At 60.4% G+C, this 56,980-nt stretch carries 56 protein-coding genes (2 of these 56 cut by a window edge); 38 read left to right on the forward strand and 18 right to left on the reverse strand.

The features are described 5' to 3' along the window. On the forward strand, positions 1-1,504 hold the 3' portion of the coding sequence (locus ACZ25R_RS02395) for a marine proteobacterial sortase target protein (protein ID WP_472460138.1). It extends 719 nt beyond the left edge of the window; only the last 1,504 of its 2,223 coding nucleotides appear in the window; the start codon falls outside the window, past its left edge; the stop codon is at positions 1,502-1,504. After that, on the forward strand, positions 1,504-2,124 hold the full coding sequence (locus tag ACZ25R_RS02400) for a class GN sortase (RefSeq protein WP_472459914.1): 621 nt from the start codon (positions 1,504-1,506) through the stop codon (positions 2,122-2,124). Before ACZ25R_RS02395 ends, ACZ25R_RS02400 begins: the two co-directional genes overlap by 1 nt. Positions 2,125-2,126: 2 nt before the next feature. Here the strand turns inward: ACZ25R_RS02400 and ACZ25R_RS02405 are convergent, their stop codons facing one another. Both ACZ25R_RS02405 and ACZ25R_RS02410 read right to left on the reverse strand, forming a co-directional pair. Continuing rightward, positions 2,127-3,734, reverse strand: coding sequence for an acyl-CoA synthetase (locus ACZ25R_RS02405; protein WP_472459915.1), 1,608 nt, complete (start codon positions 3,732-3,734; stop codon positions 2,127-2,129). After that, complete coding sequence (locus ACZ25R_RS02410) at positions 3,731-4,588, reverse strand: IclR family transcriptional regulator (RefSeq protein ID WP_472459916.1); 858 nt, start codon at positions 4,586-4,588, stop codon at positions 3,731-3,733. The genes ACZ25R_RS02405 and ACZ25R_RS02410 overlap by 4 nt, the downstream gene beginning before the upstream one ends. A gap of 236 nt (positions 4,589-4,824) precedes the next feature. Here ACZ25R_RS02410 and ACZ25R_RS02415 point away from each other — a divergent pair, with 236 nt between their 5' ends. Genes ACZ25R_RS02415 through ACZ25R_RS02435 form a run of 5 tightly spaced genes read left to right on the forward strand, consistent with a single transcriptional unit; the run spans position 4,825 to position 10,209 of the window. After that, the gene (locus tag ACZ25R_RS02415) at positions 4,825-5,841 is read left to right on the forward strand and encodes a TRAP transporter substrate-binding protein (RefSeq protein ID WP_472459917.1); all 1,017 of its coding nucleotides are present in this window, start codon (positions 4,825-4,827) and stop codon (positions 5,839-5,841) included. Positions 5,842-5,852: 11 nt separating this feature from the next. Continuing rightward, positions 5,853-7,754: a TRAP transporter large permease gene (locus tag ACZ25R_RS02420; protein ID WP_472459918.1), complete on the forward strand. Its 1,902-nt coding sequence runs from the start codon at positions 5,853-5,855 to the stop codon at positions 7,752-7,754. After that, entirely contained in the window at positions 7,754-8,557 is an 804-nt protein-coding gene (locus tag ACZ25R_RS02425; protein WP_472459919.1) for an SDR family NAD(P)-dependent oxidoreductase, read from the forward strand. The genes ACZ25R_RS02420 and ACZ25R_RS02425 overlap by 1 nt, the downstream gene beginning before the upstream one ends. Further along, positions 8,550-9,407: a PCC domain-containing protein gene (locus ACZ25R_RS02430; RefSeq protein WP_472459920.1), complete on the forward strand. Its 858-nt coding sequence runs from the start codon at positions 8,550-8,552 to the stop codon at positions 9,405-9,407. Before ACZ25R_RS02425 ends, ACZ25R_RS02430 begins: the two co-directional genes overlap by 8 nt. 34 nt (positions 9,408-9,441) lie before the next feature. Next, positions 9,442-10,209, forward strand: coding sequence for an SDR family NAD(P)-dependent oxidoreductase (locus tag ACZ25R_RS02435; protein ID WP_472459921.1), 768 nt, complete (start codon positions 9,442-9,444; stop codon positions 10,207-10,209). A 12-nt stretch (positions 10,210-10,221) separates the two neighbouring features. On the opposite strand, the gene ACZ25R_RS02440 is transcribed toward ACZ25R_RS02435, so the two are convergent. Further along, positions 10,222-11,268, reverse strand: a complete 1,047-nt coding sequence (locus tag ACZ25R_RS02440; RefSeq protein WP_223614869.1) for a LacI family transcriptional regulator — start codon at positions 11,266-11,268, stop codon at positions 10,222-10,224. Positions 11,269-11,618: 350 nt separating this feature from the next. Here ACZ25R_RS02440 and ACZ25R_RS02445 point away from each other — a divergent pair, with 350 nt between their 5' ends. The 6 genes from ACZ25R_RS02445 to ACZ25R_RS02470 all read left to right on the forward strand — a co-directional run bounded on the left by ACZ25R_RS02445 (position 11,619) and on the right by ACZ25R_RS02470 (position 17,805). Continuing rightward, complete coding sequence (locus ACZ25R_RS02445; RefSeq protein ID WP_472459922.1) at positions 11,619-12,863, forward strand: ABC transporter substrate-binding protein; 1,245 nt, start codon at positions 11,619-11,621, stop codon at positions 12,861-12,863. A gap of 75 nt (positions 12,864-12,938) precedes the next feature. Next, on the forward strand, positions 12,939-13,832 hold the full coding sequence (locus ACZ25R_RS02450; protein WP_463013175.1) for a carbohydrate ABC transporter permease: 894 nt from the start codon (positions 12,939-12,941) through the stop codon (positions 13,830-13,832). Between the two features lie 2 nt (positions 13,833-13,834). After that, entirely contained in the window at positions 13,835-14,731 is an 897-nt protein-coding gene (locus ACZ25R_RS02455; protein ID WP_403182564.1) for a carbohydrate ABC transporter permease, read from the forward strand. Positions 14,732-14,781: 50 nt separating this feature from the next. Continuing rightward, positions 14,782-15,882 (forward strand): ABC transporter ATP-binding protein, encoded by a 1,101-nt coding sequence (locus ACZ25R_RS02460; protein ID WP_472459923.1) that lies wholly within the window; start codon positions 14,782-14,784, stop codon positions 15,880-15,882. Positions 15,883-15,904: 22 nt separating this feature from the next. Continuing rightward, entirely contained in the window at positions 15,905-16,651 is a 747-nt protein-coding gene (locus tag ACZ25R_RS02465; RefSeq protein WP_472459924.1) for a sugar phosphate isomerase/epimerase family protein, read from the forward strand. A 14-nt stretch (positions 16,652-16,665) separates the two neighbouring features. Next, on the forward strand, positions 16,666-17,805 hold the full coding sequence (locus ACZ25R_RS02470; protein ID WP_472459925.1) for a Gfo/Idh/MocA family protein: 1,140 nt from the start codon (positions 16,666-16,668) through the stop codon (positions 17,803-17,805). 58 nt (positions 17,806-17,863) lie between these two features. Here ACZ25R_RS02470 and soxR read toward each other — a convergent pair whose 3' ends face one another. After that, the gene (gene soxR, locus ACZ25R_RS02475) at positions 17,864-18,334 is read right to left on the reverse strand and encodes a redox-sensitive transcriptional activator SoxR (RefSeq protein ID WP_464664546.1); all 471 of its coding nucleotides are present in this window, start codon (positions 18,332-18,334) and stop codon (positions 17,864-17,866) included. Positions 18,335-18,483: 149 nt separating this feature from the next. On the opposite strand from soxR, the gene ggt reads away from it, so the two are divergent. Continuing rightward, complete coding sequence (ggt, locus tag ACZ25R_RS02480) at positions 18,484-20,229, forward strand: gamma-glutamyltransferase (protein WP_472459926.1); 1,746 nt, start codon at positions 18,484-18,486, stop codon at positions 20,227-20,229. Positions 20,230-20,268: 39 nt separating this feature from the next. Here the strand turns inward: ggt and ACZ25R_RS02485 are convergent, their stop codons facing one another. Further along, positions 20,269-21,444: an aminotransferase gene (locus ACZ25R_RS02485; RefSeq protein WP_472459927.1), complete on the reverse strand. Its 1,176-nt coding sequence runs from the start codon at positions 21,442-21,444 to the stop codon at positions 20,269-20,271. A gap of 11 nt (positions 21,445-21,455) precedes the next feature. Then, positions 21,456-22,502, reverse strand: a complete 1,047-nt coding sequence (locus ACZ25R_RS02490; RefSeq protein ID WP_464664543.1) for a LysR substrate-binding domain-containing protein — start codon at positions 22,500-22,502, stop codon at positions 21,456-21,458. Between the two features lie 223 nt (positions 22,503-22,725). Between ACZ25R_RS02490 and speB the strand changes: the two genes are divergently transcribed. The 10 genes from speB (at position 22,726) to ACZ25R_RS02540 (ending at position 31,860) form a co-directional block, all read left to right on the forward strand. Next, on the forward strand, positions 22,726-23,790 hold the full coding sequence (gene speB, locus ACZ25R_RS02495; protein WP_403182336.1) for an agmatinase: 1,065 nt from the start codon (positions 22,726-22,728) through the stop codon (positions 23,788-23,790). 75 nt (positions 23,791-23,865) lie between these two features. Continuing rightward, positions 23,866-24,675, forward strand: a complete 810-nt coding sequence (locus tag ACZ25R_RS02500) for a transporter substrate-binding domain-containing protein (RefSeq protein ID WP_472459928.1) — start codon at positions 23,866-23,868, stop codon at positions 24,673-24,675. A gap of 3 nt (positions 24,676-24,678) precedes the next feature. Further along, entirely contained in the window at positions 24,679-25,347 is a 669-nt protein-coding gene (locus ACZ25R_RS02505) for an amino acid ABC transporter permease (protein ID WP_162800200.1), read from the forward strand. Then, positions 25,344-25,991 (forward strand): amino acid ABC transporter permease, encoded by a 648-nt coding sequence (locus ACZ25R_RS02510; protein WP_472459929.1) that lies wholly within the window; start codon positions 25,344-25,346, stop codon positions 25,989-25,991. The genes ACZ25R_RS02505 and ACZ25R_RS02510 overlap by 4 nt, the downstream gene beginning before the upstream one ends. 77 nt (positions 25,992-26,068) lie before the next feature. Further along, positions 26,069-27,148: an ABC transporter substrate-binding protein gene (locus tag ACZ25R_RS02515; RefSeq protein WP_464664856.1), complete on the forward strand. Its 1,080-nt coding sequence runs from the start codon at positions 26,069-26,071 to the stop codon at positions 27,146-27,148. 129 nt (positions 27,149-27,277) lie between these two features. Next, positions 27,278-28,315, forward strand: coding sequence for an ABC transporter ATP-binding protein (locus ACZ25R_RS02520; protein ID WP_223614854.1), 1,038 nt, complete (start codon positions 27,278-27,280; stop codon positions 28,313-28,315). Next, positions 28,312-29,166 (forward strand): ABC transporter permease, encoded by an 855-nt coding sequence (locus ACZ25R_RS02525; RefSeq protein WP_288192218.1) that lies wholly within the window; start codon positions 28,312-28,314, stop codon positions 29,164-29,166. The genes ACZ25R_RS02520 and ACZ25R_RS02525 overlap by 4 nt, the downstream gene beginning before the upstream one ends. Next, positions 29,163-29,963, forward strand: a complete 801-nt coding sequence (locus tag ACZ25R_RS02530; protein WP_472459930.1) for an ABC transporter permease — start codon at positions 29,163-29,165, stop codon at positions 29,961-29,963. The genes ACZ25R_RS02525 and ACZ25R_RS02530 overlap by 4 nt, the downstream gene beginning before the upstream one ends. Next, positions 29,960-30,739 carry a carbon-nitrogen hydrolase family protein gene (locus ACZ25R_RS02535; RefSeq protein WP_464664536.1) on the forward strand — a complete coding sequence of 260 codons (780 nt, stop codon included), beginning with the start codon at positions 29,960-29,962 and terminating at the stop codon, positions 30,737-30,739. Before ACZ25R_RS02530 ends, ACZ25R_RS02535 begins: the two co-directional genes overlap by 4 nt. Continuing rightward, the gene (locus ACZ25R_RS02540) at positions 30,736-31,860 is read left to right on the forward strand and encodes an NAD(P)/FAD-dependent oxidoreductase (RefSeq protein ID WP_472459931.1); all 1,125 of its coding nucleotides are present in this window, start codon (positions 30,736-30,738) and stop codon (positions 31,858-31,860) included. Before ACZ25R_RS02535 ends, ACZ25R_RS02540 begins: the two co-directional genes overlap by 4 nt. Here the strand turns inward: ACZ25R_RS02540 and ACZ25R_RS02545 are convergent. After that, positions 31,842-32,753 carry a LysR family transcriptional regulator gene (locus ACZ25R_RS02545; RefSeq protein ID WP_223614849.1) on the reverse strand — a complete coding sequence of 304 codons (912 nt, stop codon included), beginning with the start codon at positions 32,751-32,753 and terminating at the stop codon, positions 31,842-31,844. The two genes, ACZ25R_RS02540 and ACZ25R_RS02545, sit on opposite strands and share 19 nt — an antisense overlap. 303 nt (positions 32,754-33,056) lie before the next feature. On the opposite strand from ACZ25R_RS02545, the gene ACZ25R_RS02550 reads away from it, so the two are divergent. The 8 genes from ACZ25R_RS02550 (at position 33,057) to ACZ25R_RS02585 (ending at position 40,000) form a co-directional block, all read left to right on the forward strand. Further along, positions 33,057-34,262: an ABC transporter substrate-binding protein gene (locus ACZ25R_RS02550; protein WP_464664534.1), complete on the forward strand. Its 1,206-nt coding sequence runs from the start codon at positions 33,057-33,059 to the stop codon at positions 34,260-34,262. An 83-nt stretch (positions 34,263-34,345) separates the two neighbouring features. Continuing rightward, a complete protein-coding gene (locus ACZ25R_RS02555) occupies positions 34,346-35,089 on the forward strand; it encodes an ABC transporter ATP-binding protein (protein WP_223614942.1) in 744 nt (247 codons plus the stop codon). Next, the gene (locus ACZ25R_RS02560) at positions 35,082-35,792 is read left to right on the forward strand and encodes an ABC transporter ATP-binding protein (protein ID WP_472459932.1); all 711 of its coding nucleotides are present in this window, start codon (positions 35,082-35,084) and stop codon (positions 35,790-35,792) included. Before ACZ25R_RS02555 ends, ACZ25R_RS02560 begins: the two co-directional genes overlap by 8 nt. 3 nt (positions 35,793-35,795) lie before the next feature. After that, a complete protein-coding gene (locus ACZ25R_RS02565; protein ID WP_472459933.1) occupies positions 35,796-36,683 on the forward strand; it encodes a branched-chain amino acid ABC transporter permease in 888 nt (295 codons plus the stop codon). 1 nt (position 36,684) lies between these two features. Next, complete coding sequence (locus ACZ25R_RS02570) at positions 36,685-37,668, forward strand: branched-chain amino acid ABC transporter permease (RefSeq protein ID WP_346306040.1); 984 nt, start codon at positions 36,685-36,687, stop codon at positions 37,666-37,668. A 1-nt stretch (position 37,669) separates the two neighbouring features. Beyond that, the gene (locus ACZ25R_RS02575; protein ID WP_472459934.1) at positions 37,670-39,262 is read left to right on the forward strand and encodes a GMC family oxidoreductase; all 1,593 of its coding nucleotides are present in this window, start codon (positions 37,670-37,672) and stop codon (positions 39,260-39,262) included. 61 nt (positions 39,263-39,323) lie between these two features. Then, complete coding sequence (locus ACZ25R_RS02580) at positions 39,324-39,563, forward strand: FitA-like ribbon-helix-helix domain-containing protein (RefSeq protein WP_472459935.1); 240 nt, start codon at positions 39,324-39,326, stop codon at positions 39,561-39,563. Next, on the forward strand, positions 39,563-40,000 hold the full coding sequence (locus tag ACZ25R_RS02585) for a type II toxin-antitoxin system VapC family toxin (RefSeq protein ID WP_472459936.1): 438 nt from the start codon (positions 39,563-39,565) through the stop codon (positions 39,998-40,000). Before ACZ25R_RS02580 ends, ACZ25R_RS02585 begins: the two co-directional genes overlap by 1 nt. 20 nt (positions 40,001-40,020) lie before the next feature. Here ACZ25R_RS02585 and ACZ25R_RS02590 read toward each other — a convergent pair whose 3' ends face one another. The 6 genes from ACZ25R_RS02590 to ACZ25R_RS02615 all read right to left on the reverse strand — a co-directional run bounded on the left by ACZ25R_RS02590 (position 40,021) and on the right by ACZ25R_RS02615 (position 47,125). Beyond that, positions 40,021-40,884 carry an energy transducer TonB family protein gene (locus ACZ25R_RS02590; protein WP_472459937.1) on the reverse strand — a complete coding sequence of 288 codons (864 nt, stop codon included), beginning with the start codon at positions 40,882-40,884 and terminating at the stop codon, positions 40,021-40,023. Beyond that, a complete protein-coding gene (gene exbD, locus ACZ25R_RS02595) occupies positions 40,884-41,333 on the reverse strand; it encodes a TonB system transport protein ExbD (protein ID WP_472459938.1) in 450 nt (149 codons plus the stop codon). Before exbD ends, ACZ25R_RS02590 begins: the two co-directional genes overlap by 1 nt. Before the next feature lie 11 nt (positions 41,334-41,344). After that, a complete protein-coding gene (gene exbB, locus ACZ25R_RS02600; protein ID WP_472459939.1) occupies positions 41,345-42,325 on the reverse strand; it encodes a tonB-system energizer ExbB in 981 nt (326 codons plus the stop codon). Between the two features lie 190 nt (positions 42,326-42,515). Beyond that, positions 42,516-43,610, reverse strand: coding sequence for a DUF2218 domain-containing protein (locus tag ACZ25R_RS02605; protein WP_472459940.1), 1,095 nt, complete (start codon positions 43,608-43,610; stop codon positions 42,516-42,518). A 153-nt stretch (positions 43,611-43,763) separates the two neighbouring features. Then, positions 43,764-44,960 carry an RHE_PE00001 family protein gene (locus ACZ25R_RS02610; RefSeq protein WP_472459941.1) on the reverse strand — a complete coding sequence of 399 codons (1,197 nt, stop codon included), beginning with the start codon at positions 44,958-44,960 and terminating at the stop codon, positions 43,764-43,766. 74 nt (positions 44,961-45,034) lie between these two features. Continuing rightward, positions 45,035-47,125 carry an FUSC family protein gene (locus ACZ25R_RS02615; RefSeq protein WP_472459942.1) on the reverse strand — a complete coding sequence of 697 codons (2,091 nt, stop codon included), beginning with the start codon at positions 47,123-47,125 and terminating at the stop codon, positions 45,035-45,037. 214 nt (positions 47,126-47,339) lie between these two features. Here ACZ25R_RS02615 and ACZ25R_RS02620 point away from each other — a divergent pair, with 214 nt between their 5' ends. From ACZ25R_RS02620 to ACZ25R_RS02635, 4 genes are all read left to right on the forward strand, one after another. After that, positions 47,340-48,041 carry an acid phosphatase gene (locus ACZ25R_RS02620; RefSeq protein ID WP_105733456.1) on the forward strand — a complete coding sequence of 234 codons (702 nt, stop codon included), beginning with the start codon at positions 47,340-47,342 and terminating at the stop codon, positions 48,039-48,041. A 263-nt stretch (positions 48,042-48,304) separates the two neighbouring features. Then, positions 48,305-48,652 carry a hypothetical protein gene (locus ACZ25R_RS02625; protein WP_472459943.1) on the forward strand — a complete coding sequence of 116 codons (348 nt, stop codon included), beginning with the start codon at positions 48,305-48,307 and terminating at the stop codon, positions 48,650-48,652. A gap of 18 nt (positions 48,653-48,670) precedes the next feature. After that, positions 48,671-50,104, forward strand: a complete 1,434-nt coding sequence (locus ACZ25R_RS02630; RefSeq protein WP_472459944.1) for a sensor histidine kinase — start codon at positions 48,671-48,673, stop codon at positions 50,102-50,104. Beyond that, positions 50,101-50,742: a response regulator gene (locus tag ACZ25R_RS02635; protein WP_464664523.1), complete on the forward strand. Its 642-nt coding sequence runs from the start codon at positions 50,101-50,103 to the stop codon at positions 50,740-50,742. The genes ACZ25R_RS02630 and ACZ25R_RS02635 overlap by 4 nt, the downstream gene beginning before the upstream one ends. 18 nt (positions 50,743-50,760) lie before the next feature. Here ACZ25R_RS02635 and ACZ25R_RS02640 read toward each other — a convergent pair whose 3' ends face one another. From ACZ25R_RS02640 to ACZ25R_RS02650, 3 genes are all read right to left on the reverse strand, one after another. Then, positions 50,761-52,512: a cation:proton antiporter domain-containing protein gene (locus ACZ25R_RS02640; protein WP_472459945.1), complete on the reverse strand. Its 1,752-nt coding sequence runs from the start codon at positions 52,510-52,512 to the stop codon at positions 50,761-50,763. Positions 52,513-52,704: 192 nt separating this feature from the next. Further along, positions 52,705-53,631: an SDR family oxidoreductase gene (locus ACZ25R_RS02645; RefSeq protein ID WP_472459946.1), complete on the reverse strand. Its 927-nt coding sequence runs from the start codon at positions 53,629-53,631 to the stop codon at positions 52,705-52,707. A 48-nt stretch (positions 53,632-53,679) separates the two neighbouring features. After that, complete coding sequence (locus tag ACZ25R_RS02650) at positions 53,680-54,420, reverse strand: SDR family oxidoreductase (protein ID WP_472459947.1); 741 nt, start codon at positions 54,418-54,420, stop codon at positions 53,680-53,682. A 113-nt stretch (positions 54,421-54,533) separates the two neighbouring features. Between ACZ25R_RS02650 and ACZ25R_RS02655 the strand changes: the two genes are divergently transcribed. After that, a complete protein-coding gene (locus tag ACZ25R_RS02655; protein ID WP_472459948.1) occupies positions 54,534-55,424 on the forward strand; it encodes a LysR family transcriptional regulator in 891 nt (296 codons plus the stop codon). On the opposite strand, the gene gloA2 is transcribed toward ACZ25R_RS02655, so the two are convergent. Both gloA2 and ACZ25R_RS02665 read right to left on the reverse strand, forming a co-directional pair. Beyond that, on the reverse strand, positions 55,408-55,824 hold the full coding sequence (gene gloA2 / locus ACZ25R_RS02660; protein ID WP_472459949.1) for an SMU1112c/YaeR family gloxylase I-like metalloprotein: 417 nt from the start codon (positions 55,822-55,824) through the stop codon (positions 55,408-55,410). The two genes, ACZ25R_RS02655 and gloA2, sit on opposite strands and share 17 nt — an antisense overlap. A 55-nt stretch (positions 55,825-55,879) precedes the next feature. Continuing rightward, positions 55,880-56,560 (reverse strand): outer membrane protein, encoded by a 681-nt coding sequence (locus tag ACZ25R_RS02665; RefSeq protein WP_223614829.1) that lies wholly within the window; start codon positions 56,558-56,560, stop codon positions 55,880-55,882. Between the two features lie 221 nt (positions 56,561-56,781). Between ACZ25R_RS02665 and ACZ25R_RS02670 the strand changes: the two genes are divergently transcribed. Continuing rightward, positions 56,782-56,980: the 5' portion of a histone deacetylase family protein gene (locus tag ACZ25R_RS02670; protein WP_472459950.1), read on the forward strand. Its footprint extends 860 nt past the window's final position; the window shows 199 of its 1,059 coding nt (coding positions 1-199); it begins with the start codon at positions 56,782-56,784; the stop codon falls past the right edge of the window.

Raw genomic sequence — 56,980 nt, forward strand, 5'->3', positions numbered from 1 at the left:
TCCGCGCATCAATGCCCCGGTCAATCCGGTCAGCATCAAGGTCCGCCTGCAGGCTGGTTTTGCCCTGGGCGAGGTGAAGAGCCATCACCATGCCGTCAACACCGAAACCATCGACGCGCAGACGCAGGTCGTCTCGCTGGCGGGTGACAACCACGCCGACCGCGACTTTGAACTGACCTGGAAACCGCAGAATGCCAAGGCGCCCGCTGTCGGCCTGTTCCGCGAAACGGTCGGCAAGCATGACTATGCCCTCGCCTATGTCACGCCGCCGGTTGTCGAACAGAAGCAGGAGCAGCGCCCGCGCGAAATCGTCTTTGTCATCGACAATTCCGGTTCGATGGGCGGAACATCGATGAATCAGGCCAAGGCCAGCCTCGACTATGCGCTGAGCCGCCTCAAACCCGCAGACCGTTTCAACGTCATCCGCTTCGACGACACCATGACCTCGCTGTTCCAGGATACCGTTGCCGCCGACCGGGAAAACGTCACCACGGCCCGCGAATTTGTCGGCGCCCTCGAAGCATCCGGCGGTACGGAAATGCTTGCGCCGCTGGAAGCAGCCCTCAACGACCGGCGTCCCAACGATCAGTCCTTTGTCCGCCAGATCGTGTTTCTCACCGACGGCGCCATCGGCAACGAACAGCAACTGCTCGATACCATCGCCGCCAGGCTCGGCCGTTCGCGGGTCTTCATGGTCGGTATCGGCTCGGCTCCCAACAACTATCTGATGAACCGCGCCGCTGAACTTGGCCGCGGCACCTTCACCTCCATCGGCTCGACGGATCAGGTCGACGAGCGCATGCGCAGTCTCTTTGCCAAGCTGGAAAGTCCCATCATCACCAACCTCAGTGCCACGTTCTCGTCCGGCAATGCCGATGTGACACCGGCCATTCTGCCTGATCTCTATCGCGGCGAGCCGCTCGTCATTGCCGCCAAGCTCGGTTCGCTCTCCGGCACCCTGACAATCAAGGGCATGATCGGCACGCAGCCATGGGAAGTCACGCTGCCGGTTGCCAAGGCCGCGGAAGGTGAAGGCCTGTCAAAACTCTGGGCACGCCGCAAGATTTCCGATGCGGAGGTCGAAAGCACTCTTGGCAAGATCAGCCGTGACGAAGCCGACAGGCGCATCCTGAAACTGGCCCTTGAAAACAGCCTCGTGTCGCGCCTGACCAGTCTGGTTGCCGTCGACAAGACCCCGTCACGGGCGCAGGACAAGCCGCTGACCCGCGCCGACATCCCGCTCAATCTCCCGGCAGGTTGGGATTTCGACAAAGTGTTCGGTGAACAGGCAACACGCAAGGCCAGCCTCGACAATGGTCCGGACGTCCAGTTTGCCAAGCTGGCGGCTGGCAAGAAGCCGGTTGTCCAACAGGCTCCTGCCGATCAGCTTGCCCTGCCGCAGACGGCAACCGATGCGGAACTGCGCATGATCGCCGGGTTGATGCTGCTCTTCGCCAGCGCCGGGCTGTTCTTCTTCAGCCGCAAGACAATGGGGAAAGCATGATGAGCACGATCCGCACACGGCACGGCGTCTCCAAGCAGAAAGGCAGGGCGGTTCTCCGCCCTGCCCTGCGGGCCGGAATGATCGTGATGGCTCTGGTCGGACTGGTACTGCTCAGCCAGGGCCTGTGGATTCATGCGAAAGCCATGGTGGCGCAGGTGCTTCTCGACCGTGCCTTTACCCGGAGCGTCGCGACCGGTCAGCCGGTCAAACCCTGGTCATGGGCCGATACCTGGCCGGTTGCGCGGCTTGAATTTCCGCGTATTGGCGAAACCTCCATCGCCCTGCACGGGGCAAGCGGCCAGGCTCTGGCCTTCGGCCCCGGCCATGTGGACCGCAGCGCCGAAGCAGGCGACAGCGGCACGGCAGTCTATGCCGCACATCGCGATACGCATTTTGCCTTTCTGAAGGACGTGCAGATCGGCGATGCGGTCCGGATAACCCGGCGTGACGGCAAGGTTTTCACCTATCAGGTCACGGAAACATCGGTCGTCCGCTGGGATCAGTCCGGCATTGATACCAATGCCGCCGGCAAGAATCTGATTCTTGCCACCTGCTGGCCATTTGATGCCGCAACATCGGGACCGATGCGCTATCTGGTAAAGGCACGGATGCTGGAATGAGATCAGCTGTCCAGTTCACCCCGCCGGATCAGTTCTTCCCTGATGAGCTTCTTGGCGATCTTGCCATAGGCGGATTTGGGCATGTCCGGCCAGAAGACGAAACGCTTGGGCAGTTTGTAGCGCGCCATCTTGCCGTTCAGCCACGCCATGACGGCCTCGCCATCGGGGGCGCTGCCGGACCGCGCGACACAGACCGCCAGCCCGACCTCGCCCCACACCGGATCGGGAATGCCAAGCACCGCCACTTCGCTGATATCCGGATGGGTGAGTATCTTTTCCTCGATCTCGCGCGGATAGACGTTGGAACCGCCGGAGATATACATGTCGGACGCCCGGCCGGTGATGTAGACGAAACCCGCCTCGTCCATGTGGCCGAGATCGCCGGTCCGGAACCAGCCATCGCGAAAGGCTTTCGCATTGGCGTCGGGGTTGTCGTAATAACCCGCAAACACCGCCGGCCCGATGACACAGATCTCGCCGGTTTCGCCCGGTTTGACCTCTTGGCCGGTGTCGTCCTGAATGGCGATCTGCATGCCGGTCCGCGCAAAGCCGCAGGTGCCGATCCGCGCATCGGGACCATCCTGCGTCCTATGATAGCCAGGCGGCAGGACCGTAATGTTGCCTGTTACCTCGCCAAGGCCGAAATACTGCACGAGCACCGGCCCGAGCGTCTTCAACGCATGAATCTGGTCGGTCCGGTACATGGGCGCACCGGCATAGATCACGTAGCGCAGGGAGGAGTGATCACGCTCATGCACCGCTGGATGTTCCGTCAGCATTTTGAGGATCGTCGGCACCGTGAACATGTTGCTCACACGCCATTTCTCGACCAGCCTCCACGCTTCGGCAACGTCAAACTTCTCCGTCGGCAGCAGGATCGTCTTCGCACCGCGCGCCACCTGGGTCAGCTGGTGAATGCCCGCGCCATGCGACAGCGGCGCAACCACCAGCGAAGCATCTTTTTCCGTGGTGCCGGGCATGAGATCGCACAGGTGATTGGTGATGACGAAGGCCATCTGGCCATGGGTGAGGACGGCCGCCTTGGGCCGCCCCGTCGTGCCTGACGTGAAGAAGAACCAGCAGGGATCGTCGTGATCAACCGAGGCGGATGCAACGTTCCGGCCGTCAAAGCGGGCGACGATGTCATCGTAATCGTCACCGAAATCCGCCTTGCCGATGGCAATGACGAAAGCGAGATCGGGGTTCATGTCCCGGCTTGCCGCCACATGGTCGGGGAAGAGGTGACCGCAGATCATGCCCTTGGCTCCGCTCGCCTTGGCGAGATAGGCGACCTCATCCGGTGTCTGGCGGAAATTCGCCGGCACCCACACGGCGCCCAGCTGGAAACAGGCGAACATCGATTCGAACATCTGGTTGCAGTTCTGCGACTGGATCAGAATGCGGTCGCCCTTGACGACACCGAATTCGCTGTGCAGTGCCGCAGCCATCGCATCGACACGCCGCTGCAGCGCGCTCCAGCTCCAGCTTTTTTCACCCCAGACGAAACCTGTTTCCTCAGGCAGGCGGCGCGCGGTCTGCGCCAGGAAACCCGACAGGTTCATCACGCGTTTCGACATGGCCGTGATCAGGGCTGCGTCGGTGCTGCTCATGCTTTCATCCGTTCGGGTCTTGCTCTGGATTTCACACCGGCCGTCAAAGCCCGTTTCGGCCGGTCATTGAGCGGCTGGAGATGGGCCAGCCGCGCCTCGATCTTTTTCGCCTCGATGCGCATCAGCTCCGCCAGTTCCTGCTGGCGCGCCGGCTGCATGCGGCTGTCGATGGCCGCGATGCTCAGCGCACCGGCGGCCCGCCCATCCGGGAAATGAATCGCAAGGCCGATGCCCCAGGAATTGGCCAGGATACGCCCGGGGTTGAGGGCAAAACCCTGTTCCCGCGTTGCCGCGATATCCTCCCTGATCTGCCACGGCGGAAGATTGGGGTAATCGGCAAGCAGCACCGCCTCGTTGGCGGCCAGGATGATATCGATCTCGTCATCCGGCATCGTTGCAAGGATGGCCAGTGAACCGCCGCCGACGCCGAGAGGATGCCGGTACCCCGCCTGCAGCGCATGGGTGCGGATGGGATAGGTGCCTTCCTCCCGGTGCAGGCATACCGCATAGGTCTCGCGCTGGATGGAGAGAAAACTGGTATCCTGCGTTTTGGCGGAGAGAATGCTGAGGCTGTCGCGCGTGATCTGCAACAGGCCGTAACGGCGGGTGGCGAGCGTTCCCAGCACATAGGCTTCCTGTCCGAGATAGTAGCGCCGGGTCTGTGCATCCTGTTCGACCAGCCCCGAGCGGATGAGTGCAAGCAGCAGACGCCGCGTCGTCGGCTTGTTGAGGCCGCCCTGCTCGACAATCTCGCTCAGCGACCCGCCCTGATCGCCGAAATAGCTGACAAGACTGAGAAGGCCCAGTGCCCTGTCGACACTTTGCGACCCGTTGAGACTGGCTGGCGCCGTCATCTTTTCTTCCATGCTCTCCCACACGCATTTTGATCCATATTGTGGATCATTTTGTTGTTCTATTGAACTATGGCATAAAAAATATTGCAAGATGCCAGCATTTGTTTATGGTTTTATCCAATTCAAGGAGGAATTGCATTCTATAATATGGACCTATGATTTGAACCGATGCGATGGAGGTTGCTTCGTTCAATGAGTTCCAGGGGAATGCGCCATGCTGTTCGGGAGGAAATCACATGAACAATCTGTCACGCCGCCAGGTCCTGGCCGGCACCGCTGCAACGCTGGTTGCCAGCCCCTTCATCATGCGGCGTCCCGCCCATGCGGCCGAATTTTCCTATAAATACGCCAACAACCTGCCGGTGTCTCATCCGATGAACATCCGGGCGCAGGAAGCCGCCGACAAGATCAAGGCGGAAACCGGCGGCCGCTTCGAACTGTCGATCTTCCCGTCGAGCCAGCTTGGCTCCGATACGGATACGCTCAGCCAGCTGCGTTCCGGCGCGGTGGAATTCTTCACGCTGTCCGGTCTGATCCTCTCGACACTCGTTCCGGCCGCATCGATCAATGGCATCGGCTTTGCTTTCCCCGACAGCGCCACCGTCTGGAAGGCGATGGATGGCGATCTCGGCGCCCATGTGCGCAAGCAGATCGAGAAGTCCAATCTCGTCGCCATGGAAAAGATCTGGGACAACGGCTTCCGCCACATCACATCGAGCATCAAGCCGATCACCACACCGGATGATCTGAAGAACTTCAAGATTCGCGTTCCGGTCAGCCCGTTGTGGACATCCATGTTCACCGCTTTCCAGTCATCCCCCGCCAGCATCAACTTCAACGAGGTGTACTCCTCGCTGCAGACCAAAGTTGTCGAGGGGCAGGAAAACCCGCTCGCCATCATCTCGACGGCCAAGCTCTATGAAGTGCAGAAATACTGTTCCCTGACCAGCCACATGTGGGACGGATTCTGGTTCCTGTCGAACCGCCGTGCCTGGGAAGCCTTGCCCGATGATATCAGGACCGTCGTTGCCAAGCATATCAACGCCGCCGGCCTTGCCGAACGCGACGATGTGGCCAAGCTCACCGAAACCCTGCAGGCCGATCTGAAAACCAAGGGTCTTGAATTCAACACGCCGGACCCCGTGCCCTTCCGCGATGCCTTGCGCAAAGCAGGCTTCTATTCCGAATGGAAGGCCAAGTATGGCGAGGAGGCCTGGGGTCTTCTGGAAAAAGTCGTCGGCCAGTTGGCATAGGGGCGAACCCGATGGCAGGGCTCAGACTGACCGAAGGCGCCGTGGCGGCGGAGGGCGAAAGCATTCTTTCTCCCCCGCCCCGCAATGACCACTCCATCGCATCGAAACTCGACCGGCTGCTTGGCCATCTCGTCGAGTTTCCCGTGGCAATCCTCGTTGTTGCCGAGGTGGTCATCCTGTTTGCCGGCATCATCGCCCGCTATGTCGTACACCAACCGCTGATCTGGTCGGATGAACTGGCATCGATCCTGTTCCTGTGGCTTGCCATGCTGGGTGCCGTGGTAGCATTCCGGCGCGGCGAGCACATGCGCATGACGGCGCTGGTCGGCATGATGAACCCGCAGCGCCGGGCGTTTTTCGATGTCATCGCCATTGTTGGCGCAATGGCATTTCTCCTGTTCATCGTCTACCCCGCCTATGACTATGCCCACGAAGAAACCTACATCACCACGCCGGCCCTGGAGATAACCAATGCATGGCGCGCGGCGGCGTTGCCCGTCGGTGCCGGACTGATGATCGTCTCGGCGCTTATCAAACTCTTTCAGGTGTCGAACCTGCGGCATGTGGTGACGGCGATTGCCCTTATCGGCGTGCTGACGCTTGTCTTCTGGCTGCTTGGCCCTTCTTTGAAGCCGCTGGGCAACATCAATCTGCTGATCTTCTTCGTCGGTGTCGTCGCAGCCCTCGTTCTCAGCGGCGTTCCCATCGCCTTTTCCTTCGGTCTTGCCACCTTCGGCTATCTCGCCCTGACGACGAATGTGCCGATGATCGTGGTCATCGGACGCATGGATGAAGGCATGTCGCACCTCATTCTCCTCGCCGTGCCGCTCTTCGTGTTTCTCGGCGTGCTCATTGAAATGACCGGCATGGCGCGCGCCATGGTGCAGTTTCTGGCAAGCTTGCTGGGGCATGTGCGCGGCGGCCTGTCCTACGTGCTGATCGGCGCGATGTATCTGGTCTCCGGCATATCGGGCGCCAAGGCCGCCGACATGGCCGCCGTCGCGCCGGTGCTCTTCCCGGAAATGAAGGCCCGCGGTGCCAAGCCGGGCGATCTGGTTGCCCTGCTTTCGGCCACCGGCGCACAGACGGAGACCATTCCGCCCAGCCTCGTGCTCATCACCATCGGCTCGGTCACCGGCGTGTCCATCGCGGCGCTGTTCACCGGCGGCCTGCTCCCCGGCGTTGTCCTGGCTGTGATGCTGTGTTTCGTCGTCTGGCGGCGCTACCGCCATGAGGACCTGTCGCATGTCACGCGCGCCACCGGTAGGCAGATCGGTCGGGCTTTTGTCATCGCCCTGCCTGCCCTGGCGCTTCCCTTCATTATCCGTGCTTCCGTCGTCGAGGGTGTGGCGACGGCAACGGAAGTATCGACCATCGGCATTGTCTACTCCATCGTGGCGGGGCTTTTCATCTACAGGCAATTCGACTGGGCACGGCTGAAGCCGATGCTGGTGGATACTGCCTCGCTTTCCGGCGCCATCCTGCTGATCATCGGCGCGGCGACCGGCATGGCCTGGGCATTGACGCAGTCCGGCTTCTCGCGCGAACTTGCCGCAGCCATGACGGGCCTGCCCGGCGGCCCCATCACATTCCTTGCCGTTTCGATTGTCGCGTTCATCATTCTCGGCAGCGTTCTGGAAGGCATACCCGCCATCGTGCTCTTCGGCCCGCTGCTGTTTCCCATTGCCCGGCAGGTCGGCGTGCATGAGGTGCACTACGCCATGGTCGTGATCCTTTCGATGGGCATCGGCCTTTTCGCCCCACCCTTTGGCGTCGGCTATTATGCGGCCTGCGCCATTGGCAGGGTCAATCCCGACGAGGGCATGCGGCCCATCTGGGGCTATCTCGCCGCCCTTATTCTCGGCATCATTCTCGTGGCTGCCGTCCCGTGGATTTCGATTGGCTTCCTCTGATGACTGAACGACTGAAAGATAAAATCGCGATGGTTTTCGGGGCAGGCTCGTCCGGCCCCGGATGGAGCAACGGCAAGGCTGCCGCTGTCGCCTATGCGCGGGAAGGTGCAACCGTCGTTTGCATCGACCTGCAACAGGAAGCCGCCAAGGAAACGGCAGCAATCATTGCGGCGGAAGGCTTTTCCGCCATGGCTGTTACCTCGGATGTCACCAGCAGCGCTTCCGTCACAGAGGCCGTGGACACCACGATCGAGCGCTATGGCCGGATCGACATCCTGCACAACAATGTCGGCGTCGCCACAGCGGGCGGACCGGAAGACCTCGATGATGAAAAATTCCGGATGTCGCTCGATATCAATGTCGGCTCGGTGTTCCGCACCGCCAAGGCCGTCCTGCCGCATATGAGGGCGTGCAACTCCGGGGCGATCGTCAATATTTCCTCGCTGGCGGCCATCCGCTGGACCGGCTATCCCTATTTCGCCTATTACGCGGCCAAGGGCGCGGTCAACCAGGCGACCGTGGCGCTTGCCCTGCAATACGCACCGCACGGCATCCGCGCCAATTGCATCATGCCCGGCATGATCGATACACCGCTGATCTACAAGCAGATTTCCGGCAACTACACATCGAACGAAGAGATGGTTGCCGCGCGCAATCGCCTCGTTCCACTGGGGCAGATGGGCAGTGCGTTCGATGTCGCCAATGCCGCCGTCTTTCTTGCCTCAGACGAAGCAAAATTCATCACGGGTGTCTGCCTGCCCGTCGATGGCGGACAGAGCTGTTCGGCGGTGGTCGGTGCCTGAGCGCCGGTTGCAGCAACCCGGCCCGGCGGCCGCGGAACGGTTCGAGAGTTTCACCGGCACCGGGCGTACATTCAGCTTTGCGCTCCAGCCGGGTCTCAGCCTCAACGACGCCATTGCCATCCCGCTGGCCGCCGCCAATCTGCGCGCCGCATCGCTTGTCATCGAAGGCGGCGCTTTTGCTCCGTTCCACTATCTCATGCCGGCACTCTCGACCGATGGTCTTCATGCAGCATGGTACAGCGAACCCTTCGCACCGGCAGGCGAAACCGTGATGGAACGGGGCAATGTCACGTTCGGCGAGCGCGACGGCGCAGCCTTCATCCATTGCCACGCCACCTGGATCGAACCGGATGGCAGGCGTTGCGCCGGCCACATCCTGCCGCACGAGACAATCGTCAGCCGGCCGATCCGCGCCACGGTGTGGGGTGTCGAGACCATCCGCATGGTGTCGGAGCCGGATGCGGAAACGGCATTCACCATTTTCCATCCCGTGCCGGTCAGCGCACCTGCGGCCGACGACGCCGGTCCGCGGACAATCATCGCCCGTGTCCGCCCGAACGAAGACATCACCGGCGCGCTCGAAGCGATCTGCCGCAAGCATGGCTTTGCCGGGGCGCATCTGCGCGGCGGCGTCGGCAGCCTGATCGGCGCCCGATACGCGGATGGCGGCCGCGTCGAGGATATCGCGACGGAAGTGTTCATCACCGGAGGGTTTGTTTCGGCAGATACCAGCAGGACCCGCATAGAGATCACCATGGTCGATACCGGAGGCGGCATCACCCGCGGCGATCTTGTGCGCGGCGACAATCCCGTCTGCATCACCTTTGAACTGTGTCTGGAAGAGGCCTGACCACCTCTTCTTCCGCAACAGAGAGGACCACGTCATGACGACATTCGATAGCGGCGAGCGCACCGCCCTTGTCACCGGCGGCGCATCGGGGATAGGCCTTGCGACGGTCCATGCCCTGGCCAGCGACGGCTGGAAGATTGTCGTTGCTGATCGAGACGTGAAGGAAACGGTGAAGGGAGACCTCGGCAAGGCCCATCCCGGCCGCATCCGCTTTGCCCAGCTCGATGTCACCGACGAGCATGCGGTCGAGGCACTCATGGCGGAGACGGAAGCAGGGTTCGGTCCGCTCAGGGGGATTGTCTGTTCGGCGGGGATCGGCCGCGATACGCCGTTCTTCGATACCACGGCGGACATGTTCCGGCAGATCCATGAGATCAACGTCATCGGCACATTTCTGGTCACGCAGGCCGGTGCGCGCATCATGGCGGCAAGCGGCGGCGGCGCCATCGTCAATCTCGCCTCGATCTCCGGCATGCGCGGCAATATCGGGCGGGCGGCCTACGGCGCGTCAAAGGGGGCGATCATCAATCTGACCCAAGTGATGGCGGTCGAACTTGCGCCCTACAACATCCGCGTCAATGCCATTGCGCCCGGCCCGGTTGAAACACCCCTGGCCGCCGCCGTGCATACGCCTGAAATACGCGAGGGCTGGAGCAAAACAGTGCCGCAGCGGCGTTACGGCCAGCCGGAGGAAATCGCCAGCACGATCGCCTTTCTGCTCGACGAAAACCGTTCAAGCTATGTGACGGGCCAAACGCTTGCCGTCGACGGCGGCTTCACGGCCGGTGGCCTCATCGGCTAGCAAACCGCTGGCTTACTCGGCCTCCGGGTAGCTCAGGCTTTGCAACTGCGTCGGGTCCGCTCCTTCGATGCGCCGCAACACGGCCCGGGCAAGTTCGCGCCCGGCATGCCGCACATCTTCGTTGAACACAATGATTTCCGGGCGGAACCATTGCAGGAAATGCGTCGTCTGCTTCGACACCAGATCGATGTCCCGGCCAAGTTTCATGCCCGTTGCCTCGATGCCCGCGACAACAGCGACCGTCAGGCCGCCGGTGCAGCAGATGATGCCATCCGGCGGATTGGGCTGGCGCATGAACATTTCCGTCCGGTTGCGCACGTCGTCCAATGAAATGCTGCCATTCCAATGGTCGAGCATAACGGGCACTGCCCCGCTTTCCTGCAGGCCCCGCCTGAAACCATCGTCGAGATGCCAGTAATAGGTATGGGCCGGGCCCGGCCCGGCAACCATGGCGATCCGGCGGCGCCCGCGCTCAACCAGGCTTTTCACCGCCGCATAGGCATAGGCTTCGTTGTCGAAATCGTGGAACGGATGCTCGATACCCATTCGCGTCCGCCCGTGCGTGGCGAAGGGAAAGTGATGATCCGTCAGATAACGCACGCGCGGATCGGACGGCTGGGTCTGGGACATGATGATCCCGTCAGCCGATCCGGTTTCAATGATGTAGCGGATGGGCTGCATCGGATCGTTCTCGGGCGAGTACGGCGTCACGATGAGATGGTATGGCGTTTCAGCCAGGACTTCGGATATGCCGTAGACGAGATTGGAGGTCAGCCCCATGATCTCGCTCTGCGCATTGAGCACCAGACTGATCACATTCGTCTTGCCGGTCCGCAGACGCACACCCGCGCGATTGGGCCTGTAGCCGATCTGCTTGGCGATCAGCTGCACCCGGGTCTTGGTTGCCTGCCCGATTTCAGGCGCATCCTTGAGCGCGCGTGAAACGGTCGTCACCCCGAGCCCGGCCATGAACGCGATGGTTTTCAGCGTCGGCCTCTCGCCGTCCGCGAGCGCCGCCACTTTTTCCCCGTCGTCAGGGTGATGCTGCTTGTCGTTCATGTCAATTCAACCGGTTAACCGAAACCTGCCTCCTGTATGGACCCGCGAAGAGCGATCTTCAAGATACCTTCTGCAACTTTCTGTATCGTTTCAGATTCCATGCAAATTCAAGGAACGTCCATGCCTATTAGACCAAGTGATTAGATTGATATCTCCCATATTTCGAGAAAATTTCGAAAATCCAAAGGCTGCGTATGTGACAAAAATTAGCATAATGATTTGTTTTTATTGCATATATTTATCGGCCCTGTGGATTATGTCGATGATCGAAAAAAATCGGATGCGCCTGATTGCCTCATTCAAAGTTTTCAATTACCGTACCTGTAACGTTTCAGATTTGGGAGGATACGATGCGTTACCGGACATCTCTGGCCATTTTGGCTGCATCCACATTGTTATGGACAACCGGCATGGCCGGCGCCGTGGACCTTGAGGTCACCCATTGGTGGACTTCGGGCGGCGAAGCGGCTGCGGCCAGGGTGCTTGCCGAATCCTTTGACAAACAGGGCGGCGACAAATGGGTTGACGGCGCCATTGCCGGCAGCGGCTCGACAGCAACCCCGATCATCGTCAGCCGCATCCTGGGCGGCAACCCGATGGGCGCAACCCAGCTCAATACGGGCCGCGACGCGGAAGACCTGGTCAAGGCCGGAATGATGACCGACCTCTCGGAACTTGCGGCCAAGGAAGGCTGGGCTGATTTCATCCGCCCCGCAAAGCTGCTCGATGCCTGCAAACATGACGGCAAGATTTACTGCGTGCCGGTCAACATCCATTCATGGCAGTGGATGTGGATCAATCCCAATACCTTCAAGGATGCGGGTCTGCCTGTTCCGGCGAACTGGCAGGAATTTGTTGCGGCGGCGCCCAAGCTGAAAGAAAAGGGTATCATCCCGCTCGCCACCGGCGATGCTTGGCAGGTCACCGGCATTTTCAACGTCATGATCCCCTCGCTCGGCGGCAAGGACCTGTTCCTGAAGGTCTATCAGGACAAGAATGCCGAAGCCGCCGCCGGTCCGGAAATGAAGGCGGTGTGGGAAGCGTACGCACAGGCCCGCAGCCTGGTCGATCCCGGCTATGTCGGCCGCTCCTGGAACGAGGCAACCACGCTCGTCATGACCGGCAAGGCCGGGGCACAGGTGATGGGCGACTGGGCGCAGGGGGAATTTGGTGTAGCCAAGAAAGTTGCCGGAACCGATTATGACTGCCTGCCCGGGCTGGGCGGCAACGCCATTCTCGATACGGGCGGCGATGCCTTCTACTTCCCCAAGAACCAGAACCCCGAGGTGACCAAGGCGCAGCTGAAGCTGGCGAGCCTGCTTCTTTCCAGGGAAACGCAGGTTGCCTTCAATCTGGCCAAGGGCTCGCTGCCGGTGCGCGGCGATGTCGATCTGGAAGCCGCCAATGCCTGCATGAAAAAGGGCATCGAGATTCTGAAAAAGCCGGAAAACATCCTGCCGTCGCTGAACCAGAACCTGACCGCGGACACCAAGGGGCAGATCGAGGATCTGACCAAGGAGTTCTTCGCCGACGCCCACATGTCCGTCGATGATGCGCAGGCGCGCTTCGTCGCTATCATCAAGCAAGCCCAGTAGAACCGACCTTCCTCCAGGCACCCCGCCGGTCGCGCAAGCGATTGGCGGCCGTGCAGAGAGCTGACGGAGAACGCCATGAGTTCCACCGCGCGTCCCAACACATTGTTCAAGAACCTGAACGCCAAGGTTGCGGCTCTGCCGATGATCGCAACCGTTCTGGTGGTCTTCATCGGCTGCACGCTGTGGACTGTCGTTTATTCCTTCACCGCGTCGCGGGCGCTGCCGGAGCTGACATTCGTCGGGTTCGACCAGTATACCCGCCTCTTCAACACGCCGCGCTGGAATATCTCCGCTGTCAACCTTGCGATCTTCGGCGTCTTCCTGCTGTTCTTTTCATCGGTCATCGGCTTCATTCTCGCGGCGCTGATGGACCAGAAAATCCGCTTCGAGAACACGTTCCGCACCATCTTTCTCTATCCCTATGCCCTCTCCTTCATCGTCACGGGGCTGGTCTGGCAATGGATACTCACGCCGACCTACGGCATCCAGCGGGTAGTGCGGGATCTCGGCTTTGAAAACTTCACCTTCTCGATCCTGAACGACCAGCGCTACGCCATTTATGCCATCGTCATTGCCGGCCTCTGGCATGGTACCGGCCTTGTCATGGCGCTGATGCTGGCAGGCCTGCGCAACATCGACGAGGAAATCTGGAAGGCCGCGCGGGTCGACGGCATCCCGATCTGGAAAACCTATCTCTTCATCATCATTCCGATGATGCGCCCCGTCTTCATCACCACCATTGTCCTGATCGCCGCCGGTATTGTCCGCGTCTACGACCTCGTCGTCGCCCTGACCGATGGCGGCCCCGGCAATGCCAGCGAAGTACCGGCCAAATATGTCTACGAATTCATGTTCCGCCGCGCCAATCTCGGACAGGGCCTTGCCGCGTCCACCATCATGCTGACCACCGTTCTCATCGTCCTCATTCCCTGGGCTTTGATGGAATTCCGCGAGGGCAAACGCAAATGACCATGGCAAGCCAGACCGCCGCCGAACCGCGCGGCAAACGTCCCACGACGACCTTCGCGCCGTCGACAATCATGATCTATGGCGTCCTGCTGGTGGCCGCGATCTACTACCTGCTGCCGCTCTACGTGATGATCGTCACCTCGCTGAAGGGCATGCCGGAAATCCGTCTCGGCAATATCTTCTCGCCGCCGGTGGAAATCACCTTCCAGTCGTGGAGCACAGCCTGGGACAGCGCCTGTACCGGCCTCTACTGCGAGGGCCTGAAGGTCGGGTTCATGAACTCGGTGAAGATCACCATACCGAGCGTCATCGCTTCGATCCTCATAGCATCGGTCAATGGTTATGCCCTGGCCAACTGGCGCTTCAAAGGTTCGGAGGTGTTTTTCAGCATCCTCCTGTTCGGCGCCTTCATTCCCTATCAGGTGATGCTGTATCCGCTCGTGATCATCACCCGCAATCTCGGCATCTTCGGAACGCTGACCGGCGTCATCGTGATCCACACCATCTTCGGCATGCCGATCCTGACCCTGCTGTTCCGCAACTACTTCGCCTCGCTGCCGGCGGAACTCTTCAAGGCGGCCCGCGTCGACGGGGCAGGTTTCTGGCGCATCTTCTTCCAGATCATGGTGCCGATGTCCGCGCCTATCTTCGTCGTCGCGATCATCCTGCAGGTCACCGGCATCTGGAATGACTTCCTCTTCGGTGTCGTCTTTGCCGGCACGAAAAACGTGCCGATGACGGTGCAGCTCAACAACATCGTCAACTCGACGCAGGGCGTCAAGGAATACAACGTCAACATGGCAGCCACCATCCTCACCGGCCTGGTGCCGCTGCTCGTCTACTTCTTCTCAGGCAAATATTTCGTCAGGGGCATTGCCGCTGGCGCCGTCAAAGGATGATCGCGGATGCAGCCAATCTTTCTACAACAGTTTCACGGGAGCGGATCGGTATGACCCAGCAGAGCCCCAGCGTTTCGATCAAGGATCTTTCGCTCAACTACGGTTCGGTGAGCGTGCTCAAGGAGCTCAATATCGACGTGGCCGATGGCGAGTTTCTCGTGCTGCTCGGACCATCGGGCTGCGGAAAATCAACCTTGCTCAACTGCATCGCTGGATTGCTTGAGATCTCGGATGGGCAGATTTTCATCAAGGACAAGAACGTCACGTGGAAGGAGCCGAAAGATCGCGGCATCGGCATGGTGTTCCAGTCCTATGCGCTCTATCCGCAGATGACGGTCGAGAAAAACCTTTCCTTCGGCCTGCGGGTAGCGGGCCTGCCCAAGGCGGAGATCGACAAGCGGATCGCCAATGCGGCGGATATTCTGCAGATCGGGCCGCTCCTGCAACGCAAGCCCGGCGCGCTTTCCGGCGGCCAGCGCCAGCGCGTCGCCATCGGCCGTGCCCTGGTGCGCGACGTCGACGTATTCCTGTTCGACGAGCCCCTGTCCAATCTGGATGCCAAGCTGCGCTCGGAGCTGCGTGTCGAGATCAAGCGCCTGCACCAGAAGCTCGCCAATACCATGATTTACGTCACCCACGACCAGATCGAGGCCCTGACGCTGGCGGACCGCATCGCCGTGATGAAGGGCGGATTGATCCAGCAGCTGGACGAACCGCTCACCATCTACAACAAGCCGCGCAACCTGTTCGTCGCCAGTTTCATCGGCTCGCCGTCGATGAATTTCCTCAAGGGCGAGATTGCAGAGAAGGATGGCAAACCCGTCTTCCGTATCGCCGACCTTGATATCTCCCTGGAAAACTACGTGGCACAGGAATCCCTGCAGATCGGGCGGTCCGTCATTTTCGGCCTGCGTCCCGAGCACATTGCGCTCAGCGATCAGCCCGGCCCGGCAGGCCGCTCATGCCAGGCGATCGTCGATCTCGATGAGCCCATGGGCGCCGACAGCCTTGTCTGGCTGAAAGTCGCCGGCAAAGCCGTGTCGGTGCGCGTGGATTCCGGCCGCCGCTACCAGAACGGCGAAACCGTGCACCTCACCTTCGATCCAGCCCTCGCCTCGCTTTTTGACTCCCAGACTGAAGACCGCATCTGACAAACCTTATGGAGTACTGACCGTGACTGACTTTTCCTACCAGCTCTACAGTTCCCGCAACTTTCCCCCGCTCGATAGAATTCTTCCGATCCTGCAGAAGAATGGTTATGCGCAGGTGGAAGGTTATGGCGGGCTTTACGCGGATGCAGCGGCAACCCGGACCGCGCTCGATGCCCATGGCCTCACCATGGCATCCGGCCATTTCAGTATCGACCTCCTGGAAAACGAGCCGAACAAGGTGCTCGACATAGCCGGAACGCTGGGCATGAAAGCCATCTATTGCCCGCATCTGGCCGTCGAGCAACGCCCCTCGGACGCGACCGGCTGGTCGGATTTCGGCAGGCGGCTTGAGGCGGCTCATGCAACCTACCGCAAGGCAGGGTATCTCTTTGGCTGGCACAATCATGATTTCGAGTTCAAGGCACTGGCTGACGGCTCGATCCCGCAGAAGCTCATCCTCGATGCCGCGCCGAGCATTTCCTGGGAGGCGGACATCGCCTGGATCATCCGCGGCGGCGCGGACCCGTTCCGGTGGATCCGGGATTACGGCTCCCGCATCAGCGCCGTTCACGTCAAGGACATCGCACCGGCTGGCGAAAACACCAATGAAGACGGCTGGGCGGATGTCGGTTACGGCACGGTCGACTGGAAAGCACTCTTTACAGCGCTGAAGGGCACACCGGCCCGGTATTTCGTCATGGAACACGACAACCCGTCGGATGACGAACGGTTTGCCCGCCGTTCCATCGCCACGGTCAAAGCATTCTGAAGAAAGACAGCATCATGGCAAAAACACTTGGTATTGGCATCATCGGCGCCGGCAACATTTCCGCCACCTATCTGAGGCTCGGGCCCCTGTTCAAGGGCATCGAAATCCGTGCCGTCGCTGACCTGAACAAGAAGGCGGCGGAAGCGCGCGCCAAGGAGTTCGGCATCGAGGCACGCAGCATCGACAAGCTGCTTGCAAGCGATGACATCGACCTTATCGTCAACCTGACGGTGCCGGACGCGCACTTTGCCGTCTCGCACCAGATCCTGTCGGCCGGCAAGCATCTCTATTCGGAGAAGCCGCTGACCCTGTCGCTCAAGGATGGCCTTGAGTTGCAGAAACTCGCCAACAAGAAGGGGTTGAAGGCCGGCTGCGCGCCGGACACCTATCTGGGCGGTGCGCATCAGCTGGCGCGCAAAGCGGTGGATGACGGCCAGATCGGCACGATCACATCGGGAACCGCCCATGTCATGAGCCACGGCATGGAGCACTGGCATCCCAACCCGGACTTTTTCTTCCGTCCGGGCGGCGGCCCGATCCTTGACCTCGGCCCGTACTACATCGCCAATCTCATCAACCTGATCGGACCGGTGAAGCGGGTGGCCGCCCTGACATCGATGGCTACACCGACCCGCACCATCACCAGCGAACCGCGCCGGGGTGAAACCATCGCGGTGACGACACCGACCACCATTCAGGCCCTGCTTGAATTTGCCAGCGGCGCGTCCATCACCCTGTCGGCAAGCTGGGATGTCTGGGCGCATCATCATCCGAACATGGAGCTCTACGGCACCGATGGCTCGCTGTTCCTGCCTGATCCGAATTTCTTCGGCGGCGATGTCAAACTGGCCAAGCCGGGCAAAAAGGCGAAATCACTGAAAAGCTGGGCGCATCCTTTCGGTATTCCCAACCAGAAGCATTCCGTCGGCATGATGGCCAATTACCGCACGGCCGGGCTGGCGGACATGGCGGCAGCGATTCTCGAGGGCCGCGATATCCGCTGCTCCATCGACCGGGCGCTGCACGGTGTCGATGTCATGGTTTCGATCCTGCGCTCCGGCGAAGAAAACAAGTTCATCGACATCAAGACCAGCTGTACCCGCCCCGAAGCACTTGGGATCAAGGAAGCCAAATCCCTGCTGAGGAAGAAATAAGCCTCCCAAGGCTGTTCACCCCCTCTGCCCCGTGCGGCAGAGGGGCCCGCCCCGTGCTTTAATCGGCGCTTGGTGCTGGATCCAGCAATCGCGGCCCCGGTCCTTGCTCCGACAGCTCATCCCAGGGGTTGCGCAAGGGGCATTCCTGCATTGACAGGCAACCACACCCAATACAGCAGTTCAACTGATCGCGCAGGCCGATCAGTTTGTTGATCCGGTCATCCAGATCCGCCTTCCAGCCTGCCGAGAGCCGCCGCCAGTCCGCGGGCGTCGGAGCCCGTCCCTGCGGCAGGGTCGAGAGGGCTTCGGCAATCGATGCCAGCGGTATGCCCGTCCGTTGCGCCACCTTGATGATGGCAACACGCCGCAGAACTTCGCGCGAGTAGCGGCGCTGGTTGCCACGGTTGCGTTCGCTGTGAATAAGGCCCTTGCTCTCGTAGAAATGCAGCGTCGAAACCGCCACGCCGCTGCGTGCCGCCACTTCCCCCACCGTCAACTGCCTGTGCCGCTCACTTGGTTTGATTGTCATCCGCTCAATCCATACCTTAAGATTACTTCAGGTTTATAGCGGCCTCCGCAAACTTTGTAAAACTTGCGTACAAGTCGCTTTCATACTGGACATCACATGCGGGAGAGGTTCCTCTAGCCGTTCCCGAGATTGCCAGCAGGAGGAAGAGTATGCAGACCCGTTTCACAACGGTGGTTTCTTTCACCGTTTCCCTCGCCTTGAGCACAATCCCCATCACCACAGCCTTTGCAGCATCGCCGGAACCGGCAAAAGCCGAGCATGGCATGGTCGTATCAGCCCAGCATCTGGCAACGGAAGTCGGCGTTGACGTTTTGAAAAGTGGCGGCAATGCCGTGGACGCGGCGGTAGCGGTTGGTTATGCGCTCGCTGTGCTTTACCCTACGGCAGGCAATATTGGCGGTGGCGGATTCATGACGATTCGCCTCAAGGACGGTAAGACCACCTTTCTCGATTTTCGCGAGCGCGCTCCGCTGGCGTCCACCAAAACCATGTATCTCGATGACAAGAGCAATATCGTCAAAGGTCTAAGCCTCGACGGATATCTGGCGGTTGGCGTGCCGGGAACCGTTGCAGGATTCGAACTGGCGCGTGAGAAGTACGGCACCAAAAAACGCGAGGAATTGCTGGGACCGGCGATCCGGCTGGCGCGGGATGGTTTCGAGCTGGTTCAGGGCGATATCAATTCACTCAAAGCCGGCAACAAGAAGCTGGCCAAGGACCCTGCCGCAGCGGCGATCTTCCTGAAGCCCGACGGCAAGCCCTATGCGGTTGGCGAAACGCTCGTCCAGACCGATCTTGCCGCGACCCTGTCCGGCATCTCCGACAAGGGGCCTGATTCCTTCTACAAGGGCGCCACTGCCGATGCCATTGCAAAAGCCAGCCAGGACAAGGGCGGCATTCTGACCAAGCAGGATTTCGAGCAGTATTCGGTGCGCGAGCTGGAGCCGGTGAAGTGCAACTACCGCGGATATGACATCGTGTCGTCGCCGCCCCCAAGCTCGGGCGGCGTCATCATCTGCGAAATCCTCAACGTGCTCGAGGGCTATCCGCTGTCCTATCTCGGCTACGGCTCCGCCGAAACCGTGCATGCCATGGTCGAGGCCATGCGCTATGCCTATATCGACCGTAACGCGGCGCTGGGTGATCCGGCCTTCGTCAACAATCCGGTGTCGAAATTGCTCGACAAGGCCTATGCCAAGGAAATCCGCGAGAAGATCAGCCCGTTCAAGGCCGGCGTATCGCAGGAACTGATGCCGAAAGGTTTTGGCGAGAGCACGGAAACAACGCACTATTCGATCATCGACAATGACGGCAATGCGGTTGCCGTCACCTATACGTTGAACGGCTCCTTCGGCGCGGGCGTCGTTGCGCCTGGAACCGGCGTGCTTCTTAACAACGAGATGGACGATTTCACCTCCAAGCCCGGCGTTCCCAATCTGTATGGGCTGGTACAGGGCGAAGCCAACGCCATCGCGCCGAAGAAAACACCGCTCTCCTCGATGAGCCCGACGATCATTTCCAAGGACGGCAAGCCGTTCATGGTGATCGGCAGCCCCGGCGGTTCGCGCATCATCACCATCACGCTGGAAGCGATCCTCAACGTCATCGATCATGGCATGAACATCCAGGAAGCCATTGACGCGCCACGCGTCCATCATCAGTGGCTGCCCGACAAGGTCTTCATGGAGCCCTATGCCCTCTCGGCAGATACGCGCAAGGTATTGAGCGATATGGGCCACACTGTCCAGATCGACAAGGATTGGTCGATCTGGGGCCAGGCCGCAGGCATCCTCGTCGGCGGCGCGAGCCTTTCCGACATCGAAAAGGGTGACGGCGCGCGTTATAACGGCGCCATCGACAGCCGTGCCAGCTCAGGCGAAGCAAAGGGCTACTGAAACCCCAGGGGCTGGCAACGATCTTGCCAGCCCCTGTTGTCAGATGCTGAAATCGATCATGCGGCCACGCAGCTGCCGAATAGTTGCGGCATCTGCATTGGCAAAGGCAAAGCGCAGGAACTGCGTGTGTCCGGCGCCGAAATATTCACCGGGAATGGCCAGTATGCCCGCCTGTCTGGCCAATTGCTCGGCCACTTCGACAGAGGTCTTGCCCGGGAAGGGGTGGCGGACAAACGCGAAGTAGGCACCGACGGCTTCGAGCTTCCAGCCGCCAAGACCGGACATGGTCTCACGCAGGGCCTGGGCGCGGGTTTCAATTTCCAGCCGGTTGGCGGCGCGCCAGCCGCTCAATGCGGGAAGCGCATGCGCTACGGCAATCTGCGGTGCGCGCGGCGCGCAGATCTGCAGATTGTCCATGATCTTGGCAATTTCCGTAACAACGGTTTCACCCGCCGTTACCGCCCCCAGCCGGTGTCCGGGAATGCAGAAGGATTTGGAAAAGCTGTAGAGCTGGATGAGGTTGTCTTCCCAGCCGCTTTCATTGAAAAGACCATGCGGTGCGCCGGAGCCATCAGCCAGAAAGTCGCGATAGGTCTCATCCAGAATGAACCAGATGCCATGCTTCCTGCAAACCTCGAAAATTGCGCGGAGCCGGTCAGGTGAATAGACCGCGCCGGTCGGATTGTTCGGGGTGACCAGCGCCAGGGCACGCACGCCCGGCACCAGCGCTTTTTCAACCGCCTCCACTGTCGGCACGAAACCGTCTGCCGCATCGCAGGCGACAAACCCCGTCTTGATACCGAGCATCGACAGCGTGGTTTCATGGTTGAAATAAAAGGGATCGGTGACGAGAACCGTTTCGCCCGCGGCGGCCACGACCATGGCGGCGCAGATGAAGGCCTGGTTGCAGCCCGATGTGATGTGGATGTTCCGGCCGCTGATTCCAGCGCCATAAAGCGCCGACACATGCGCGGCATAGGCATCGCGCAGAACCGTTTCGCCTTCGATTGGCCCGTAATTAGCATAAGCAACCGAAGATGCCGCCTCACCTAGCCAGCGCAGCATGTCCGGATGCGGCGGATAGCCCGGAACCGCCTGCGACAGGTCGATCAAGGGGCCATGTCCGCCGGCATAGGCCCGGCCCCAGGCCTGCACGGCCGGAATAGGCGGGGGAGACAGGCGGGTGACGAGCGGGTTCAGCACAGCAGCAGTCATGGATGATCGTCCTATCGGGTATCGGCCTTGGCACGCCGCTTCTGCGTGCGGTCAGGCCTTTTGGCTCGTGTTGTGGGAATGGATGGCGGTGCCGCCGCGCGCTCGGGCGCACTGATCTTGCCATTGCGCCGCCGGATGATCCGGCGGGCCGAGGTCTGCGGTTCCGTGATGGTATCGGTTTCCAGCGATGCGAAGAACCAGTCGATGAAAACCTTGACGATGGGCGCATTGCGCACCTCGTTGCGGCAGGCGACATGGAATGCGTCATTGGCGGGCACGGTCAGGTCGAAGGGAACGATGAGTTCACCCTTGGCGATCAGGTTGCTCGCCGTGATCGTATCGCCAAGCGAAACGCCCTGCCCGTAAAGCGCAGCCTCCGTCGAGAGCCGCGCATCGCTCATGAAATGCTGGGCACCGCGCGCAAGATCCGTGGCATCGGCGGCTGCCAGCCAGGTGTTCCATTCGCGCCCGTCATCGCCATGCAGGAGCACGTGGTTGCGCAGGTCGCGCACCGAGCGCAGCGGGCGGCTGTTGAGCAGCGTCGGGCTGGCCACCGGAAAGAGCTTCAGCGTGCTCCACAAACGTGACCAGCAGTCCGACCATTTGCCATCGCCGTAGAGCACGCAGACATCCACATCCGGCGACTGGAGATAATGCGCCTCGTTGGTGGCAATCAGTGTCAGCCGGATATCGGGATATTGTTCGGTGAACTGGTTCATGCGCGGAATGAGCCAGAGCGACAGTAGTGCCGGCACGCAGGTCACCGTCAATTCGCCCTTGGTCGTGGGGCGCTTCATCAGGGCCGTTGCCGTCGCAATATCCTCGAATGCCTTGGAAATGGTCGGCAGCAGCAGCGCGCCCTGCGCCGTCAGTTTCAGCCGCTGCGCACCGCGCTCGAACAGTTGCACATCGAGCGTTGCTTCCAATGCCTTGATCTGGTGGCTGATGGCACCGTGGGTCACGTTGAGTTCGCGGGCAGCGGCAGTCACGGAACCGTGCCGCGCCGTCGCTTCGAAGGCGCGCAGGGGATTCAATGGAGGCAACCGGCCAAGCGTCATGGGAGACTCCAATAGACATCAAATTCGGGTTTGTCATGTGAGATTTTCTCACACTAATCCCTGCAACAATGTCAATTGCTTTTCCATCGCCTTTGCATCGATAATATGGCCAACGAAGGCGAAAAGCCCAGGGGAACTGACAGAAGCGGATCACATCGGACAACCCTTGCAAGGGCAATCCCTCCCGCGTTTCCCCCGAGCTTTCAGAGAACGGGATAGTGTCATGACATCATGGGATGAGAAGAAGCTGAGCGATCTGCGGGCCAAGTATGGCGAAAGCCATGGCGGCGAGCTGTTCGATCCAACCTTCCGCAAGGTTGCGGACAAGATTTTCTCCAAGAGCGGCACGCGGCTTGCACCCTATGCGGGCATTCCGACATTCCTGACCGCGCCCTATATGCCGGTCGATGCCGCGACACCGGATTTCGGCAATCTGCAGGTGGCCATTGTCGGCGTCCCGATGGACCTTGGCGTGACCAACCGTCCCGGCTCGCGCTTCGGTCCGCGCGCCGTGCGCACCATCGAACGCATCGGACCGTACAACCATGTGCTCGGCTGCGCGCCCGTTTTTGACCTGCGCGTTGCCGATATCGGCGACGTGCCCTTTGCCAGCCGCTACCGGCTGGAACAGAGCCATGACGATATCGAGCGCCGGTTCAACCAGATCGTCGACGCCGGCGTGGTGCCGCTTGCCGTCGGCGGCGACCATTCGATCACCCATCCTATTCTCAAGGCCGTCGGCAAGAAGCGTCCGGTTGGCATGATCCATATCGATGCCCATTGCGATACCGGCGGCGCCTTCGACCAGACGAAGTTCCATCATGGCGGGCCGTTCCGCAATGCGGTGCTCGACGGGGTCCTCGATCCGACCCGCACGGTCCAGATCGGCATTCGCGGCTCGGCGGAATATCTGTGGGAATTCTCGTACGAATCCGGCATGACCGTCATCCATGCGGAAGAGGTAACCGGCCTTGGCATGCCCGCCATCATCGAGAAGGCCCGCAAGATCGTCGGCGACGGTCCGACCTATCTGTCGTTCGACATCGACAGCGTCGATCCGAGCTTTGCGCCGGGCACCGGCACGCCCGAGGTGGGCGGCCTGACCACCCGCGAAGTGCTCGAACTGATCCGCGGCCTCAAGGGCATCAACCTGGTGGGCGGCGACGTGGTGGAAGTGGCACCGCAATATGATGCGACCACCAACACCGCCCATGCGGGCGCGCAGGTGCTGTTCGAAATCCTGAGCCTGATGGTGTTCAGCCCGTTCGTTGCAGGAAAACGCGACTGACACGTATCAACAGACCAACAAACGGTGCGGCGATACCATTCCGCACCGTCACATAATAACAAGAAGGGGACTGCCATGACATTCAAAACCACGCTCAAATCATCCTTTGCCGCGCTTCTGCTGCTGGGTGGCGCAACCATCGCCATGTCGGCAACGGCGGCGCGCGCCGACGCCATCGACGACATCACCAAAGCCGGCGTTATCAATGTCGGTGTCTTTGCCGACTTCCCGCCCTTCTCGTCGGCAAGCGCCGACATGACCCTGAAGGGTTATGATATCGACGTGGCCCAGGCTCTTGCCGACGCATTGAAGGTCAAGCTCAAGACTGTCAGCGTCACCGGCCAGAACCGCGTTCCCTACCTTACGGAACATCGCGTCGACCTGCTGATGAGCGTCGGCTACAGCAAGGAACGCGAACAGGTCCTCGATTTCGCTGCGCCTTATGCGCCGTACTACATCGCGGTGATCGGGCCGAAGGCGCTTGAGATCAAGAACAAGGACGATCTCGCCGGAAAGAGCATTGCCGTCAATCGCGGCACGCTGGAAGACACATCCCTGACGGCGGCGGCACCGGCTTCGGCAGATGTGAAGCGCTTCGACAATTACAACGCCGTCATCCAGGCCTTCATCTCCGGCCAGACGCAGCTCATGGTAGTGGGCAACGACGTGGGCGCACAGGTGCTCGCGCGGCAGGAAGCCCTTGCGCCGGAACAGAAATTCCAGCTTCTGACGTCTCCCTCGCATATCGCCCTGAACAAGAAAGAGGACCGTCTCAAGCAGGCTGTCAACGATGCCGTCGCGAAGATGCTGGCGGATGGCTCGCTCAACAAGAGTTCCGAGGCCTGGCTGAAGACACCGCTCAATCCTGCCAATCTCAAGGATTGACCTGTGGGCTATGCGCTCGATTTCGGCTGGTTGAACGATGCGCTCGGCATGATTGCCAGCGGTGCGGCCATGACGGTTTTTCTGATCGTCGTGACCTCAGTCGCTGGCACATTGCTCAGCATCTTCGGCGCCATCGGGCGCCGCAGCCGCCATGCGATCCTGCGCAAGCTGGTTGCCGGATACGTCGAACTCATCCGCAACACACCGTTTCTGGTGCAGCTGTTCTTCATCTTTTTCGGCCTGCCGCGCCTGGGCATCCGCCTTGACCCCGTGGCGGCAGCGATTCTTGCCATGACCCTGAACATGGCGGCCTACAGCACGGAGATCGTTGGCGCCGGGCTGGATGCCGTTCACAAGGGACAGACCGAAGCAGCGAAGGCGCTTGGCCTTCGCCCGAGGATCATCTTCATCAAGATCGTACTGCCTCAGGCGTTGAAGGTTATCTTCCCTGCCCTGACCAGCCAGATCGTTATCATGATGCTGGAATCCGCCGTGGTTTCGCAGATCGCCGTGCGGGAGCTGACCTACGAGGCCGACATGCTTCAGGCGCGCACCTTCCGCGCTTTCGAAACCTATTTCATCGTGACCCTGGTCTATCTCGGGCTCAGTATCGCCCTGCGCAGGCTGCTCTATGCGGCCGGACGCCGATCGATTGCCGGAGGCATGGCATGATCGAGTTCACCTTCTGGGACATAGCGCGCAATCTGCTGCTGGCGGCCCGCTGGACCGTATTGCTTTCCATCGTCGCTTTCACCGGTGGCGCCATCGTCGGCGTGGCTATCCTCCTGGCACGCATCTCGAAACGCAACTGGCTGCGCCGCGGCGCCCAATATTACATCGGCCTGTTTCAGGGAACGCCGCTGCTGATGCAGCTGTTTCTGCTGTTCTTCGGCCTGCCGCTGCTCGGCTTCCGCATCGAAGCCTGGACGGCCGCAGTGCTGGGTCTGACGCTTTGCGCCAGTGCATTCCTCGCCGAAATCTGGCGGGGCGGCGTGCAATCGCTGCCGAACGGACAATGGGACGCCGGCAGCAGTCTTGGCCTGCATTATTTCGCGCAGTTGCGGCTGGTCATCCTGCCGCAGGCCTTTGCCATAACACGCGCACCGACAGTCGGTTTTCTCGTGCAGTTGATCAAGAGCACGGCTTTGACGTCGATCATCGGATTTGAAGAACTGGTCAGGACGTCGAACGCCATCAACAATGCAACTTTCGAACCTTTCACCGTCTATGGGCTGGTGGCACTGATCTATTTTGTTCTGTGCTATCCGCTGACGCGCTACACTAAGAAACTGGAACTTCGTACCGCACAGCGCTAGAGCGCGCGCAGTGTTGGTAAAAGAGTGGGAATCAGCCAGAAACTGGCCAACAAGAAGGAGATCGGACTATGGATACAATGATCAAAACAGCCGTCAACCGGCGCACCGTGCTGGCTGCCGGGGCTTTGGGCACCGCAATGCTTGCCATGCCGTCCGTGCTGCGCGCACAGGACAAGTCCCTGAAAATCGGCGTCTATGGCGGCTACTTCAAGAATTCGTTCGACAAGAACATTTTCCCCGAATTCACCAAGGCAACCGGCATTGCCGTTGAATCCGTTGCAGAACCGACGGGCGAAGCCTGGCTGGTTCAGCTTGAACAGGCTGCCAAGGCCGGTGCTGCCCCCGCCGATATTTCGATGATGTCGCAGGTTGCCATGATCAAGGGCCAGTCGACCGAACTCTGGACGCCGCTTGACACGGCAAAACTGCCGAACGCGAAGAACCTGCTCGACCGTTTCATCAACAAATATCCCGACGGGCGCATCGCCGGTATCGGCGCGGTGGCATGGTATATCACGCTCGTGACCAACACCGATGTCTACAAGGAAGCGCCGACATCCTGGCAGGCCTTCTGGGATCCGGCAAACGCCGACAAACTCGGCCTGCTTGCCCTCGTTTCCAACTCGTTCCTTCTGGAAGTGACGGCAAAAACCTTCTTCGGCGGCACCAATGCCCTCGATACGGAGGAAGGCATCCTCAAGGTCTTCGACAAGCTGGCCGAAGTAAAGCCGAATGTCCGGCTGTGGTACCGCGACGAAGCGCAGTTCGAACAGGCGCTGAAATCAGGTGAAATCCCGATGGGCCAGTATTATCACGACGTTACAGGCCTGGCAGCGTCCGAGGGGCATCCTGTCCGCTCCACCTTCCCGAAGGAAGGCGGCATCCAGGATTCAGGCTGCTGGGCGGTGTCGCGCGCATCAAAGAAGATCGACGAAGCGCATATCTTCATCGATTACATGAGCCAGCCAGCCATTCAGGCGACCCTGTCCCGCAAGGTGGGGACGGCTCCGACGGTCAAGCGCGAACTGCTCGACCTGAATGAAAAGGAGTTCGCGGCTGTATCGTCGGATATCGAACCGATCCTGCCGCGCTACGACCTGCTGACGACCAAGGCCGACTTCCTCAACCAGAAATGGACCGAGCTGATCGTTGGCTGATCGCGTTTGCCGCCGGTTGCGGATACGCTTTCCGGAACCGGCGGCAGCCTGCCGGATTGTACAAAGGTGAAACCCGGCCTATTGCGAACCGGGTTTCTTTTTAACGACGACGAATGAAACGAGGGCTCGATGTCCGGACTGGTATTGAACGGTGTAACCAAGCAATTTGGTACATTTACCGCCGTGGAGAATGTGCAGCTTTCCGTGCCGCACGGCACGTTTGTATGCATGCTCGGGCCATCGGGCTGCGGCAAGACCACGCTCCTGCGGATGATTGCCGGGCTCGACGACCCGACCGGCGGTTCCATCCTGCTCGACGGCGAAGACATCACCAAGGTCCCGACCCACAAGCGCAATCTGGGCATGGTGTTCCAGTCGCTGGCCCTGTTCCCGCATTTGAGCGTGGGCGAAAATATCGCCTATCCCCTGCGCATTCGCGGCAAAGGCCGCGAAGACCAGAAAAAGCGCGTCGATGAACTGCTGGCCCTGATCCACCTGCCCGGCTACGGCGACCGGCCCGTTTCGAAACTGTCCGGCGGCCAGCGCCAGCGCGTGGCCATCGCCCGCGCTTTGGCGCTTTCGCCCAAACTGTTCCTGCTGGACGAGCCGCTCTCGGCGCTCGATGCAAAGCTGCGTGAAGCGATGCAGGTGGAACTGCGGCAGCTGCAGCAGAAGCTCGGCATCACCACCATCGTGGTGACCCACGACCAGCGCGAAGCCATGACCATGGCCGATACGGTGGTGGTCATGAATGGCGGACACATACGCCAGGCCGCCTCGCCGATCGAAATCTACCGCAAGCCCGCCGATACGTTTGTCGCCGACTTCATCGGCTCGACAAATCTCATCGAAACGACGGCCGACAGTTCGGGCGCCGCCACCATCTTCGGGCACAGCGTGCCCGGTCTTCTGCTGCCTGCAGGCCTGCAGAAAGCAACAATTTCCGTGCGGCCGGAAGATGTGCACCTGACGGCGCCGGGCAATGGCGCCATCAACGGCACCGTGACCTTCGTGCGCGATCTTGGCGGCACGATCGAAACCTTCGTGGAAGCGGGTGGCAAGCAGATCGTCGCCGTCTCGACGCCGCGTGCCCGGCCTGAGGTGACAGCGGGACAACAGGTCGGCATCGTGCTCGCCCCCGATGTCTGCGTGGTGCTGAAACAATGAAGCGCGAAGCCCCCCAATCCATAGCCGATTACGGGCCGCTGTTTTTCCCCGCGGGCATGCTGCTGGTGTTCTTTGTGGTGCCGTTCGGCACCATGATCGCTGTGAGCTTCTTCCAGCGCCAGCAGGGCGGCTTCTATACGCCTGCCTTCGTCTTCTCCAATTACGAGCGCTTTCTCAGCGTCTTCTTCGGCGGCGTCCTCGGCTTCTCGCTGATGCTGGCTGTCACCGTCGCCATCTGCTGCGTCGTCCTTGCCCTGCCCTTCACCTATCTCCTGTCCAAGCTGCCGCGCCGGTTGCAGGTGATCTGGCTCGTGGCGTTGCTCTCCGTACTGTCGCTGTCGGAAGTCATCATCGGCTTTGCCTGGTCCACCCTGTTTTCCCGCACGGCCGGGATCACCAACATTCTTGTCCAACTGGGGTTGATGAAACAGGCCGTCGCCCTGTCGCCGAGCTTTGGCGCTGTGCTGACGGGTATGGTCTATCAGGCGCTGCCCTATACGGTGCTTGTCCTTTACCCCGCCCTTGTCCGGCTCGATCCCACCCTGATGGAGGCGGCGCGGACATTGGGTTCGTCGCCGGTGCGCGCCTTCTTCAACGTGCTTGTGCCGGCGCTGCGCAACACGATCATGGCGACGCTGATCATGGTGTTCATCTTCGCGCTGGGTTCGTATCTGCTGCCGCAGATTCTTGGCAGGCCGCAGCACTGGACGCTCTCCGTCCTCATCACCGATCAGGCGATCTACCAGTCGAACATGCCGTTTGCGGCGGCCATGGCCGTGTTTCTGGTGCTTGTGACGCTTGGTCTGGTGGCCCTGACATTGCTGATCGGACGCAAGGGAGAAAAGGCATGATGACCGCACTCCGACGCCTTTATTTCTTCCTCGTCGGGCTGTTTCTCGCCCTTCCGCTGATCGTGGTTGCCGGCGTGTCGGTCAACGCGAAGCAGACGCTTGCCTTTCCGCCGCAGGGCTTTTCGCTGGCCTGGTACGGCGAAATCTTCCTCAATCCGGAATGGCGCAGTGCTCTCGTTGCCTCGGTCGTCCTCGCCACCACGTCGGCGGCTTTGGCCGTGCTGATTGCGCTGCCGCTTGCATGGTTCCTGTGGCGGCGCATTGCACCGTGGGCCAACATCTTTCAGGTCCTCGGCATTGCGCCGTTCACGCTGCCGCCGGTCATCACCGCGCTCGGCCTTCTGACATTCTGGGCCACCACCGGCTTCTATGGCCAGCCATGGACCGCCGTGATCGGCCACGCGATCTTCTTCGTCACCCTGCCGCTGGTGACGCTATCGCTCGGCTTTTCATCCATCGACCGCTCCTTCGTCGAGGCTGCGGCCACCATGGGCGCGAGCGATCGCACCATTTTCCGCACGGTCATCCTGCCGCTGATCCTGCCCTATCTGGTTTCCGGCTACGCCTTCGCTTTCGTCTTGTCGCTCAACGAGTATATCGTTGCCTACATGACCGTCGGCTTTACGCTGGAAACGCTCCCCATCAAGATTTTCAATGCACTGCGCTACGGCTATACGCCGACCATGGCCTCGGTGACCATTCTCTTCGTCGCCACCGCCGCCGTGATCTTCTCGCTGGTTGCAAAATTCGGCGACCTGCCCAAGCTGCTTGGTGCCATGGCCACGGACGACAAATGATGCGGATGGCAGCACTCCAGATGCAGGCGGTTTGCGGCGATGTCAGCGCCAATCTGGCACGCATCGGGCAAGCCGCGAAAGCTGCCGCCAAAGCCGGTGCCGACCTGCTTGTCGCCCCGGAACTCGCCCTGACCGGTTACGGTGCGGGAGAGACGATCACGGGATTGGCAGAGCCGGCCAATGGCGAACAGATCGATCGGCTGCAGGCCATATCCAAGGCCAACGCCATAGCCATCATCGCGGGCTTTGCCGAACGCGATGGCGATCACATTTACAATAGTGCGGCCTTTGTCTGCGGCGATACCCAGCCTGCCATCTACAGGAAATCGCATCTCTATGGCGATTATGAGCGGGCCCTGTTTACCCCGGCAAAACCGGCCAGCTGCATTGTCCCGCTTGCCGGGCTGAAGCTGGGCATGCTGATCTGCTACGATGTAGAATTTCCGGAGAATGTCCGCCGCCTGGCGCAGGCGGGCGCACAGATGATCCTCGTGCCGACGGCGCTTCCCGCGGGCCCATCCGGAGAATTCATCGCCGCGCACATGATTCAGGTACGCGCGTTCGAAAACCAGATATTTGTCGCCTATGTCAATCACGCCGGCAGCGACGAACGCTTCACTTTTGCCGGCCTCTCCCGTATAGCCGCGCCGGATGGCAGCCTCGTCGCTGCCTGCACGGATGCCAATGAACACCTGGTTTTTGCCGACATCGACCGGCACGCCTTTGCAGCATCGATTGACAGCAATCCCTATCTGAAAGACCTGACGCGGATATGACCGACATCATCGACACCGACATTCTTATCATCGGCGCCGGCATTGCCGGCGTTGGCGTAGCCGCCGAGCTTGCCCATACGCACAAGGTCATCATACTCGAACGGGAGAGCCAGCCGGCCTACCATTCGACGGGACGCTCAGTTGCCATATTCCTCCCCAATTACGGCAACGATGTCATTCGTGCGCTCAATCATTTCAGCGCGCCCATGTTCATGCAGCGTGACACGAACCTGTTTCCCGAACCGCTGCTGACACCCCGTGGTGCCCTCACCATCGCCGATGAAACCGGCATTGCAAGCTGCGAAGACATGATCAAAAACGGCGTCAATGTCGAGGAGATCAGCGTAGACCGGGCCGTGGAAATGGTGCCGATCCTCAACCGCGATCATATCAAGGCTGTCTGCTATCAGGCTGAAGCGCAGGACATCGACGTGAATGCCCTGCATCAGGGCTGGCTGCGCAAGGCGACGGGCCTCGGCGCCGAACTTCGCACGTCATGCGAAGTCATCCGCGCGAGCCGGGTGAACGGCTTTTGGCTGGTCGAGACGCCGGGTCAGACATTCCGCGCCCCTACGGTCATCAACGCTTCCGGCGCATGGGCCGACGTCATAGCAGGCATTTTCGGCGGCAAGCCGCTTGGGTTTACCCCCTTGCGCCGCTCGGTCGCCGTGCTGCCCGCGCCGGAGGGATACGACACCCGCAGCTGGCCGGTGGTCGACGATGCCAATGAGAGCTGGTACCTCAAGCCTGACGGCGGACGATTGTTCGTCTCGCCCGGTGATGAAACCCCGGTGGAACCGCATGACGCCTATGTGGACGACATGATCCTCGCCGAAGGCCTCTACCGCTATGAACAGGCGGTCACGATACCGGTCAACCGTGTCGAACGGAGTTGGGCCGGTCTGCGCACCTTCGCGCCGGACCGTACACCCGTTGCGGGATTCGACGCGGAACTCGACGGGTTCTTCTGGCTCGCCGGACAGGGCGGATATGGTATCCAGACTGCTCCGGCGCTATCGCAGCTTGCTGCCAAGCTCATCCGCCAGCAATCCTTGCCGGATGGTCTGGCAAACATCGCCCCGCGCCTGTCTGCTGCCCGCTTTCAATCAAGCAGGGGATAGCCGCCAAAAATCGCCGTCTGGCTGCCAACCTCCGAGCGGATGAAATCGCTGAGCACGCGGATGCGCGGCGTGTTGACGATATCCTCATGGCAGATCAGCCAGTAATCGCGATTGAGGTGCATTTCCTTTGGCAGCACCGGCACCAGTTCCGGATAATTGTAGGCAATGAAGTAGGGCAGGATGCAAAGGCCGAAACCCGAGCGGGCAGCGCTCAACTGGGCAAAAATGCTTGAGCTCTGGTAGGCCGGCCGCAGGCCGGGAAGAATCTCGCGCATATAGTCGAGCCCGGGCGTGAAAATCATATCCTCGATATAGCCGATGAAGCGGTGAGCGGAGAGATCGGCGCGTTGCCGGATCGCCGGATGCCGGGCGAGATAGTCTTTCGCCCCATAGATGAACAAGCGGTAGGGCATCAGTTTTTCCTGATGATAGGGGCCCGTGCGGGTCGGATTCAGCGTGATCGACAAATCCGCCTCGCGGCGCGACAGCGAGACAATCTGCTGGATCGTCACCATTTCCACGGAAAGACTGGGGTAGGACTGCGCCATGATGGGCAGGCGGTTCGCCAGAAAGAAATTGGCTATCCCCTCCAGAATGCTCAAGCGCACGACACCGCTGAGCGAGACCGTTCCGCCGGAGGCTTCATTCTGAAAGCGCTCGGCTTCGCGCTCCATGATTTCAGCCGATTCAATCAGCTTCTCACCGAGTGCCGTCAGAATGTATCCACGCGGATTCCGCTCGAAAAGACGCGCCGAAAGTGCCTCCTCCAGCCTGTCGATCCGCCGGGAGACAGTGACGTGATTGGTGCGCAGGCGACGCGCTGCCGTCGTGAGCTGACCGGTCCGCGCCACCGCCAGGAAATATTGCAGATCGTCCCATGTGTATTGCCGCAAGGCGCACCCATATGTACGTATTTGTACCTATTCTGTTCGAAAATAGGTGTTTGTGTACTTATTTGTCAATGCTACAGTTTTTTCAACGAATGGTTGCCTGCTACGAGAAACGGGACAATCATAGGGGCAAGAATTATCCGGCAGAGAGGAATGGCTGACCGGATTGAGGAGGAGAACCGAACCGATTGGGCGCAGACATCTCTGCGTCATGGCTTTGGGTCATTTTCAGCCGAGACGATCAAGTCCGCGACGGTCCATCATACGATGATTCTGTGAGCGGCGTTTCTTTGGGAGGAGAACAGAATGAAATTATTGGCAATTGCAACCGCTGCCCTGATGGCTGCAACCGTTATGCCCGCTGCGAGTGCAGGCATTTCGGACGGCAAAGTCAAGATCGGCATCCTGAACGATCAATCCGGTGTCTATGCGGATTTCGGCGGAAAGTGGTCGTTCGAAGCGGCGAAGATGGCTGCCGAAGACTTTGGCGGCAAGGTTCTCGACGCGCCGATCGAGGTCATCACCGCCGACCATCAGAACAAGCCGGACATTGCCTCCAATATCGCCCGCCAGTGGTATGACACGGAGCAGGTCGATGCGATCATGGAATTGACCACCTCGTCCGTCGCGCTCGCCGTGCAGGGCATCTCCAAGGAAAAGAAGAAGATCGATCTTGTGACCGGTGCGGCCACGGCCGAACTGACCGGCAAGCAGTGCTCGCCCTATGGTTTCCATTGGGCCTATGACACCCACGCTCTCGCTGTCGGCACCGGCGGTGCGCTCGTCAAACAGGGCGGCGATACCTGGTTCTTCCTCACCGCCGACTATGCCTTCGGCTATTCCCTGGAAGAACAGACGACCAAATATGTGACGTCGAAGGGCGGTAAAGTGGTCGGCTCCGTGCGTCATCCGCTGGCAACAGCCGACTATTCCTCGTTCCTGCTGCAGGCGCAGTCATCCGGTGCCAAGGTGATCGGTCTGGCCAATGCCGGTCTCGACACCGCCAATGCCATCAAGCAGGCTGCCGAATTTGGCATCGTATCGGGCGGCCAGCGTCTGGCAGCCCTGCTCTTCACCCTGGCGGAAGTGCACGGCCTCGGCCTTGAAGCAGCCCAGGGCCTGACCCTGACGGAAAGCTTCTACTGGGATCGCGACGACCAGTCCCGCGAGTTCGGGCGCAGGTTCTTCAAGCGCACCGGCCGCATGCCGAACATGATCCAGGCCGCGACCTATTCCGGGGTCACGCAGTATCTGAAAGCCATTCAGAAAGCCGGCACCGATGACACGGAAAAAGTTGCCGCTGCCATGCATGAAATGCCTGTCGATGACGTCTTCGGGCGCGGCGCCAAGGTCGGTGCCAATGGCCGCCTGATCAGCGATGTCTATCTGATGGAAGTCAAGAAGCCATCGGAAAGCAAGGAGCCATGGGACTATTACAAGGTTCTGGCCACGGTTCCGGGCGATGAGGCCTATATAAAGCCAGCCGAAAGCGGCTGCGATCTGGCCAAGTAGTCCGGATGACAGCTTCGTTGAGCAGTACGGCATTCGGGGGAGGACATACTTCCCCCGGCAGCGCCGGTAACGCCGGATCCCGGGTGGTTCTCTCCGCCCGCGGCCTGCGCCGGGATTTTGGCGGCTTCATCGCCGTCAATAATGTGGATCTGGATATCCATCATGCGAAGGTCCACGCACTGATTGGCCCCAACGGCGCGGGAAAGACCACGGTTTTCAATCTCCTGACCAAGTTTCTGCAGCCGTCAAGCGGCACGATCACCCTGCTCGATCAGGACATCACCAGAACCGACCCGGCGAAAGTCGCCCGTATGGGGCTGGTTCGCTCGTTCCAGATTTCTGCGGTTTTCCCGCATCTCACCGTTCTCGACAATGTGCGCGTGGCCCTGCAACGCCCGGCCGGCCTGTCGACGCAGTTCTGGCTGCCGACCAGCGCCCTCAACCGGCTGAACGACCGGGCCATGGAACTGATTACGGCCGTCGGATTGCACGACGCCCACAATAAACTGGCCGCTGACCTCTCCTATGGCCGCAAGCGCGTGCTGGAGATCGCCACAACGCTGGCGCTCGATCCCAAGGTCCTGCTTCTGGATGAACCCATGGCGGGTATGGGCCACGAGGACGTACATATCGTTGCCGAGATCATTCGCGAGGTGGCCCGCGACCGGGCAATCCTGATGGTCGAACACAACCTGAAGGTCGTTGCCGATCTTTGCGACCAGGTCACCGTCCTGCAGCGCGGCGAAATTCTCATCTCCGGCGACTACCAAACGGTCAGCCAGGATGAACGGGTGCGCGTTGCCTATATGGGGACCGAACATGAGTGATCCAAAACCCCTCCTCGCCGTGCGCGATCTCCATGCCTGGTATGGCGAAGGCCACGCGCTGCATGGCGTCCATCTCGATATTCATGAGGGCGAAACCGTCACCCTGCTTGGCCGCAACGGCGTCGGCAAGACCACGACCCTGCGCTCGATCATGGGCATTATCCGCAAGCGCACCGGCAGCATCGCCTTTGACGGCAGGGATATGATGCGCGTGCCCCTGCACCGCACGGCCCATGCCGGCATCGGTTTCGTGCCGGAAGAGCGCGGCATCTTCGCGACACTCTCCGTCGATGAGAATCTCAACCTGCCCCCCATCGTTGCCAAGGGCGGCATGTCGATAACGGAGATTTATGATCTTTTTCCCAATCTGAAAGAACGGCGCAACAGTCCCGGAACCAAACTTTCCGGCGGCGAGCAGCAGATGCTGGCCATTGCCCGCATCCTGCGCACCGGGGTCAAACTGCTGCTGCTTGACGAGCCGACCGAAGGCCTTGCCCCGGTCATCGTGCAGCGCATCGGCGAAGTGCTGGTGACGCTAAAGCAGCGCGGCATGACCATTCTGCTGGTCGAGCAGAATTTCCGTTTCGCCAGCAAGGTCGCGGATCGCTTCTACGTGGTGGATCACGGCAAGATCATCGACAATTTCCACGTCCGGGAACTGCCGGAACGCATGTCCATGCTCAACGAAGCGCTGGGAGTCTGACCCATGACCATGATCTTCGGCGTTCCCCTGCAGGCCTTCCTCGGACAATTGCTGATCGGCCTCATCAACGGTTCCTTCTACGCCATGCTCAGCCTTGGCCTCGCGATCATCTTCGGCCTCTTGCGCGTAATCAATTTCGCCCATGGCGCGCAGTACATGCTGGGTGCCTTTGTCGGGTATCTCCTGCTTGCCCAGCTCGGCATCGGCTACTGGCCCGCCTTGATCCTTGCGCCCCTCATCGTCGGCGTCGCCGGTGCGATCGTCGAACGCGTCGCACTCTCGCGTCTCTATAATCTCGATCATCTCTATGGCCTGCTCTTCACCTTCGGGCTTGCGCTGGTGATCGAAGGGACCTTCCGCTATTACTACGGTGCGGCGGGACAACCCTATGCGGTGCCCGCCGCTCTCACCGGCAGCTATAATCTCGGCTTCATGGTCCTGCCGAAATACCGTGCCTGGGTGGTGCTGGCATCCCTTGCCATCTGTCTTGCCACCTGGCTTCTGATCGAGAAAACCCGGTTGGGTTCCTATCTGCGCGCGGCCACGGAAAATCCGACGCTTGTTAGGGCCTTCGGCATCAACGTGCCGATATTGCTGACCTTTACCTATGGCCTCGGCGCGGCGCTTGCCGGGCTTGCGGGCATCATGGCGGCACCGATCTATCAGGTCAGCCCGCTCATGGGCACCAACCTGATCATTGTCGTGTTCGCGGTGGTGGTTGTCGGCGGCATGGGTTCCATTCTCGGCGCCATCGTCACCGGTTACATGCTCGGTATTTTCGAGGGCCTGACCAAGGTGTTCTACCCCGAGGCCTCCAATATCGTGATCTTCGTCATCATGGCGATCGTTCTGCTTGTCCGTCCGGCAGGCCTGTTCGGAAAGGAGGTCTGACATGACCGATACGACAGTTTCCCCAGGCCAAAAAAGCAGGTTTCTGAATCTTGAAATGCTGCTGATCCTCATCGGCGTCGCGGCGCTCATTCTCGCGCCCTTCCATTTCTACCCGGTCTTTCTGATGAAGGTGCTGTGTTTCGGACTGTTCGCCTGCGCCTTCAATCTGCTTCTCGGCTATACCGGCATACTCTCTTTCGGCCATGCGGCATTCTTTGGCGGAGCCGCCTATTTTACCGCCCATTCCGTCAAGGAATGGGGCTTTCCACCGGAGCTCGGCATCCTGCTTGGCGTCTTCGGCGCAACGATCCTCGGACTGATCATCGGTTTCTTTGCCATCCGGCGTCAGGGTATCTATTCGACCATGATCACCCTCGCCCTGTCGCAGATGTTCTTCTTTTTCTGCCTGCAGGCATCCTTCACCAAGGGCGAAGACGGCATTCAGGGCGTGCCGCGCGGCAAGCTCCTCGGCTTCATCGATCTGAACGATCCGCTCAACATGTATTTCTTCGTGCTGGCCGTGTTCCTCATCGGTGTCTTCATCATCTGGCGCATCATCAATTCGCCCTTCGGCATGATCCTCAAATCCGTCCGGGAAAACGAGAACCGCGCCATTTCGCTCGGTTATTCCGTTGCCCGCTACAAGCTTGCGGCCTTCGTCATGTCGGCAGCGCTCACCGGCCTTGCCGGCGGCTTGAAGGCGATTGTCTTTCAGTTTGCAACGCTGACAGATGTCAGCTGGCAGATGTCCGGCGAGGTCGTGCTCATGACCCTGCTTGGCGGTATCGGCACGCTGGTCGGCCCGATCGTCGGGGCCGGATTCATCACGGCGCTGGAAAACTATCTCGCCACGTCGGAATTTCCGGTCACGGTGATCACCGGCATCATTTTCATGGTCTGCGTCCTCGTCTTCCGCCGCGGCATTATCGGCGAGCTCTACGCCTCGCGGTTCGGCAAGAAACTCGAGAGCAGCTCCGGGCACTGACATGACAGCCAGCTATGACTACATCATCGTCGGGGCAGGCACGGCAGGCTGCACCTTGGCCAACAGGCTGTCGGAAGACCGGAACGTGTCCGTCCTCCTGCTTGAGGCCGGCGGCAAGGACAATTACCCCTGGATTCACATTCCGGTGGGGTATCTCTACTGCATCTCGAATCCGCGGACGGACTGGTGCTTTTCGACCGAGGCCGAACCTGGCCTCAACGGCCGCGTTCTCAACTATCCGCGCGGCAAGGTGCTTGGCGGCTGCTCGTCGATCAACGGCATGATCTATATGCGCGGGCAGGCGCGCGACTACGATCTGTGGCGGCAGGACGGTTGTGCCGGATGGGGCTGGGATGACGTCCTGCCCTATTTCCGCAAGTCGGAAGATTACTATCTCGGCAGCGATGAATTTCACGGATCGGGCGGCGAATGGCGCGTGGAGGAAGCGCGCCTGCACTGGGATATTCTCGATGCGTTCAGGGATGCTGCCGAAGCGGCGGGAATCCCGCGCACCGACGATTTCAATCGCGGCGACAATGAAGGCAGTTCCTATTTCAAGGTCAACCAGAAACGCGGCATCCGCTGGAACACGGCAAAGGCGTTTCTTCGCCCGGCAATGAAACGGGCGAACCTGACGGTCGAAACCGGAGCCCATGTCCGCAAGCTCGTTATCGACAATCTGACAGCCGGGGGCGTGGAGATCGAACAGGCGGGAACCATCCGCACGATCCACTGCCGCCGCGAGGTGATCCTGGCAGCAGGCGCCGTCGGCTCGCCGCAGATTCTTGAATTGTCCGGCATCGGCCGTCGCGACGTTCTGCAGAAGGCCGGAATTGCTCCGGTTCTTGAACGGCGCTCGGTCGGTGAAAACCTGCAGGATCACCTGCAACTGCGCTGCGCCTATAAGGTGACTGGCATTGCGACGCTCAACGAAAAGGCCAACCGCCTCTTGGGCAAGGCATCGATTGCCCTGGAATACCTCGTCAACCAGTCCGGCCCGATGTCGATGGCCCCAAGCCAGCTGGGGGTCTTCACCCGCTCCGACCCGTCTTTTGCGACGGCGAACCTGCAATATCACGTGCAGCCGCTGTCCCTGGAAAAGTTCGGCGAAAACGTCCACCCCTTCCCAGCCTTTACCGCCAGCGTCTGTAATCTGCGGCCGGAAAGCCGCGGTTCCGTTCACATCAAATCACCGGATTACCGGGCGCATCCAGCCATCCGGCCGAATTACCTAACAACGGACAGCGACCGCCGTGTCGCGGCGGATTCAATCCGCATCACCCGCAACATCGTGGCGCAAAAGCCGCTGCAGCGCTACCGGCCGGAAGAATTCAAGCCGGGACCGCACTATCAGAGCGAGGCGGAGCTGATCGAGGCGGCAGGCGCCATCGGCACGACGATCTTTCATCCCGTCGGCACCTGCCGCATGGGCGCCGATCAGGAGTCGGTGGTCGATCCGCAGTTGCGCGTGCGGGGCATAAAAGGATTGCGCATCGCCGACGCATCCATCATGCCGACCATCACATCGGGCAATACCAACGCGCCGACGATCATGATTGCGGAAAAGGCGGCGGAAATGATCGCCCGCACCTGAAGGTCGATCTGCTTGAACCGCTGTGATCTCTTTGCTATCATTGAGATCAATGGAGGCACGCATGGCCGGAAACCTGCACGTCAGAAATCTCGATGATGATCTCATTGTAAAACTCAAGTTGCGCGCAGCGCGCCACGGCCGCTCAACGGAAGCGGAACACCGCGAAATTCTGCGCCAGGCTTTGGCGACCGAGATCGAGCCTTCCTTTGATGATCTTGCCGCCCAGTTGCGCAAACTGACGATGAACCGGAAGCAAACGCCTTCGGAAGAACTGCTCCGCGAAGGACGCGACGAACGTTGATGGAAACCCTGATCATCGATGCCAGCATCGCCGTCAAATGGGTCATTGAAGAGGAAGGGACGGAGCAGGCGCTGAGACTGCGCGGCAGCTATCATTTCGCGGCGCCTGACCTTCTCGTCGCCGAGTGCGCCAACATTCTATGGAAGAAAGTGCAGCGAAACGAGCTGACGCTGGAAGAGGCTCAATTGGCCAGCCGGCTGCTGCAACAGGCAGACATTGAACTGATCGGCATGCGCGGGCTTCTGGAAGAGGCGACAAGGCTGGCAATTCTGCTTGGCCACCCTGCCTATGACTGCATTTATCTTGTGCTTGCGAAACAACGGCAATGCCTGTTTGTCACTGCAGATGAAAGACTGCTTCGCATCGTCCAGCAGAAAGCAGTGGGCACAACCTTCCCACGATGCATGACGCCCCTTCAGGTTAGTGAGCGCACCTGAATTCATCGTCATTCTCAGGATCATTGAATGGAAATGGGGATGGACAGGGATTGACTCCCGCCCTGAAAATCGTCCGGCGCTGAGGGGACGGGCGACGCACGGCGGACCAGATCGAGGACATACTGGTCAAGTCCCGGATTTCCAGAACTGCCGACGATTCTCGAAGCAATGATATTGCCATCGCGCGTGACCGTAAACGCCACGCTCGCCCTGCCGGAACCATGACCGCCGCCACGGGCACGGCGGGAATAACGTGCCAGATAGGAGTTGATCTTGTCTTTCCAGTTGCGGGCAGCACTGGCAGAACTGGCCCGCGACACGCTTGGCTGCTGCCTGGCTTCCACAACGGTATCGCTTTTCACGTCCGTGACCTGTGTCTTCACCGGCTTGCGTACGACCTTCTTCGGCATGTCCTTTTTGGGCACATCCGGCTTTTTCTGTTCGGGACGGACAATGGGCAACGGCACTTCCGCCTTCGGCAGCTCAACCGTTTTTTCCGGCTGCGGCTCATCCGGGACCACCTGCTCTTCCGGCACCGGCTGTTCGACGGGCTGCGGCTCAGGTTCGGGTTCGATCGGCTTTTCTGGCGGCATGTCAGGCGCCTTGGCCTCCTGTTGGACAGGCTCCGATGTGATCTTCTCCGGCTCGGCCGGCGGCAGCTCGGCAACGGCTTCCGGGATCACGGGCGCCGGCAGCGGCTCCATATCGATCATCACAGCGGCGGCAATATCTCCCGCCTCCGCTTCCGGCTGGTACCGATATCCGTACCATCCCGCACCGGCATGCAAGCCGGCCATCACAATGCCGGCGGCGGACCACAGGCCTATTTCGCGCCAGTTCAGCTGAAACCGTCCTGCACCGCGTGCTATCGGCTCGCCGGACATCACTGCGCACGTCCAGCGGGCACCGACGGGGCACTTTCGAGCCCGACAAGGGCGATCTTGAGATAACCATTGTCACGCAACGTGTTCATCAAATCCATCAGCGCGCCATAGTCCACGGCCCGGTCGGCACGCAGGAACACGCGCGTTTCCTTGTCACCCTGCGTCTTCTGATCAAGGAAGGCGCCCAGTGTTTCCTTCGTCACCGTGTCATTGACGATCGCAATGGTATGATCGTCCTTGAGCGTCAGATACAGGGGCTGGTCGGGCCGGGTGGCAGGCGCCGCCGTAGACGCCGGCAGGTCGACATTGATGTCGACGGTGGCAAGCGGCGCCGCCACCATGAAAATAATCAGCAGAACCAGCATGACGTCGATGAACGGCGTCACGTTGATTTCGTGGTTTTCCTGCAATTCATCGTCGGAAACATTGTGCCTGATACCGCCGGCCATGATCTCTACCTTTACTCCGCCGCAGCGGCACGGGGCTGATGCACCGGCGGCACCAGTGCAAAATCCACGTCGCGGCTGACAAGCCGTTCAACACCCGCCGAGGCGTCGGCCAGCAACTGGCGATAGCCGGTGATGGATCGGGCAAACACGTTGTAGATGACGACTGCGGGGATCGCGGCGACAAGACCGATGGCCGTTGCAAGCAAGGCTTCGGCGATGCCCGGCGCGACAATGGCAAGATTGGTCGTCTGCGATTCCGAAATGCCGATGAAGGAATTCATGATCCCCCATACCGTGCCGAAGAGACCGACGAACGGTGCCGTTGAGCCGATGGTCGCCAGCACGCCCGTGCCCCGGCTCATGCGGCGGCCGGCCTGCGCCTCGATGCGCGACAGGCGGGAGGAAACACGCTCCTTCAAACCATCAGCACCCGCATAACTCAGCGCTTCCTGCGACAGGCGCACTTCCTCGCGTGCGGCATTGACCAGTTGGGCTCCCGGTCCGCCGCGGCCTTCCAGTGCCTGTTCGGCATCGCGCAGGGTGCGCGCGCTGCCGATAGCGTTGAGGGCGCGATAGGCGCGGACCCTCGCCCCGGCCAGTTCCAGCGTCTTGGCCAGCCAGACAGTCCAGGTCACGAGCGAGGCGAAGGCCAGTCCGATCATCACCCCCTTCACCACCCAGTCCGCCGCCATGAACATGCCCCAGGGGGACAAGTTGTGCGGGAGGGTTGCCTTGGTGACAGCGGCCGGTGCGGACGGCGCCGGAGCGGCCTGGAGAACAGGCGCAGGCGCCGCTTGAGGTGCCGGGGCGGCTTCAATCGGGCTTTGCTGGATGGTCTGAGGCTGCGCCGCCTGCGGCGCGCCTTCTTGCGCCATCACTGGAGAAGCCAGCAACAACAGGACCGGAAGGACGACCGTCCCTGCCCTGATACGCCCTGAGATACGCCCTGAAACATTCCGCTTCACTGGAAATCCGCCTGTGCTTTTGCGCATGACTTTTATCTTTCGCTTCTTCCGCCATCCCAGCCATCGGGCCGGAAAACTCTGCCGGCTCTCAGCGGGTCCGATGCGTGGCGTTTGATCTGGTGGAGCGGCTGTAATATTGTTGAGTATAATAATCAACAATTAACTTCTGCAACCCCAAGTTTTATGGCAAGGGCATTTTGGGGGCATTTTGCGCGTCTCAATCATCCCGCCTGGCGTTGTCGCCGTCAAAACCGTGCCGCCAATAGGCCACAACGAGATGTTTGGAGCGCTCATGTTTTCGCTCCTTGCGCAGATACGCCCGGATTTGCTTGAAATCGGCGAACTCACAGCCGGCCCAGACAAATGTGTCGGGCGAAATGACGGAGGAGTCGAGGCCTTCAACGATCCCGGCAAGCCTGCCGGTCGTCCCGGCGGGTGCGCCATCGCGATACACCCAGCGAACATCGACTGTTGCTGCGGATTGCAGAGGTTGCCTGTCAGCGGGGCTGTCGATTTCAAGAATGACGGTTGCCTCGGCCTCCGCAGGCAGCGTTTCCAGAATTCGGCCGATTGCAGGCAGCGCCGTTTCGTCGCCAACCAGGAGATATCGCCGCGCGTCTTCCACGCCGCCGCCACCGGGGCCTGTCATTCCGACAATGCCGCCCGGTTTGGCATTCAAGGCCCATGTCGATCCCGGCGTATCGTTGCCGGGATGAACAACCATGTCGATGTCGACTTCGCCGCGCTCAATGTCGATGGTGCGGATGGTATAGACGCGGGCGGTCAACGCATCGTCCCCCTCCGGCCAGACCGGACGGCCATCGCGCCCCATGGTCGGCCAAACCGGCTTCCGGCCCTCCGGCGCGAACAGCAGCCGGATATGCAGGCCGCCAATCGCAAACCGGGCAAGATTCGCACCGCGCAAGCGGATGCGCCGCATATGGGGTGTGAGATCGCGGGCGCTCACCACCCGCATTTCGCGGAAGTAAGGCAGTTCGGTGCTGTCCAGACAGTCGCCCACCCATGACAGTTGCGGCTTCTCCGTGCCGGCGAAGCCCAGAAGACTATCGGCCAGCACCATGCGGACATAGGCCAGCGATGTTTCATCATCGGCCTCGACATCGAGAGACAGGATATCGCCGGCAATCGTCAGATGCGCCTTGCCATAGGGCGTCTCGATGCGCCCCTCCGCGTCATCACGTTCGACGCGCGCATGCTCGGAAAAGACGTTGCAGAGCTTGTCCAGCATGTCCTGCGGCGCCTTGAGTTTAACCGTAGCGGAGCTGCACAGAACGGTCGGCATGGCGGACATGGGTATTCTCCTGGCATTGCGCTTCCGCCGTCCATCCATTGCGGATGACCATGCGGGGCCGCCGGGACCATATTAAAATATGAATAATTGAGTCAAGTATTAAAGCAAAAATTTCCGCCTGCGCGAAGGCAAGCCTGCCACCCCCTGGGATCGTCAGACGATACCCCAGGCACGGTAGCGGCCCCGCCCGGTCATCTCCCGCACACCCAATTCGGCAATGAGATTGAGCGCGCCCCGCGGCGTCACTTTCAGCTCCTTGGCAATCAGCGCCGTTGAAACCATCGGTCGTGACAGAATGAGATCGATCATGCCGGGCAAGCTGGAGGTCGAGCGGCGGTCCTTCAGCTTGCGTTCCATCTGGACGCGGGCGAGGCTCAACCGGTCGATCTCTTTCAGACTGGCAATGGCCGATGATTGCGCGGCTTCCAGAAAGGCCGTGAGTCGCGTGTTGCGGTCACGGGCGCGGCGGCGATCACGCGGTATCGCGCGCAACCCGGCATTGAAGACCGCCAGATGCGCCCGCGTCTTCATGCGCTCGCGCAACATGGAGGCGACCAGCATGGGGCCAAGCCAATGCTGGTGCTGCAATGGCTCGATTTCCTCCCACGCATCCCAGAGCAGAGCCGCAGCCAGCATGGGCGGCAGATCGCGGGTGCAATCCATGACCGCGAACCACTCCTCCATCCTGCCGTCTTCATCCCAGTCCGGATCGTAAATCAGAGAATCCCCATCCGGCGTCAGATGACCGGGAGAGATCGTTTCCGCTCTGGCCGGTGCAGTGTCACGCGTTTCCTTGGGCTGCTTCAGCAGGCGTTCCGAACGGTCGAGCAGCGCGTCCAGCCTTGCCAGTTCTTCCTCGAAAGCGCTTTCCGCTTCTGACCCCGGCTCGGAAGCAGCCTCGATGTCGAGCCCGCGCACCGGTTCGCTGATAATCGGCGCGAGAAGCGCATCGCTACCCCAGCGCCCGCGCAGGCTGGCAATGCCCTTCGGGCTCAGTGCCCATTGTGCGGGACTGGAGGCGATCTGACGCCGGGTTCGCAGAATTGCGTGCGCCCGGGTCAATTCATGGGTTGGCGTCCTGATATCCATGCGGGCGTCATGCAGGACAAGGTCCTCCACATGAACAAGTTCACCCGCCAGCCACAGCGCGTTGCAGGCTTCCATGAAATGCGACCGGGCAATCCAGCCTTCGTTTTCGCGCAACAAGCCGTCTTTGGACTGGCGGCTGCCCAGCGCACCGAAATCGCCCTTGCGCGCCACCCGTTCATCCAGCCGTGCAAGTGCATCTTCTGCGGCGACAACCGGGCGAAGCAGATCTTTCAGGGAATAGTTCGTAGAATCATAAGCCATTGAAATCATGATAGGGGAATAGTGAAAGTGAAGCTATTGCCCAAGGTGGAAAACGGCGTCCATCCATCCGGATATCAAAAAATGCCGAAGCGGAAGCCGCCCTTTTTATCCCCGCTCGACCGGGCGCGGGCGCCGAGAACCAGAGTGGGATGGTCCTCGATCATGACGGCGATGAGCCGCAGCGACGCTGCGGCCTGCAGGGCCAGCGGGCGCGCCGACATCCCGGGAATGTCTGCTGCCATTGACCGGGCGGATGCGACATAGCCTGCGACGGCTCCGGTATCCTGCGTCTGCAGGCTTATCATTTTCGCCAATTGCGCGAGGTTTTCCGAAACGCGATCGGCAATATCGTGCTCCAGTCGCCCCCATGACAACAGCCGCCGCAACCGGATGATTTCCGCCCCGAGGGTGACCGATGACAGAGCGTCGTCCAGCAGGGTTTCCCCCGCCTCCCGCATGGTCCTCAGAATCGGCATCAACTGGTTGATGCGGTCATAGGCAAGGCTGTTGAATGCGGACGGGCTCGGAACCCGGTCACGCAGACAGAGCCGGACAATATCCGTTCGCAACGCGCCCATCATCCGGTTCACCGTCACCTGCGGCCGCTTCGGCAAAACAACAATGAAGACGAGAAGTCCGATGAGAATGCCAACCAGAACCGACAGTGAGGTTTCCATGAAAACCTGCGGTTCAAACACCATCGCCTCATGCGGCTTGAGGAAGACGATGAAATTGATGGCGAAAGCGGTTGCCGGCCCGACATGGCGCGGATCTGCCATCAGCAGCGCCGCCGGTACGAGGATGGGAACGATGAATACGGCAAACCAGAACAGACCGGGGAAAGACGGCAGGATCAACTGCCCCAGAACAAAGGCAAACGGAACGGCGTATAACGTGCCCTTGAAAAATCCCCAGCTCGTCTGCAGCGGGTTGGGCATGGATGCGAACAGGCTGCACACCACTGCAACGATAATCGCCGCCGCCGCCGCATCCGCATGCCGGCTTTCCATCCAGTAGGCCGTCATCAGGGCTGTCGCGACAACAGCGCGAACCGCATTCACCAGGGCCGTGCTGTGATCCCGGTAGACCGGCAATGCCGGCGGCTTCCTGCTGCCGGCCATATATTGCGAGCGGCTGCGCAGCGCCGAAAGACCGTTCAACGTCGCCTTGAGCCCGTCGAGAAACTCACCCAGCAGCGTCAAACGGGCCATCATGCCGATGCTGTCATCGCCCCATGGCCTGCCTTTCAGCTCGGCAATTTCGGCTGCGATGATATCCACCCTGCCAAGCCATGGCTCAACGGCGTCAACCTTGAAGTCGCGCGCCATGTCGTCCAGCAATACCCCGAGCTTGTCACGCAGGGTGCTCCATGTCCCGTCGGACGAGACCCGATGCGCGACAAGGATGTTCACAATCGACAGGCATGACATGAGATGCCCCACCGTATGGCGGGAATGGCGGCCATGCGTGACAAGGCTGGGGGCTTCCAGCCGTGCGTGAGCCCGCATGGCGGCAAGGGCCTGCGTGTCCGCGATCAGCTTCCTGTGCGCCGTCTTCAGGTGCCCGGCATCGCGCCCGGCAATTGCATCGCTGGTATAGCGCGCCAGATCCGCGATGCAGTTTTCCAGGCCTTCCACCAGCGCCGTTCGCGCAAGCTGCGGTTGAAAAAAGCGGCTGGCCACACCGGCACAGACGATGCCGAGCATAATCTCGGTGCAGCGCGCATAGGCAAATTCGGCCAGGAGATGCGGATGGCCAAACGCCGGGAGTGCGATAATGACGGCGGTATAGCCCGCAAGAGCCGCACCGTAGGATTCCGGGTTCCGCAACATCGAGGCCGCGTAGGTGCACAATGCCACCCACAGGGCGATCGACGCCACAAACAGCCATCGCATATCACCTGTCGCGGCGGTGATGGCCATCGCCGCCAACGCCCCGATCAGTGTTCCGGCCAGACGAAACAATCCCTTGCTGATGACCATGCCGGCTATCGGTTGCGACACGATAAAGACAGTCATCATTGCCCATTGCGGCTGCTGCAGGTTCAACGCAAAGGCTGCCGTGAGGGCAAAAAGCGCCGCGACATTCGTTCTCAGCGCAAATACCCAGGCCGTCCGGCCGGGCCATGCGGGATGTTGCATGATGGTGTGGATGGATTGAAACATGGCGTCCGATCTGGCAGCTCCCCGCCCTCAATATATTTCACAGGCAGGCGGCACAACGGAAAGACGCTGCAGGACCGTGCGTCTTCTTGCCACCTCGGCTTCATCCCAACCTTTGCCGTGCAAGACAGCCTTCAATGACCCCATTGTGTCACAAACGTGACATCCAACGGGCGCATGATCCAATGGCGACCATCACCCTAACGAGGACCATTTTATGCGTAGATTGCTCAGTCTGCTGACAGCGTTTGCTTTTGTTGGCCTTACCGCCGCCTATGCCGGCGAGGTCAAGCCTTTCAGCGATAGTAAGGAAATCGACCTCCTGACCATTTTGCCCCCGCCTCCCGCCAATGATTCGGCACAGACCAAGGCAGAAATCGGCGAAGTTCTTACCTTGCAAGTGACGCGGACACCGGAAATGGTTGCCCGCGCCCAGGCCGATGCCGAGGAAAATGTCTGGCGTTTCGCCGACGTTCTGGGTCCGGATTTCAACAAGGACAAACTGCCGAAGCTTGCTGCCTTTTTCGACCGGGTTGTTGAAACCGAAGGCGCTGTCGTTGATCCGGCAAAGGATGTTTTCAAGCGTCCGCGTCCGCATCAGCTGAGCGAACTCGTGAAGCCGGCCGTCAAGCCGTCCAATTCCGGTGCATGGCCCTCCGGTCACACGACCGTTGGCACGCTGATGGGCATCGTTCTGTCCAACATGGTTCCGGAAAAGAAGGCTGAAATCATGGCCCGCGCCTGGGAATACGGCAACAACCGCATCGTTGGCGGCATTCACTACCGTTCCGACGTGGAAATGGGCCGCATTTCCGGCAGCGTCATTGCCGCGACAATCATGAAGCATGACGACTTCAAGGCCGAATACGAGCCCGCGAAGGCTGAACTGCGCGCTGCCTTGGGTCTCGGCGGCGCCTGATAGCATCTGCGCCGGCCATTCCCCCGACAATGCCCGCCATGCGTGTTCTTCGCGCATGGCGGGTTTAACCATCTACGACTTTGGTCGTACGTGCGAGCCTGACCTTCGCCCGATGCAGGAACGACGGAACAGGGTTACTTTCCGGCCCAACGCTTCACGAAAGCGTGATAACTGGAAGAGACAGCTATGTTCAGACCAAACCAGACGTGGCTCGCACCGCAGGTTGAACCCGATGTTGCTGGCCACGCATCAACGATGGCCGCATGATCATGCGTTATCAGATACAGTTGCTTTCCGTTGAATATTTTGCCCTGTCGCTTCTGCTTGGCCTCGTGCTGATACCCCTTCTCTCGTCTGATTTCTGGAACGCCTTGCGCGATAAAGTGATGATCCTGTTGAATTTTGCAGGCGGATGGAGAAAGGGGACAGCCGCGCGACAGGATGAATCCGCCAATCAGACGGAACCGGCATCAATGCGCACCCATCCGTCCTATCGATTGCCTGAGGGTCAATGCGCAACGCCGAAGCACCGTTACAAGAGCAAGGGTGGCATTCGCTCCGCCGAGTGGTATGGAACAAGGAACCGGCCAGTGAGACGTCGGCTTAAATAACCGGCGAGGAATGAAAACGTGAGTTTTTTGCATGCTCTTCGTTTGCGTGGTCTGTTCGTCAAACTGGTGCTGATGTTCATGATCGTCGGCTTCGGCGCGCTTTTTCTCGTCAGTATCCTCATGAGCCAGTTTTCCTCCGGCCGCTACGAGAGCAGCATCCGCAGCTTCTTCAATGGCCTCGATCAACAGCAACTGACCGCTCTGGCGTCGGGCACTGATCCGCGCGACAAGGAAGCCTGCACCGTTCTGGCCAGCAAGATATTCTGGAATGTGGTTCGATCCGGTGTCACGCGGGTATCCGATTTCGGCATCATGTTTTCGTTTTTTCACAGCGGCCGGATGCAGGTCCGGATCATTGATGATAACGGCATGGTGTGTGCCACCCAGCCAGATGCGACGCCCCTGCTCGGCAAGGCGCTGAGCGCGGCGGTGCATGCCGAACAGCCGAATTTCATTCAAAGGGACAATGACGACTGGGCCATGGTCAAGCGGGTAGCACTGCCGCTGGCCAACAACACCCAGGCATTGATCGGGCTTCATTACTGGTCGCAATGGGAGCTTTACGACGAAGTGCTCGATGCCACCGTTTATGACTATATCCGCACATTCATCCTGATCAATTCGATGGGGGCGAGTGTTGCGGCGTTGTTCGTCTGGCGGCTGTTCCGGCGAATCAAACGGGCGACAAACGCCGCGGACCAATGGGCCGCAGGCGATCTGCGGGCCCGCATCAAGGACGGCTCAAGAGACGAATTCGGGCGCCTGATGCAACGCTTCAACAGCATGGCGGATGCAATATCCAAGAGCTTTGATACGCAGAAGGCGCTGGCCATATCGGTGGAGCGCAACCGCATCGCGCGCGACCTGCACGATACCGCCAAACAGCGCAGTTTTGTGCTGGGTCTGAAGCTCACCGAACTGGAATATGAGGCGCAGGGGCATGCGCCGCTGCTGCCGACGGTGGAATCGGCCAGGCGTCTGGCCGATCATTTACAGCAGGATCTGGAGAACGTTGTTTCCGGCTTCAACCTGCCCGCGATTGCCGATTACGGCCTGTATGAAACATTGCTGCGCAGTGTCCGCGATCTGCTGGCGGGATCAGGCGTGCAATGGTCGATCAATTGGCCTGAAGGCGCCCGCTCCCCTTTTGACGGCGTCCCGGAAATAGCCCAGGAATTGCTCATGATCACCCACGAAGCCGTGGCAAACGCCCTGCGCCATGCGCAGTGCCGCACCATTCGCATCGACTGCAATCCCGGCGCCCGCTGGCACTGGAGCATTACCGATGACGGCCAGGGTTTCGATATCGGCAAGGCTCCTTTTGGCATGGGATTGTCGAACATGCGCTGGCGTGCAAACACATTGCCCGGCGGCATTATAACAATCCAATCGGAAGCAACCGGCACATCCGTCGATGTGTCGTTCAAGCTACCCGTGGCGGGGCAATCATGAGCACAACAATAGTCATTGCCGATGATCATGCCGTGGTACGCGAAGGCATTCGCGGGCTGCTGCGCATCGATCCCGGTTTCACCGTCCTTGCCGAGGCCGAAAACGGTGAGACCGCCATATCGATGGTGCGCGAACACCGCCCCGATGTTCTCCTGCTGGATTTGATGATGCCGGGAATGGGCGATGCAGCGGAAGCCATGATCGGCCTCATCCGCAAGGCGAGCCCCGAAACCCACATCATGATTTTGACATCCAGTGACGACGACCGGCTTGCTTTCAAAGCCATTGAGGCGGGGGCCCATTCCTTCCTGCTGAAATCCATGCGCGGCGAACATTTGATGAATGCGATCCATGCGGCCAGCAAGGGGACGCCGACACTGCACCCCCTCGTGGCGCAGCGCCTGCTAAACTCCATCCGCAATCCGCAGCCGCGCCAGTTCGAGGATCTCACGGCCCGCGAGCTTGAAGTTCTGCGCTGCCTGGCCGAAGGCGGCAGCAATGCAAGGATCGCCGCCCAGCTCAACATCACCGAAAAGACGGTGAAAGCCCATCTGGGAAGCATCATGTCAAAACTGGACCTGACCGACCGCACCCAGGCGGTCGCCCTCGCCTGGCGCGCCGGCCTGATGAAGCAATAACGCGAACGGAAACCCTGTTCAGGCGGCGCCGGATGTCCGGTCCGGATTGCGCCGCAAGGTGTTCATTTCCGCTCTTTCCCGCGCCATGGTGCTGACCGCCGCCCGCAGGGTCGGATGCCGCGACATGAAGACGTTGAAATCACGGCGATCAAGCACAAGAAACTCGCAGAAATCGATGGCGACGACATCCGCCGTGCGCCGTCCGCCGCTCAGCAGCGCCATTTCCCCGAAGAATGCTCCGGGCTCCAGCCGCACCGGTTCGCTGTCGAGCTGGACCTCCACCACGCCTGACGCAATGAAATACATTCCATCGCCGCGATCGCCGATCCGGATGATCCGTTCGCCGGGCGATGCGGATTTGGGTTTGAACAGCAGCAGGAGTTCCTCCTGCGCGTGCTCATCCACTTGCGCAAACAACGGGAAAGTGTCGATCAGCTGCTGCATCTTGAGCTGGTGCTGCCGGTTGCGCTCCTCATTGATCGCCCGGATATCGCCGAGTTCACGCGCCAGCGCTTCCTCCCGCCTTTTGCCGTAGCCGGCAAAAAATACCGGCCACCGGCGATGGATGCTGTTCTCCATCCCCTCGGCGGCCAGAAACACCAGCGGATTGATGGTGATCGAGAGGATTGCCCCGGCCAGGATGATATCCTGGCCTTCCCTTGGCAGCAGGCCGAGCGTTACACCGAGACCGGCGAGAATGAACGAGAATTCGCCGATCTGCGCCAGGCTGGCCGCCACCGTCAGGCCCATGCCCACGGGGAAACGCAGCAAAAGCACGATGCAGAAGGCAATCAGCGACTTGCCGAAAATAATCAGCGCGAGCGCACCCAGCACGGCCATGGGTTCGCGCAGCAGGATGGACGGGTCGAACAGCATGCCCACGGAAATGAAAAACAGCACCGAGAATGCATTCTGCAGCGGCAGCGAGTCCGCCGCGGCCCTGTGACTGAGATTCGACTCACTCATCACGACGCCGGCAAAGAATGCTCCAAGCGCAAAGGACACGCCAAAGATCTCCGTCGCTCCGAACGCGATACCGAGGGCAATGGCAAGAACCGAGAGGGTGAACAACTCCTGCGATCCCGTCCGCGCCACCAGGGTCAGCAGCCACGGCACAACTTTCGGGCCCAGGAAGATCGCCATGACGGCGAAAGCCCCGACCTTGAGCAGGGTGATCGCAATGGTCAGCACCAGCGGCATTCCGCCCGCAGCGGCCTGCCCGGCCACACCGCCAGCATGCGCACCCAGAATTTCTGCGAGGGCCGGCAGGAGCACCAGCGCAAGCACCATCGCCAGATCTTCCACGATGAGCCAGCCGACGGCGACGCGCCCATTGGCGGAGTTGACGAGATTGCGCTCTTCCAGCGCCTTCAGGAGCACGACCGTGCTGGCGACCGAAAGGCTCAGGCCCAAAACCAGTCCAGCACCGATCCCCCATCCCCACAGCGAGGCCAGGCCGACACCAAGCACGGTCGCCAGCACGATCTGTGCAACCGCACCGGGCACGGCAATACCGCGGACAGCCAGCAATTCGGAGGCGGAGAAATGCAGGCCGACACCGAACATCAGAAGGATGACACCCATCTCGGCAAGCTGCGATGCAAGCGCAGCGTCGGCGATGAAGCCCGGGGTAATGGGCCCCATCAAAATTCCGGCGACGAGATAACCGACCAGCGGCGGCAGACGCAGACGATCCGCGAGATAGCCGCACACGGCCGCAAAAACAAAACTGACCGCCACAGTGGCAATTAAGGAAACTTCGTGATGCACGTCCGCCCTTCGGTTTTTATGAATTCCCGCTCCATCCAGGCACGGTTGGCCCGGCTCCAACCCATACAAGCTAGATTGCTCCGAACATAGCCCAATTTCGCACAGGACAGGCCAAAGATCGGCGGTTCGGGCAAGCTGGGGCCGTCTGGCAACATCCGCGTGGTGTCTGGCCGGGCCGCGGCGAAAGGATGCCTACCGGATCGAACGGGGCGGACAGCCCTGCACGCCCTTCGGTTTCAGCAGGTCTTCAAGACCAATGCGCCGGAACATCTCGGCGCGGACGCGGTCCGCGACGCCGTTGACGATCTCGGCGCCATCCTGCGACGGATCGATATGCGTGCGGAACGGGCGGGTTCCGAACGGCATGCCAATCACATCGACAATCGCCGTGGCGACGGCACCGGCATCCGCGTCGGCGGGCTCCAGCGCAGCGAGGCCTTGCAGGGCCTGTTCCGAAACACCGGCATAGGGCCCTTCATTGTACTCGGCCGCCCGTTCCCTGTCGGCGGGCGAACCGGAATGGGCAAAGTGATTGGTGCCCTTGGTGAAGGCGCCGGGAACGATGATCGCCGTTTCAATGCCCCAGCGGCTGAGTTCCGCCGCATAGGATACGGCGAGCGAATCCATTGCCGCCTTGGCAGCGAAATAGGGCGACAGGTATGGCGGCGTGCCGCCGCGGGCGCTGGACGAGGAAACCCAGACAACCAGCCCCTTTTCCTGCCTGCGCAGATGGGGGAGTGCCGCGCGGTTGACCCGCTGCGTCGACAGCACGTTGATGTCATAGAGTTCGGCGAACTGTTCCGGTGTGAACGCCTCGGCGGGACCGAAAGACATATGACCGGCATTGTGCATGACCACGTCGAGACGGCCCGCCTCGGCGATGATTTTGGTTATACCGGCTTCCACGGATGCGTCGGAAGCAACGTCCAGTTCCACCGAGCGCAGATCAACACCATGTTCAGCGGCGAAGGCGGCTGCCTCGGCGACCTGCGGCGCGTTGCGCCCCTCTGTCGCCCGCATTCCGGCGTAAACCGTATGGCCTGCCTTTGCCAGGGCACGGGCCGTGAGAGCACCAAAACCGCTGGACGCGCCGGTGACGACGATAATTTGCTTGTTCATGATCATGGTCCTTCTTGTTTCGTGATGGTTGTCTGCCGGAGATACCGGTCAGGCGACGCCGCCATTGGCGCGCAGGATCTGGCCATTGATCCAGCCGGCATCGGGGCCGGCAAGGAAGGCAACGACGCTGGCGATATCGTCCGGCTGGCCCAACCGCTCGAGCGGCGGCATCTTGGCAAACTGCGCGACAAGCTCGTCGCTCTTGCCATTCAGGAACAGGTCGGTGGCGATCGGTCCGGGAGCCACGGCATTGACGGTGATGTTGCGGCCGCGCAGTTCCTTGGCAAAGACGCGGGTGAACGCTTCGACGGCAGCCTTGGTGCCGTTGTAAACGGCGTAACCCGGCATGTTCAGCGCGAGGGTCGTGCTGGAGAAATTGACGATCCGGCCGCCATCATTCAACCGCTTGGCGGCTTCGCGCAGGGTATTGAACGTTCCCTTGACGTTGATGCCGAAATGGCGGTCAAACTCCGCATCGCTGGTTTCGGCGAGCGGAAGCGTCTTGAGAATACCGGCATTGTTGACCAGCACATCGACACCGCCGAACGCGGCTTCGGCCGCGTCGAACATGCGCGCAACCGCCTGCGCATCGCTGACGTCGGCCTTGGCGGTCAAAGCCCTGCCGCCGCTCGCTTCGATCCGGCGAGCCAGTTCTTCAGCTGGCGCAGCTTCGCCGGAATAATTGATGACGACCGTGAAATCATCCGACGCCAGGCGCCGGGCGATGGCTGCACCGATACCGCGCGATGCGCCGGTGACGATTGCGATCTTCTTTTTGGTTTGTGTCATGGTCTTTCTCCTTCATGTCTGCGCCGCAGCGCTGTTGATGAAGGCACCATGCATCATTTATTTTTCGGGATAATCATGCAATAATTGACATCACTATTCGAGATTTGAGAACAATGGACACATTGGATGCCATGCGGGTTTTTGCCCGCGTCGTCGAGCGCCGCAGTTTCACGCTGGCGGCGGAAGATATCGGCTTGCCGCGTTCGACCGTGACCAATGCGGTGCAACAGCTGGAAGCACGGCTGGGCACCGTCCTGCTGCAACGGACCACCCGGCATGTCAGCCCGACGCTGGATGGCGAGGCCTATTACCAGCGGTGTCTCGCCATTCTGGCTGATATCGAGGACGCCGAAGGTGCGTTTGCCGGAGCAAAACCGAAAGGGCCGCTGCGGGTGGATGTGCACGGAACGCTGGCCCGGCACTTCCTTCTGCCCGGCCTGCCGGCGTTCCTGCAGACCTATCCCGGGATACAGTTTTATATGAGTGAAGGGGATCGCCTCGTTGATCTCGTGCGCGAGGGTGTCGATTGCGTGCTGCGCGTCGGCGATCTCGCCGACAGCGATATGATCGCCAGGCGCGTGGGCATGCTCGACGAGATTACGCTGGCCTCACCCGGCTACATCGAACGGTTCGGCATGCCGGAGCATCCGGACGAACTCGCCGGGCATCAGATGGTTGGCTTTCGTTCAACCGCGACAGGCACGATCCTGCCGCTCGAGTTCCTCGTGGAAGGCACCATTCGCACCATCACCCTGCCGGCACCCGTCTGGGTCAATGCGGCGGAGAGCTACGTCACGACCGCAAGACTTGGGCTCGGACTGATCCAGATCCCGCGCTATCACGCCGAAGCCGACCTGGCCGCAGGCACGCTTGTCCACGTTCTGTCTGATTTCCCGCTCTCACCGACCCCGGTTTCCCTGCTCTATCCGCGCAACCGCCAGCTTTCGCCAAGGGTGCGTGTGTTCATTGACTGGATATCACAGAGGTTTACGCACCTTCCCTGACTTCCGGGTCCTGCCCCTGACCAACCTCATAAACTTCTATGGGAAGTCCATCCGGATCGGCGAAGAAGGCGAATGCGCGCTTGGTATAGGGATCAATCCGCACCGGTTCGGTTGCAACGCCCCGCGCGTGCAGCCAGGCCAGTGTGTCCTCAACGGAGGTGACGGCAAAAGCCAGATGCCGCAGCCCGCAGGCTTCGGGGCGCGACGCACGTGCGGGAGAATGCGGAAAGTGAAACAGTTCGATCTGGGTATCGCCGGATCTCAGGTCGCACTTCCATGACTGGCTGTCCGGGCGCCAGTTTTCAGCGATGATCCCGTAGCCAAGCTTCTCGGTATAAAACTGCTTCGAGCGGTCGTAGTCACTGCAAATGACGGCAACATGATGAAAGCGCGAGAACATTGGTTTCCTATCTGCTGTCCCGGAAAGCGGTGGCAAACCGGTATGCCAGTGCGGATCACCAGGTGTTGAAGCGAACACCCGCCCGGATCTGATGGGTTTTGATGCCATCGTCGCGGATGGTCACATCGCCATTCTGATACAGGTCCTTGCCGCCGATATCCGCATAGCGATAGCCCAGATCCAGCTTGAGGCGCGGGGTTATATCAACCGCAATACCGGCCATGAGCGCCCATTCAAAACGGTTTGTGCCGCCGGATTTAAGCCGCGCGTCGACGGGCCCCTGATAGTCGTAATTGACATTGGCAAAGCCGATGCCGCCGCCCACATAGGGTGTGATTCCGTAATAATTGCCAAGGTCGACATAGGCGTTCGCCATGGCTTCCCACAGATCCGTCGTCGTTTCATAGTAGTTGCTGTCGCGCTGACTGTAACCGACGGTTGCGTCCGCACGCAGGTAGTTATTGAACTGATAGCCCACGCCGATGAAGGGCGAGAAGCCCCGCTTCAACTCATATTCGCTCGGCGTACTGCCGCCGGGATAATCAACATGAGCCTTGACCGTCGACGAAAAATTGTAGGCAACGTCGCCGCGCAGATACCAGCCTGATGCAGTCTCAACCGGCATATACGGCGCCCGTTCCGGAAAAGTCGCCGGACCAAGATCAGCCGCAAGAACATGGCTGCCAAGCAGAGAGAAGAAGGAGGCAGCAGAAAGGAACGTTTTCGTATAACGCATTATCAATCCCCAAGGTGAATAACTCTGGGGACCCCGCCCCTTATCGCTACATTAGGATGAGCCCGTTAAGTTCCGGTTAAGCATGATCAGTAAAAGCAAAGCCCCGTGAAATACCAATCAGGGCGGGGCTGGTTCGGTTGCAGCAAGACTTCCCGGATTGCATTGCCTGCGGCAGCGAATAAGCTTTCGCTACGACTCACCGCGACAAAGCGACGGAACGCATGAAACTGTTCTTTGACAGCCGGCAGATGGCCCATCAACCCAAGCAATACATGATCAATGGCAGGATCACCGACCCGCTTGAGAACCCCGCACGCGCCCATACCCTGATCGATGCTCTCGCCGAACTTGGATTGGCGCAGGAAGAGCCGGGCGATGCGGGGCTCGATCCCATCCTTGCCGTGCATGCCGATCACTACG

It is taken from the genome of Phyllobacterium sp. RCAM01083 (genome assembly GCF_055685835.1).

Coding starts and splice junctions, on each gene's coding strand:
- ACZ25R_RS02400 (WP_472459914.1), top strand. CDS start 1,504: ATGAGCACGATCCGCACACGGCACGGCGTCTCCAAGCAGAAAGGCAGG.
- ACZ25R_RS02405 (WP_472459915.1), bottom strand. CDS start 3,734: ATGAGCAGCACCGACGCAGCCCTGATCACGGCCATGTCGAAACGCGTG.
- ACZ25R_RS02410 (WP_472459916.1), bottom strand. CDS start 4,588: ATGACGGCGCCAGCCAGTCTCAACGGGTCGCAAAGTGTCGACAGGGCA.
- ACZ25R_RS02415 (WP_472459917.1), top strand. CDS start 4,825: ATGAACAATCTGTCACGCCGCCAGGTCCTGGCCGGCACCGCTGCAACG.
- ACZ25R_RS02420 (WP_472459918.1), top strand. CDS start 5,853: ATGGCAGGGCTCAGACTGACCGAAGGCGCCGTGGCGGCGGAGGGCGAA.
- ACZ25R_RS02425 (WP_472459919.1), top strand. CDS start 7,754: ATGACTGAACGACTGAAAGATAAAATCGCGATGGTTTTCGGGGCAGGC.
- ACZ25R_RS02435 (WP_472459921.1), top strand. CDS start 9,442: ATGACGACATTCGATAGCGGCGAGCGCACCGCCCTTGTCACCGGCGGC.
- ACZ25R_RS02440 (WP_223614869.1), bottom strand. CDS start 11,268: ATGAACGACAAGCAGCATCACCCTGACGACGGGGAAAAAGTGGCGGCG.
- ACZ25R_RS02445 (WP_472459922.1), top strand. CDS start 11,619: ATGCGTTACCGGACATCTCTGGCCATTTTGGCTGCATCCACATTGTTA.
- ACZ25R_RS02450 (WP_463013175.1), top strand. CDS start 12,939: ATGAGTTCCACCGCGCGTCCCAACACATTGTTCAAGAACCTGAACGCC.
- ACZ25R_RS02455 (WP_403182564.1), top strand. CDS start 13,835: ATGGCAAGCCAGACCGCCGCCGAACCGCGCGGCAAACGTCCCACGACG.
- ACZ25R_RS02460 (WP_472459923.1), top strand. CDS start 14,782: ATGACCCAGCAGAGCCCCAGCGTTTCGATCAAGGATCTTTCGCTCAAC.
- ACZ25R_RS02470 (WP_472459925.1), top strand. CDS start 16,666: ATGGCAAAAACACTTGGTATTGGCATCATCGGCGCCGGCAACATTTCC.
- soxR (WP_464664546.1), bottom strand. CDS start 18,334: ATGACAATCAAACCAAGTGAGCGGCACAGGCAGTTGACGGTGGGGGAA.
- ggt (WP_472459926.1), top strand. CDS start 18,484: ATGCAGACCCGTTTCACAACGGTGGTTTCTTTCACCGTTTCCCTCGCC.
- ACZ25R_RS02485 (WP_472459927.1), bottom strand. CDS start 21,444: ATGACTGCTGCTGTGCTGAACCCGCTCGTCACCCGCCTGTCTCCCCCG.
- ACZ25R_RS02490 (WP_464664543.1), bottom strand. CDS start 22,502: ATGACGCTTGGCCGGTTGCCTCCATTGAATCCCCTGCGCGCCTTCGAA.
- speB (WP_403182336.1), top strand. CDS start 22,726: ATGACATCATGGGATGAGAAGAAGCTGAGCGATCTGCGGGCCAAGTAT.
- ACZ25R_RS02500 (WP_472459928.1), top strand. CDS start 23,866: ATGACATTCAAAACCACGCTCAAATCATCCTTTGCCGCGCTTCTGCTG.
- ACZ25R_RS02510 (WP_472459929.1), top strand. CDS start 25,344: ATGATCGAGTTCACCTTCTGGGACATAGCGCGCAATCTGCTGCTGGCG.
- ACZ25R_RS02515 (WP_464664856.1), top strand. CDS start 26,069: ATGATCAAAACAGCCGTCAACCGGCGCACCGTGCTGGCTGCCGGGGCT.
- ACZ25R_RS02520 (WP_223614854.1), top strand. CDS start 27,278: ATGTCCGGACTGGTATTGAACGGTGTAACCAAGCAATTTGGTACATTT.
- ACZ25R_RS02525 (WP_288192218.1), top strand. CDS start 28,312: ATGAAGCGCGAAGCCCCCCAATCCATAGCCGATTACGGGCCGCTGTTT.
- ACZ25R_RS02530 (WP_472459930.1), top strand. CDS start 29,163: ATGATGACCGCACTCCGACGCCTTTATTTCTTCCTCGTCGGGCTGTTT.
- ACZ25R_RS02535 (WP_464664536.1), top strand. CDS start 29,960: ATGATGCGGATGGCAGCACTCCAGATGCAGGCGGTTTGCGGCGATGTC.
- ACZ25R_RS02540 (WP_472459931.1), top strand. CDS start 30,736: ATGACCGACATCATCGACACCGACATTCTTATCATCGGCGCCGGCATT.
- ACZ25R_RS02550 (WP_464664534.1), top strand. CDS start 33,057: ATGAAATTATTGGCAATTGCAACCGCTGCCCTGATGGCTGCAACCGTT.
- ACZ25R_RS02560 (WP_472459932.1), top strand. CDS start 35,082: ATGAGTGATCCAAAACCCCTCCTCGCCGTGCGCGATCTCCATGCCTGG.
- ACZ25R_RS02565 (WP_472459933.1), top strand. CDS start 35,796: ATGACCATGATCTTCGGCGTTCCCCTGCAGGCCTTCCTCGGACAATTG.
- ACZ25R_RS02570 (WP_346306040.1), top strand. CDS start 36,685: ATGACCGATACGACAGTTTCCCCAGGCCAAAAAAGCAGGTTTCTGAAT.
- ACZ25R_RS02575 (WP_472459934.1), top strand. CDS start 37,670: ATGACAGCCAGCTATGACTACATCATCGTCGGGGCAGGCACGGCAGGC.
- ACZ25R_RS02580 (WP_472459935.1), top strand. CDS start 39,324: ATGGCCGGAAACCTGCACGTCAGAAATCTCGATGATGATCTCATTGTA.
- ACZ25R_RS02585 (WP_472459936.1), top strand. CDS start 39,563: ATGGAAACCCTGATCATCGATGCCAGCATCGCCGTCAAATGGGTCATT.
- ACZ25R_RS02590 (WP_472459937.1), bottom strand. CDS start 40,884: ATGTCCGGCGAGCCGATAGCACGCGGTGCAGGACGGTTTCAGCTGAAC.
- exbD (WP_472459938.1), bottom strand. CDS start 41,333: ATGGCCGGCGGTATCAGGCACAATGTTTCCGACGATGAATTGCAGGAA.
- exbB (WP_472459939.1), bottom strand. CDS start 42,325: ATGCGCAAAAGCACAGGCGGATTTCCAGTGAAGCGGAATGTTTCAGGG.
- ACZ25R_RS02605 (WP_472459940.1), bottom strand. CDS start 43,610: ATGTCCGCCATGCCGACCGTTCTGTGCAGCTCCGCTACGGTTAAACTC.
- ACZ25R_RS02610 (WP_472459941.1), bottom strand. CDS start 44,960: ATGGCTTATGATTCTACGAACTATTCCCTGAAAGATCTGCTTCGCCCG.
- ACZ25R_RS02615 (WP_472459942.1), bottom strand. CDS start 47,125: ATGTTTCAATCCATCCACACCATCATGCAACATCCCGCATGGCCCGGC.
- ACZ25R_RS02620 (WP_105733456.1), top strand. CDS start 47,340: ATGCGTAGATTGCTCAGTCTGCTGACAGCGTTTGCTTTTGTTGGCCTT.
- ACZ25R_RS02625 (WP_472459943.1), top strand. CDS start 48,305: ATGATCATGCGTTATCAGATACAGTTGCTTTCCGTTGAATATTTTGCC.
- ACZ25R_RS02635 (WP_464664523.1), top strand. CDS start 50,101: ATGAGCACAACAATAGTCATTGCCGATGATCATGCCGTGGTACGCGAA.
- ACZ25R_RS02645 (WP_472459946.1), bottom strand. CDS start 53,631: ATGAACAAGCAAATTATCGTCGTCACCGGCGCGTCCAGCGGTTTTGGT.
- ACZ25R_RS02650 (WP_472459947.1), bottom strand. CDS start 54,420: ATGACACAAACCAAAAAGAAGATCGCAATCGTCACCGGCGCATCGCGC.
- ACZ25R_RS02655 (WP_472459948.1), top strand. CDS start 54,534: ATGGACACATTGGATGCCATGCGGGTTTTTGCCCGCGTCGTCGAGCGC.
- gloA2 (WP_472459949.1), bottom strand. CDS start 55,824: ATGTTCTCGCGCTTTCATCATGTTGCCGTCATTTGCAGTGACTACGAC.
- ACZ25R_RS02665 (WP_223614829.1), bottom strand. CDS start 56,560: ATGCGTTATACGAAAACGTTCCTTTCTGCTGCCTCCTTCTTCTCTCTG.